This window comes from Polymorphospora sp. NPDC051019, from assembly GCF_040683055.1.
GTDB classification, from domain to species: Bacteria; Actinomycetota; Actinomycetes; order Mycobacteriales; family Micromonosporaceae; genus Polymorphospora; species Polymorphospora lycopeni.
The window spans coordinates 1-57,671 of sequence record NZ_JBFBCH010000008.1 but is presented as its reverse complement, the minus strand read 5'-3'; the positions used below and the strand labels follow the sequence as shown (position 1 = coordinate 57,671).

Here is a 57,671-nt window from a genome sequence, read left to right as displayed (position 1 = left end):
TTCGTGCACGTCGACCGTCTGGTGCGGGGCGCGGTCGAGCTGGGAGTACTGCTTGGCCGCCGAGACCAGCGTCGAGATCCGGGTCACGGCGTCCTCGATCTCGCCCATCAGCAGTTCGGTCTCGATGGTGTACGTCAGCCAGCGGACGGCGGCCTCGAGGTTGTCGGCGCCGACGGCGTCGGTGATCTGGTCGAGCCAGGGGGTGTCGACCCCGCCGGCGACGAGGGTGGGTGCGAGGTCCCAGCCGCCGGTGATGTCGTGGTCGTCGAGCCAGTCCGACAGTTCGTCCTCGGCGTCGCTGATCGCCAGCGGCGTGCGGGCCGGGACGTCGGCGGCCCGTTTGACCGCCTCGTCCTGCAACTCGACGAGCCGGTGCAGTTGCCGCCCGTCGAGCCGGCCGTCGGCGATCATGGCGAGTTTCTGCCGCATGCCGGCGACCCGGCCACGCAGCACCGACGTGGCGCGTACGGCCGCGGCGGCCGGGTTGTTCAGCTCGTGGGTCAGGCCGGCCGACAGCTGGCCGAGGGCGAGCAGGCGTTCCCGCTCCCCGACCGTGTTCTGGGCCGCCCGCATCCCGTAGAACAGGCCCTCCAGCAGGTGCATCGCCATCGGGAACCACTCGCGCATGACCTCGGCGAACGTCTGCGCCGGCAGCACGAAGAACTCGGCGTCGGTCAGCGCGGTCAGCGAGTTGCGGTACGTCTGCGGCACCCGGTCGCCGAGGTACGCCTGGGTGGCGCCGCCGTACACGCCGCGCTGGTCGGTGCGGGTCACCTCGACGTCGTCGCCACGGACCCGGCCGCTCAGCGCGATCGTGCCGCTCAGCAGCACGTAGAAGCAGGTGGCGTCGTCGCCCTCGGCCCAGACGGTGGCGCCGGCCGGGTGCGACTCGACCCGGCCCTGCCCGCTCAGGAAACTCAACTGCTCGTCGTCGAGGCGCTCGAACAGGAACAGCGTCCGCAGCTCTTCGACGCGCAGCGTCGGCAGGTCCGCCCCGCCCGGCACCGGCGCGGTCACTGGGCGGCCAGGTAGCGGTGGACCAGGGACACGGCCATCGCGCCCTCGCCGACGGCCGACGCGACCCGTTTGACCGACTCGGCGCGTACGTCGCCGGCGGCGAACACGCCGGGCACACTCGCCTCCAGGTGGTAGGGGTCGCGGGGCAGCGCCCAGCCCGGTGGCCGCCCGCCGCCGGCCATCAGGTCCGGGCCGGTCAGCACGAAACCGCGCGGGTCGCGCCGCACGGCGCCGTCGAGCCATTCGGTGCGCGGCTCGGCGCCGATGAAGATGAACAGCCACGACGTGTCGACCGTGCGGGTCCGCCCGTCGCGGGTGTCGCGCAGTTCGAGCCGTTCGAGATGGTCGTCGCCGGAGCCGCCGACGACCTCGGTGAACGGGTGCACCTCGATGTTGTCGATCCCCTGGATCTGCTCGATCAGGTACTGCGACATCGACCGCCGCAGGTCGCCGCCACGGATCAGCATGTGCACCCGGCCGGCGTACCGGGAGAAGTGGACCGCGGCCTGCCCGGCGGAGTTGGCACCGCCGACGACGTAGACGTCGGCGCCGGCGCAGCTCGGCGCCTCGGTGGTCGCCGAACCGTAGAAGACGCCCTGGCCGGTGAGTTCGCCGAGGCCGGGTGCCGCCAGCCGGCGGTAGGCGACGCCGGTGGCGAGCACGACGGTGTGCGCGGCGATCGAGGTGCCGTCGGCGAACCGCAGCACCTTCGCCGAACCGGCCGCCTCCAGCCCGACGACGTCGCGGGCGCTGAGCAGCTCGGTGCCGAACTTCAGCGCCTGCCGGCGGGCCCGCTCGGTGAGCTGGGAACCGGACACCCCGTCGGGAAAGCCCAGGTAGTTCTCGATCCGGCTGCTCTGGCCGGCCTGGCCACCGGTGGCCCGCCGCTCGACCAGCATGGTGCGCAGCCCCTCGGACGCGCCGTAGACGGCGGCGCCGAGCCCGGCCGGTCCGCCGCCGACCACGACGAGGTCGTAGAAGTCGGCGGCCGGGGTGGTGCTCAGGCCGATCTGCGCGGCCAGGTCAGCCTCGGACGGCATCACCAGCGACTTGCCGTCCGGTGTCACCACCAGCGGTACGTCGCTCGCGGTCACCCCGGCGGCGGTCAGCAGCTGGCCGCCCTCGGGCTCGTCGGCGAGCAGCCACCTGAACGGCACGAGGTTGCGGGCCAGGAAGTCGCGTACGGCGAACGACGGCGCCGACCAGCGGTGCCCGACGACCCGCATCTCCGTGATCGCCGGATCGGGTGTCGCCTGCCAGGCGTCGAGCAGGGTGTCGAGCACCGGGTAGAGCTTCTCCTCCGGCGGGTGCCAGGGTTTGAGCAGGTAGTGGTCGAGGTCGACGACGTTGATCGCGTCGATGGCGGCGTTGGTGTCGGCGTACGCGGTCAGCAGCACCCGGCGGGCGCGGGGGAAGAGGTCCATCGCGGCCTCGAGGAACTCGATACCGTTCATCGCCGGCATCCGGTAGTCGGCGAGCAGGACCGCGACCTGCTCGCCGCGCAACCTGATCTCACGCAGCGCGTCGAGGGCCTCGGCACCGGAAGCGGCCCGCACGACGCGGTAGCGGTCGCCGTACCGCCGCCGCACGTCGCGGGCCACCGCCCGGGACACGGCCGGGTCGTCGTCGACGGTGAGGATCGCCGGGTTCGCCATGCGGTAATCAAAGCACCTTCCCGGTTACCGGCAGGCTACGGACCACGGCGGGCATCAGGGCGCCCGGCGCGGGTAGTCGCAGCCCGTGGCGCCAGACGCGTGGCACGACGTACGCCGCACCGCCCGCCGGACCCTGACGGTGCTCGGCCTGGTGCTGGCCGGCGCGCTCGGGCTGCTGCTGATCTACGCGACCCGCCGGATCCTGGTCTGGATCCTGGTCGCGGTCTTCTTCGCGGTGGCGCTGAACCCGGCGGTCGACTGGCTGCAGAAGCGCGTGCCCCGCTGCCGGCGCTGGCTGGCCACGCTGGTGGTGTTCCTGGCCGTGTTCGCCCTGCTGGGCGGCCTCGGTGCGCTGTTCGTGGTGCCGCTGGCGCAGCAGGGCGCGCGGATCGTCGACGAGCTGCCCCGGTTCGTGGAGCAGGTGCAGTCCGGTGACGGGCCGGTCGGCCGGCTCGCCGAGCGCTACCACATCGTCGAGCAGGTACGCGCCAACGTCGAGCCGCTGCGCGGCCACGTCACGGAACTCGGCGGCCCGACGGTGGCGATCGCCCGGGGCGCCGCGATCACGGTCGCCGCGATCGTGACGATCTTCGTGTTGTCGTACCTGATGGTCCTGCAGGCCCCGAAGGTGACCGGCGGCCTGCTCGGGCTGCTGCCCGAGCGCCGGGCGCGCCGGGCCCGCCGGCTCGGGCACGAGTGCGCCCGTACGATCACCGGCTACCTCACCGGCAACCTGCTGATCAGTGTGATCGCGGGTACGGCGACGTTCATCGTGCTGACCGTCCTCGGCGTCCCGTTCGCGCCGCTGATCGCCCTGTTCGTCGGCATCACCGACCTGATCCCGCTGGTCGGCGCCACGATCGGGGCGGTGGTGGCGGTGCTGGCCGGGTTCACCCAGTCGGTGACCGTGGGCATCGTCCTGATCGTCTTCTTCGTCGTCTACCAGCAGGTGGAGAACCACCTGCTCCAGCCGGTGATCTTCGCCCGTACGGTGAAGCTGAACCCGCTGACGGTGCTGATCTCGATCCTGGTCGGGGTGGAGCTGGCCGGGATCGCCGGGGCGCTGCTCGCCATCCCGGTCGCCGCCATGATCCAGATCATCGTCCGGGACCTCTGGGCGGTGCACCGCGCCCGCCGGATCGCGGCCGCCGGCGACGCCGGACCGGCGCCGGACGGCTGACCGCACGGCGCATCCGGGCGTTCGGCATGCGGGGTACGGCGGGAGCCGGCAGGCTCGCAGGGGTGGACACCGCGCTCGAACTCGCCGGCCCGCTGACCCACGACGAGCTGCGCCGGCTCGACGCCTACTGGCGGGCCGCCAACTACCTGACGGTCGGGCAGATCTACCTGCTGGACAACCCACTGCTGCGCGAGCCGCTACGCCCCGAGCACGTCAAACCCCGGCTGCTCGGCCACTGGGGCACCAGCCCGGGGCTGAACCTGATCTACGTACACCTGAACCGGGCGATCGTCGCCCGCGACCTGAACATGATCTACGTGGCCGGGCCCGGGCACGGTGGCCCGGCGGTCGTCGCCAACACCTGGCTGGAGGGCACCTACAGCGAGCTGTACCCGTCGGTCGGCCGCGACGAGGACGGCATGCGGCGGCTCTTCCGGCAGTTCTCGTTCCCCGGCGGCATCCCCAGCCACGTCGCGTCGGAGGTGCCCGGCTCGATCCACGAGGGCGGCGAGCTGGGCTACTCGCTGTCGCACGCGTACGGGGCGGTGATGGACGACCCGGACCTGGTGGTGGCGTGCGTGATCGGCGACGGTGAGGCGGAGACCGGTCCGCTGGCCGGTAGCTGGCTGTCGAACATGTTCGTCGACCCGGCCCGCGACGGGGCGGTGCTGCCGATCCTGCACCTCAACGGCTTCAAGATCGCCAACCCGGCGGTGCTGGACCGCATCCCGACCGACGACCTGCTGTCGATGATGCGCGGGTACGGCTACCAGCCGTACCTCGTCGAGGGCGACGACCCGGCCCGGGTGCACCAGGAGCTCGCCGGCACCCTCGACGTCGCCCTGGACGCGATCGCCGCCATCCAGGCCCGCGCCCGCGGCACAGCCGCCAACCAGGCCCGCGCCCGCGGCACAGCCGCCAACCAGGCCCGCGCCCGCGGCCACGCCGGGGCCGAACCCTCCCCCGACGGCCACCCCGGGCACCGGCCCCGCTGGCCGATGATCATTCTCCGTACGCCGAAGGGCTGGTCCGGACCACGGGAGGCCGACGGGCACCGCGTCGAGGGCACCTTCCACGCCCACCAGGTGCCGCTCGCGGTGTCCCGGGGCAACCCCGAACACCTGGCCCGGCTGGAGCAGTGGCTGCGCTCGTACCGGCCGGAGGAACTCTTCGACGCCACCGGTGCCCCGGCCCGCGACCTGGACCGGCTCGTACCGGCCGGGGACCGGCGGATGAGCGCCAACCCGGTCACCAACGGCGGCCTGCTCTTGCGCGACCTGGCCCTGCCCGACTTCCGCGCGTACGCCGTCACCGTCGACCGGCCCGGCGGCCCCGACGCCTCGGCGACCGGGGTGCTCGGCAACTGGCTGCGCGACGTGATCGCCGCCAACCCGGACCGGTTCCGTCTCTTCGGCCCCGACGAGGTCGAGTCCAACAAGCTCGACGCCGCGTTCGAGGTCACCGACCGGGCGTTCGTCGGCCGGATCACCCCCGACGACCAGGATCTCGCCCCCGGCGGGCGGGTGCTGGAGGTGCTGTCGGAGCACCTGTGCCAGGGCTGGCTGGAGGGCTACCTGCTGACCGGCCGGCACGGCGTCTTCACCAGCTACGAGGCGTTCATCCACATCGTCGACTCCATGGTCAACCAGCACCTCAAGTGGTTGAAGGTGACCCGGAACATCCCGTGGCGGCGGCCGATCGCCTCGCTCAACTACCTGCTGTCCAGCCACGTGTGGCGGCAGGACCACAACGGCTTCTCCCACCAGGACCCCGGCTTCATCGACCACGTCGTCAACAAGAAGGCCGAGGTGGTCCGGGTCTACCTGCCGCCGGACGCCAACACCCTGCTGTCCACTATGGATCACTGCTTGCGCAGCCGGCACTATGTCAACGTCGTCGTCGCCGGCAAGCAGTCCGGGCCGAGCTGGCTCGGCATCACCGACGCCATCCTGCACTGCCAACGCGGCCTCGGCGTCTGGGACTGGGCCGGCACCCGCACCGGCGAGGAACCCGACGTCGTCCTCGCCTGCGCCGGCGACGTACCGACCCTGGAGACCCTGGCCGCCGCCGCCCTGCTCCGCGAACACCTGCCGGACCTGCGGGTACGCGTCGTCAACGTCGTCGACCTGATGCGCCTGCAGCCCGACACCGAACACCCGCACGGCCTGCCCGACGCCCAGTTCGACGCCATCTTCACCCGCGACCGGCCGGTCATCTTCGCCTACCACGGCTATCCGTGGCTGATCCACCGGCTGACGTACCGGCGTACCAACCACGCCAACCTGCACGTGCGCGGCTACAAGGAGGAGGGCACCACGACCACCCCGTTCGACATGGTCATGCTCAACGACCTGGACCGCTTCCACCTGGTCACCGACGTCATCGACCGGGTGCCGGGGCTGGGCGGGCGGGCCGCGTCGGTACGGCAGAGGATGGTCGACGCCCGCGTCGCGTGCCGCGCCCACACCCGCGAGTACGGCGAGGACCACCCCCGCATCACCGGCTGGCGCTGGCCCGCCCCCGCCTGATCCGCTGATCCGCCTGGTCGCCCGATCCGCCTGATCCGCGTGATCAGGGAATAAGTCGCGCGTGTCGTCGGCGGGTCGGACTCTCCACTCCCTGATCACGCGGATCATGGCCGGGTCGGCGCGCCGGGTCGGCGCGCCGGGATTCCGCGGAACGGGCCGCCGGGGCCGGCGGGGCGGTGGCTGTTAGCGTGCCGGTCATGCATCGCAGCCGCCTGTACGGCGTGTTCGTCGACTCACCCCGTGCCGAGGCCGACGCCACCGTCTCCTTCTGGAGCGCCGCCCTGGGCGTGACACCCGAGCGGCCGGCCGACGACGAATACACCGTGCTGCCCGGCGCCGCCGGCCACGAGCTGGCGTTCGAGGTGCAGGCCGTCGACGACGCCCCGCGCTACCACCTCGACATCGAGACCGACGACGTGGCCGCCGAGGTGGCCCGGCTGACCGCGCTCGGCGCCAAAGAGGAGGCGCGGCACGACGGCTGGACCATCCTGCGCGCGCCCGGCGGCCACCTGCTGTGCGTCGTACCCGTGCAGAGCGACCGGCCGTTCTTCTACCGCCACGCCCGCACCTTCGACTCCTGAGCACGTACCACCGGCTCGAAGATCCGCGTGATCAGGGAGTGGAGACCACGACCCGCCGGCGACCCGCGCGACTCAATCCCTGATCACGCGGATCGGTGCGGGGCGGGGAGGCCGATCGGGTTCATCGCCGGCAGGTGGGTGCGGGCCGCCATGGCGATCGGGTGGAGCAGGGAGGCCAGCCGCTCGGTCGCCGTACCGCCCAGGCCACGCCACGGCGCGACGGCCAACTCGTCGGTGCGGCGTTCGATGTCGTCGCGGGCGGTCCGCGCGGCCGTGGTCGGCCTGCCGTCGACCTCCAGCCAGCCACGCTCCACCAGCCGGGTGGCGGCCGCGTCCCACTCCTCGTCCGACCAGCCCCGGTTGGGTTGCAGGACCTCCCGGTCGCTGTCCAGGGCAGACCGCCACACCAGCGCCTCGACCCCGTCGAGACCGGCGTTGACCAGCGTCGCCACGTGCCCGTCACCGCGGTGCTCGCGCAGCACGGTCGCCGCCTGCCACAACACCCCGACCGGGTCGGCCGGCCACGGCAGGTCGGCGTGCGCGGCGGCCAGCGCCCGCCCGGCGAGATCGGCCTGACCGGCCGCCGACCGCAGCAGTTCCGCCGCCTCGGCCACGTCGGCCGCGGGCACCGACCCGAGTACGTCGTCGAGCGCGGCCCGGGCACCGTCGAGCCGGGCGGCCAGGGTGTCGGCCGGGGTGGCCCGAGTCCACACGTCGGGCAGTGCCCGCCGCACCATCGCCGGGTGGAAGCCGAAGAACGTGGCGTGGACCGGGCCGGGGCCGACCGGCCCGAACGCCGCGGCCCGGCCGGCGAAGTAGCCGCGCCAGTAGCCGCGCAGCCCGACCGCCTCGTAGCGGGCCCGGGCCTGCGGCGCGAAGTAGGTGACCGCGTGTACCGGTTCGAAGAGGGTCCACATCCGTCGCGCCCGGTCCATGCCGTCTCCCGCCTCCGGTCCGATGATCATCCGACTGTCGCACACGACCACGTCGGCCCAGTAAACCCGACGGCGGGAACACGGCCCGTGCCGTGTTCCCGCCGTCCCCCCGTTTCGGGACAAGAGGTGCCGGTCCGCACGGTTGGGGGGCAATCCGCGCGGACCGGCACCGGCCTAATTGGTTTCGACAACTCCGGAGCAGGCGAACCGCAGGGAGATGTCGATCTCGGCGTCGTAGCTGTTGGAATCGAGCAGCCCGGTCAGGACGATCTCGCCGGCCGGCAACTTGTCGGCCGTACCCTCCTGGAGGGTGGCGCTGCCCGCGAACGAGTCGCCGGGCTCCAGTTCGACGAAGCCCTCCGGCTGGCTCATCTTGGCGTACCCCGCCGACATCGTGTTCAGGTACCGGCCCTTGTGCCGCAGCAGGCTCAGCGTGATCGACGAGGTGTCCTCGGTGTCCACCGTGTAGCCGTCGCCGGACTTGACCAGCGAGACCTGGCCCTGACCGCCGACCTTGGCGTCGGTGTCGAAGTAGACGCTGACGATCAGGTCGCCGGTCGACTTCGAGCGGTAGCAGCGCGTCGTGGCGACCCAGCCCGGCGTCGTACCGGGCAGCTCCCCGCCTTCCAGCTTGATCTCGCCGCGCGGGACGGTCGAGACCGTCGCCGTACACGCCGAACCACCCTCGAGGCCGGCGAACACCAGCGTGTCGCCGCGCTGGAGCAGGTCGCCGGCGACGCCGCCGAAGCCGGCGATCAGTGCCAGTTCCTCGTCGCTGAGCTTGCCGTACGTCAGCCGGTCGACCAGCCGCCACTGGCCGGCGGCCAGCATCTTCGACAGGTCCTGGCAGGGGCGGGCGCTGGCCAGCGTCACCTGGGTCTCGGTCTGCGTCACCGGTACGACGTCGGCGGAGACGTACAGCCCGGCGAACGTGGTCAGTCCTCCGCCGGCCGACGAGGCGCCGGTGTCACCACGGTTGCCCATCCTGGGCCCTTCGTCGTCGCCGGTGCAGGCGACCAGTCCGGCCATCGCCAGCAGGCCGGCGGCGAGCAGCAGCGCCCGGTGGGGCTTAGAGGCCGTCATAGGAGTACTTCACCTTCGGGCAACGCGGGTCCTCTTGCACCCGCACGATGGGCCAGGAGAGGTCGCTGAACGGGAAGCTGCTGCCGCCGAGCAGGATCTCGACGTCGCCGACCGGCCGGCCGACCCGGTAGTCGGCCAGCACCTCGAACCGCGTGTTGAGGAACGGATAGAAGCGCAGTACGCCGTCGAGGAACTGGGCGCCGCCCTCGCCCTTCATGATGAAGAACGGGTTCGGGCCCTCCCGGTCGTTGGTCATGACGCTGATCTCGTTGTCCTGGCCGGCGAAGCCCTTCGGTACGTTGACCCCGGTGACCGCACCGGCGGCCTGGAGCATGCCGCTGCTCTCCGCACCGGCGTACCCGGCCGTGCCCTTGAACGGACCGGCCACCCCGGTGCAACTGACCAGGTCGACGTGGACGTCCATCAGCTTCGCCAGGAGAAGGTTCACCTCGTTGCTGCCCTGGGCCAGGATGATGTCCGCGCCGTGGTACTTGACCTCGATGGTGATGGTCTGCGCCGGCAGTCCCGCCTTGACCAGGACCTCCTTGAGCAGGTCGAAGGTCTTGCCGATACCGAAGCCGACGGCGTTGGACAGGAAGCCGTAGGCGTCGCCCAGCTCGAACGGGAAGCTCTCCTTGTCCAGCTTCGCGATGAACAGGGCCTTGCCCTTCAACTCCTCACCCTCGCCCGCCGGGTCCTCGACCGGTGGCTTGACTTCCAGGGTCGCCTTGCCGTCGTCACCGGTCTTCGACCCACGGGTGAACTTGGCGCTGTCCGCCGAAATCGCCTTCAGCAGTTGGGCGCCACCCTTCTGGTACCCGCCGATCAGTGGCTGCTCGCTGTCCCATTTGACGGTCATGCCCTTCATCGGGCCGGGCTTGGGGACGTCGACCCCGGCCAGTGCGTAGCACTCCAACTTGTCCAGGGCGATCCCCGCGTCGAAGAGCGCCGTCGCGGTGAGCGTGACATGTTCGTCCCGGGTGCCCGCCCGGTGCTTGAAGTGCGTGCTGCTCTTGTCGGCGGTGAGGTCGAGGCGGGCGCCGAGCATCAGGAGGATCGCGCTCGCCGCCGCGCCGGCCTTGCCCCACGCCTCGTTCGCCTTGTCGAAGGCCTCCTTGCCGCCTTCGGTGAGGAACTCCTTGGACAGCCGGTCCTTCAGTTCACCCTTGAGGAAGTCTGCGTGGGCCTTGCCGGCCGCGTCGCCGGGACTGGCGAAGATGGCGGCGAACTCGCCGCACGGCCCGGCCGGGTCGGCGTGGGCGACCCCGCCGCCGAGCAACCGGTCGACCAGTCCGGGGCGGCCCAGTGCCTGCGGCTTGGCGCCCGGCTTCACCTCGCCGAACCGGCTGGTGGCGTGCCCCAGCAGCAGCGTGGTCTGCAACGGGTCGAGGAACACCGACGCCGGGTCGGCACCGGGAAAGAAGACCTGCTGACGGTGGGCGGCGAGGGCGCGTACGCCGGCCGCCGCGGTGACGAAGACCGGGTTGTCGCCCGGCTCCTTGGCCCAGTTGCCGATCGCGGCGGTGAGCTGGGCGAACGTGGGGTCCTTCTCGGTCAGCCCGACCGAGGTGAGCAGGGTCGCGAACTCCTCGACGGAGTAGCGGTCACCGGCCCGGGTCGCCCTGGCCAGAAGCGGGACGAGCTCCGCGTAGACCGGCGCGTCGACCATCGCCAGCTGGTCGGGCACCGCCACGACCGGCCCCTTCGCGGACACGATCGCGTGCCCGGAGCGGCGCAGCAGTTCGGCGGTCGCCGCGGCCGACCGGTCGGCGTCGTCGGAGAGGATGTCGGCGACGAGTTGCTCGGCCGCCTGTGCCGGGTCGTCGGGCAGCCCCTTGGCCACCGCCTCGACGGCGGCGCTGTCGACGCTGCCGGCCTTGCCCGGCTCGTCGTCGTCGCCGGGCGTGCATCCGGTGGCGACGAGCGCGGCGCAGATGAGCGCCGCCGTCGATCGTCGCCATCGGGCTCGGGTGGTTCTGCGTCGTACGCCGCCACCTCGTGCACCGCAGGAGGTGCGTGTCATCGGTACTTCCCTTCGCAGCCGGGGCCTGCCCCGTGATGGCACGCGTCGGTGCCGCCCATGAAGCAGTGAAGCCGCCGGCTGTCCCGGGCAACCAGGGACCGTTGTCCCACCGCTTCGGGATCTTCACGGGCGCTGAGTCCTGCCCACGCCGGCGTCGGCCCGGTCGATCGGTCCGGAAGCGCGACAGCCACCGAGCGCGGTGCTCGGTGGCTGTCGGAGCCGGTCGGGGCGGGCTCAGCCCTCGACGACGGTGATCACCAGCGGTCCACCCGGTGGTTGCTCGGTCTGGCCCGGGTAGCCCACCCGGGTCCGGTTCCCGGCCGCGTCGGTCAGGGTGAAGCCGACCGTGTACTGACCGGGTGCGAGAGATCCCGGGTACGCGGTGAGCCCGATCAGGCCGTCCGCCGGTTCCTGGACACCGCGCGAGGAGCCTCCCCGCGACGCGCCGGCAGCGTTGTAGATCGTCATGCTCATCCCGGTCACCGGGGCGGGTGAGGTGGTGTCGACCGCCACCGTGAGCGGGATTCCCGCGCCGGCCTGCAACTCGACCTGGGTCCAGTCCGTCTTGGACAGTGATGCCGACAGCACGGCCGGCGGGACCGGGTCGGCCACCCGGGTGATCGCGAGGCCCAGGTCGGCGTTGCCGTACGCGGTGCCGTAGAACGCTTCGTTGCCGGCGGCGTCCTTCAGCACGATGCCCGTGATCACGCACTCACTCGCGTGGGTACCCATCTCGATCGGCACCACGGCGGTGCCGTCCGCGCGGATGGTCGGCGTCGTGCTCGCCGCGCACCAGCTCACCTCGACGTGGACCGACGCCAGCCCGCCGACCCCGCCGGACGGGGTGAACACGAGTTCGGCGGTCTTGGGCGTACGCCAGTTGTCGACGACCTCGGGCGTCACCGTGAAGCCGGTCGCGGAGATCACGTCGTTGCGGCTCACCCGGACGGTCGGGGCGGACACCCCGGTGAGGACGTTGGTGTGCCCGGCGTTGTCGGTCAGCACGACCTTGAGCACCGACCAGGCACCGGCCGGGCTGCCGGCCGGGATCACCGCCGTCACGGTGCACCACGCGAAGGTGGGGTCGGGGACGTCGTTGCCCTCGCCGCACTGGGGCGCCCAGCCGCCGAGGTGCTCAACGGCGAAGGGCGCGACGACGCGCTGCCCCTGCGGTCCGGCGAACACCACGCGTCCCTTCCAGAAGCCGCTGCCCTCGTCGCTGACCAGGGTGCGGTATCGCAGCGTCACCCCGTTGCCGTCGTCGTAGACGGCGGTCGGCTGGCCGGGTGCCAACGTGAGCCAGGTGACGTAGGGTGCCGTCCCGTCCACGAGCTGGGTCACGCTGAACTGGGCGGCCGGGTGGGCGAGCGCGGCCTGGCCGAGCGTGCGGCTGTTGCCCCGGTCGTCCTCGATCGTCACCTTCGTGACCCGCCAGACGGCCGCCGTCGCCGCGCCGTACTGGGGCACCTGGAAGGTGTATTCGTAGTCGGAACTGCGCACGTCGCCGGCATGCGACCACACCTGTGCGGGAGTGGAACCGAGGGCGTAGCTGACCGTCCGGGCCGAGCCGACCGGCGTCGAGTCCACGAACTGCCGGAACTGGACGGTGCCGCGAACCGTGGTGGCGGCACTGTCCTGATTGGCCACGGTCCAGGTGAGCTGGATCTGGGCCCAGCCCTCGCTGGCGTCGACGTCGGCGGCGCTCCAGGCGAGGTTCGGGACGGACAGTGCGGGTGTGCGTGGGGCGGCCTCGGCGGGTGTGCCGATCAGCAGGGCCGCGAGCAGGGTCGTCACCACCGCTGCGGGCAGTATGCGGATACGCGACAGGATCAAGTGCTCTTCCTCCTGTTGGGACGGTCGCCTCCCGCGACCGGGCGCAGAGCATAACGTCACCCTCCGACAACCCGCTGTCGATTTCCGCCGGCCCGCGGCCCGGTCGCGGTGGCGGTCACCGCAGGTCGCGGAAGAAGTCGCGGATGTCGGCGGTGAGCAGTGGCGGCTCCTCCAGCGCGGCGACGTGGCCGCCCCGGTCGACGTCGGTCCAGCGGGTGATGGTGTGTGCCGCCTCGGCGTAGCGGCGGATGCCGACGTCGTGCGCGAAGACGATGGCCCCGGTCGGTACGCCGGAGTTCGCCGCCTGGGCGCCCCAGCCGTGCTCCTGGGCGTATCCGACGTACGCCGCCGAACCGGCCGTACCGGTCAGCCAGTAGATCATGACGTTGGTGAGCAGCGGGTTCCGGTCGATCACCTTGTCCGGCTCGACCGGACGGGGGTGGGTCCACTCCCGGAACTTGTCCATGATCCAGGCGAGTTGGCCGACCGGGGAGTCGGTGAGGCCGTACGCCAGGGTCTGCGGGCGGGTGCCCTGGACCGCGATGTAGCCGAACTCCTCCCGCATGAAGGCCTCGATGCGGCTGATCCGGTCGCGTTCGACGTCGGTGAGGCCGGCGAGTTCGTCGTCGGGCAGCGGCAGCTCGGGGATGTCTCCGGGACCGCCGTTGACGTGCACGCCGGCGACAAGGTCGGGTGCCACCCGGCCGAGTTCGGGGCTGACCGCGGCCCCGATGTCGCCGCCCTGCGCGCCGTACCGGTCGTAGCCGAGGCGGCGCAGTTCGGCCCAGGCGCGGGCGATCCGGGCGGTGTCCCAGCCCCCGTCGGCGGTCGGGCCGGAGAAGCCGAAGCCGGGCAGCGACGGGATGACGAGGTGGAAGGCGTCGGCCGGGTCGCCGCCGTGCGCGCGGGGGTCGGTCAACGGGCCGATGATGTCGAGGAATTCGACGACCGAGCCGGGCCAGCCGTGGGTGAGCACGAGCGGGAAGGTGTCCGGTTCGACTACCGCGGCCACGACGGGGCGGAGTCGACGCGTACCGTCGAACCGCACCGCCTGGTGCACACCGGTCGACGCTGGTATCTGGTCGCCTGGGACGTCGACCGGGCGGACTGGCGGACGTACCGGATGGACCGGATGGTGCGGCGGGCCCCGACCGGGCCGCGCTTCCGGCCGCGCGAGGCGCCCGATGTCGACCTGGCCGACTACCTGTCGCGGGGAGTGACGACCGGCGCCTACCGCTATCGGGCCCGGATCACGCTGCACGTGCCGGCGGCGACGGCGGCCGAACTGGTCCCGCCGACGATCGGCGTCATCGAGGCTGTCGACGACGGGAACTGCCTGCTGCACACGGGTCGAACTCGCTCGACGAACTCGCCGTCCACGTCGGGCTGTTCGACCTGCCGTGCACGGTGCACGAGCCGGCCGAACTCGTCGCCGTGATCCGCCGGCTCACCGCGCGGCTGACCGCCGCGATCGACAGCCGGTGACCGTCGGTGGGTCCTGGCATCCTTGGGCGCATGTGCAGAAGCATCCGGGTCCTCCACAACTTCGAGCCGCCGGCGACCGAGGACGAGATCCACGCCGCCGCACTCCAGTACGTCCGCAAGATCAGCGGTGCGACGAACCCGTCGGCGGCCAACGCCGAGGCGTTCGACGCCGCGGTGGAGGCGGTCGCCGCCGCCACCCGTACCCTGCTGGAAAGCCTGGTGACCAAGGCGCCGGCCCGGGACCGCGAGGTCGAGGCGGCCAAGGCCAGGGCCCGCGCCGCCGAGCGGTACGGCAGCGCGGGCTGAACCCGTCGGGCCGGCGGGCCGGGGTCAGTCCCGGTCGGCGGCCAGCGCGGTCGGCGGCGCCGCCGCCAGCCGGTGGGCGGGCAGCACGCTGGCGAGCAGCGCCAGCAGGTAGCAGGTGGCGACCAGCGGCAGCACCGTCGACCAGGGGATCACCAGATCGACCGGCGACCCGAGCAGTTCGGTGTAGCCGTTGCGGAGCCCGACGAGCGCGGCGAACGCGACCAGTCCGCCGAGTACCGCGCCGATGGTGACGGTCAGCGTGGTCTCCACCGCGACGGTCCGGGCGACCTGGCCGGGGGTCGCCCCGGTCAGCCGCAGCACGGCGAAGTCGCGCCGTCGGGCGGTGGTCGCCATCAGCAGCGTGTTGGCGATGGCGATGCCGGTGTAACCGACCGACAGGGCGAGCAGCACCAGCAGGAAGATCCGGACGAGCCGGTCCTCCTCGGCGTCGGCGCGGTGGGCGTACTCGGCCGGGGTCGCCGCGAGTCCGCCCAGGCCCTCGACGCCGGCCCGGTCGGGGGTGATGCCGGCGGCGTACAGGACCGGGGTCAGCGCGGACGGGTCGTGCGTCCGGGCGGTGTCCCGGTTGATCAGGACCGGGGCGGGCAGGGCGTGGTCGCCGGCGAGGGCGACCACCCGCAGGGTGGCGGTCTCACCGTCGGCGAGGACGACCCGGGCGGTGCCGCCCAACTGCCAGCCGTGCCGGTGCGCGGTACCCACGGTGGTGACCAGCGCGTCCGGGGCGGACAGGTCGTCGAGCGAACCGGACGAGACGGACACCGAGGCGGCGGCGAGCGCGGCGGGTTCGACACCGGACGCCTCGACGGGCCATGTCTCGCCGGCCGGCCCGGTCACGAAGATCCGGGTCGGCAGCTCGGCGGCGGAGGTGCCGCCGCCGGCCGCGACGGCCGCCGCGACGGCGTCGGAGAGTCCGGGTACGCCGTCCGGGGAGACCACCACGTCGGCGGGCACCCGTTCGGCCCGCTGGGTGCCGAACGCGTGCGACTGGATCTCGAACAGGCCGGTGATGAGCACCGCGAACCCGACGGTGACCAGCACCGGTGCGGCGGTGGAGGCGACCCGGCGGACGGCGACGAGCGCCCCCTCCCGGACCAGTTCGCCGGTGGCACCGCGCGCCGGCCGGGTGACCAGCCGCACCACCGGCGGGATGATCACCGGGGCGAGCAGGAAGAGGCCGACGATCAGCGACATCGCCGCGTAGATCATGAGGTTGACCAGCATCTCGGGGTCGAGCGCGGGGGCGGCGGCGATGACGGCGAGGCCGCCGGCGGTGCCGAGCACTCCGAAGATCCACCGGGCCGGGGTCATCGGCCGCCGGTCGACGGCCGCTTCCCGCAGCGCCTCCAGCGGACGCACCCGGCCGGCGCGGCGGGACGCCGACCAGACGCCGAGCAGGGCGACGGTCAGCCCTACGGCGACCGCGCCGAGCAGCACCAGCGGGTCGGGCAGCACCGTGAAGCCGGCCGGCTGGAGGCCGGCCTCGACCATCAGGTCGCCGAGGATCGGCCCGAAGACCGCGCCGAGCACCGCGCCGCCGCCGGCGGCGAGAAGGCCGACGACGACCGCCTCGCCGTAGATGATCCCGCGGACCTGGCCCGGGGTGGCGCCGACCGCCCGTAGCAGGCCGAGTTCGCGGCGGCGCTGGGCGATGCCGAACGCGAACGTCGACGCCACCACGAAGATCGTGACGAAGCCGGCGAGGCTCGCCATCGCGATCAGCAACTGCGCGCCGATCCACCGGGTCCGGCCCTCGAACTCCGGTTCCAGGGCGGTCCGGCCGGCACCGGCGTACACGTCGGCCCGGTCACCGACGACGTCGCGGGCGGCGGCGGCGACCGCATCCGGGTCGGCGCCGGGCGAAAGGCGCAGGCCGATGACGGTCACCCCGCCGGCCAGCCGGTCGGCGGTCGGGTCGGCGACGTGGAAGCCGGGCCCGTCGACGGTGCCGGTGACGGTCAGCGGCAGCGGGCCGGCACCGGTCAGCAGCGTCACCCGCTCCCCCGGCGCGTGACCGAGGTCGCGGTCGAGGGCCACCTCGCCGTCGGCGGCCGGCGCCCGGCCGGCGACGATCGGGTACGGCGCCAGCGCGGCGGTGGACCAGGCGTGCCCGTTGTGCTGCCCCTCGCTCGGCGCGCCGACCGGCCGGCCGTCCCGCACGAGCTGGGCGTAGAACGACAGGTCGGGTACGGCGGACTCGACCCCCGGCAGCGCCGCCAGGCGCCCGGCGAGCGGGCCGGCGTCGGCCCGGCTCCACGGCAGGAACTCGGGGAACGCCTCCGGGTCGGCGCCGGCCGGGGCGGCCCGCACCAGCACCTGCGCGCCGGCGTACCGGTCCGGCACCTTCGGCTGCGCCGCGACCAGGACCAGCAGGGTGCTGACGAGTACGGCGACGCCGAGCCCGAGGGCGACGAACGAGCCGAGGAAGGTGGCCCACCGGGCCCGTACGGTGGCCAGGGCGAACGTCACGCGCCGGCCTCCAGGTGCGCCATCCGGGCGGCGATCGCCTCCGGGCCGAGCCGGGAGCCCGTCGCCGGACCGCCGGCACCCGGGCCGGGCCGCGCCCCGGTCAGAACGGGTGCCGGTGCGGTCATCTCGTCGACGAGACGGCCGTCGGCGAGGAAGAGCACCCGGTCGGCGTACGCGGCCGCGACCGGATCGTGGGTCACCATGATCACGGTCTGGCCGTGCCGGTCGACGATCCCGCGCAGCAGGGCCAGTACATCCCGCGACGCTCTCGTGTCGAGCGCCCCGGTCGGCTCGTCGGCGAACAGGACCGCCGGCCGGGTCACCAGCGCGCGGGCGATCGCCACCCGCTGCTGCTGCCCGCCGGACAGTTCGCCGGGGCGGTGTCCGGCCCGGTCGGCGAGACCGACCTCGTCCAGGGCGCGCACCAGGTCGGCGCGGGCCGGGCGGCGGCCGGCCAGCTTCAATGGCAGGCCGACGTTCTGTTCCGCCGTCAGCGCGGCGACCAGGTTGAACGACTGGAAGACGAAGCCGATCCGCTGCCGGCGCAACACGGTCAGCGCCCGTTCGCCCAGCGGGCCGAGGTCGGTACCGGCGATGGTCACCGTGCCGCCGGTGGGCCGGTCGAGGCCGGCCGCGCAGTGCAGCAGCGTCGACTTGCCGGAGCCGGACGGCCCCATGACGGCGGTGAACGTGCCGGCGGGGAAGTCGACGGTGACGCCGTCGAGGGCGGTCACCGCCTGCGGGCCGGTGCCGTAGACCCGGCGCAGGTCCGCCAGCCGTACGGCGTCGGCGGTCGTTTCGTGGAGGATCGTGGTCACCGGCCCAGCCAACCGTCAGGTGCGGCCGGGCACATTGGCGCAGGGACGAGGATCGAAGGTATAGCCAGCTCTACCGTCACCGGGTCGGGCCACCGGTAGCGTCTGCGGTGTGGTCGCCCGGACCGCCCTGGAGGCGCTTACCCTGCCGCCGCTGCGCCTGTTGCGCTCGCCGTGGCCGTGGCGGTCGCTGGCATACCTGGGTTCGGGGGTGCTCCTCGGCCTGGCCAGCGTCCTGGCGCTGGTCACCCTCGGCACGCTCGGGGTGGTGCTGCTGATCGGCGTGGTCGGCCTGCTGGCGCTGCCCGGCATGGTCTGGGTCGGGATCGTGGTGGCCCGGTTCGAGCGGCGCCGGCTGCGGCTGGTCGACACCGAGCCGGCGTACGACCCGCACCGCCGGCCGGCCCGGCCCGGCTGGCGGGCCTGGCTGTCGACCCGGACGCGGGAGGCGGCGACCTGGCGCGAGTTCGGCTACCTGCTGGTGTCGGCGCTGGCGCTGTGGTGGATCGACCTGCTGCTGGTGGCCGCGGTGCTGTACGTGCCGCTGATGTTCATGAGCGCGCCGTTCGTCGACTCCGACCTGCCGATCTACCTGACCGTGCCGTCGCTGCTGGGCGGGATCGGCATCCTGCCGCTGGCCACCTATCCGATCATGGCGTGGGCCGGCACCCGGGCCGCGATCGCCCGGGCGGTGCTGTCGCCCCGGGACACCGAACTGACCGCGCGGCTGGTCGAGGTGTCCCGGTCGCGGGCCCGGCTGGTCGACGCGTTCGAGGTGGAACGGCGGCGGATCGAGCGCGACCTGCACGACGGCGCGCAGCAGCGGCTGGTCGCGTTGAGCATGACGCTCGGCCTGGCCCGGCTCGACCTGCCGGCGGACTCGCCGGCCGGGCAGCAGGTGGCCCGGGCGCACGAGCAGGCGAAGGAGGCGCTGGCCGAGCTGCGGGAGCTGATCCGGGGCGTACACCCGCAGGTGTTGAGCGACCGCGGCCTGCCGGCGGCGGTCGAGGACGTCGCCGGGCGGTCGCCGCTGCCGGTCGACGTCGACCTGCCGCTGCCCGGCCGGCTGCCGGCCGCGGCGGAGCAGGTGGCGTACTTCGTGGTCACCGAGGCGCTGGCGAACGTCGCCAAGCACAGCGGTGCCAGCCGGGCCCGGGTCGGCGGCGGCGTCACCGGGGTCACCGGCGACTGGCTCATCGTCGAGGTACGCGACGACGGCGTCGGCGGCGCCGACCCGGCCGCCGGCAGCGGGCTGACCGGGCTCGCCGACCGGGTCGCGGCCGTCGACGGGCGGCTGCTGCTGTCGAGCCCGGCCGGCGGGCCGACCGTGGTCCGGGCGGAGATCCCGTGCGGGTAGCGCTCGCCGAGGACTCGGTCCTGCTGCGGGAGGGGCTGGCCGGGCTGCTCCAGCGGTTCGGGCACACCGTCGTCGCCTCGGTCGGCGACGCGACCGCGCTGGTCGAGGCGGTCCGGGTGCACGGGCCGGACGTGGTGGTCACCGACGTACGGATGCCGCCCGGCTTCACCGACGAGGGATTGCGGGCCGCCGTCGCGCTGCGCGCCGCCCGGCCGTCGCTGGCCGTGCTGGTGCTCAGCCAGTACGTCGAGCAGACGTACGCGGCGGAACTACTCGACTCCGGCCGGGGCGCCGGGGTCGGCTACCTGCTCAAGGACCGCATCGGTGAGGTCGAGGAGTTCGTCGACGCGCTGGCCCGGGTCGCCGCCGGCGGCACGGTCGTCGACCCGGAGGTGGTCCGCCAACTGCTGCGCCGCCGCCGGGATCCGTTGTCCCGGCTGACGCCGCGCGAGCGGGAGGTGCTGGGATTGATGGCCGAGGGCCGGTCGAACGCGGCCATCGCCCGCACCCTGGTGGTGTCGGAGGCGGCGGTGGCCAAGCACATCGGCTCGGTGCTGGCCAAGCTCGACCTGCCGCCGGACGAGGACGCCCACCGCAGGGTCCTCGCCGTCCTCGCGTACCTGCGCGGCTGACCCTGCCTGCCCTGCCCCCCGCAATCTTGCAGTTATCTCCCCTTTTGTCGCTTCTGCCCGGCGACAAGTGCAAGATCGCGGGACCTACTTCTTCTTGGCCATCGCCGGGGTACGGGCGCCGATGAACTGCATGATCGCGTTGTTCACCTCGTCGGCGTGCGTCCACGGGATCGCGTGCGGGGCGCCCGGCAGCGTCACCAGTTCGCTGTCCGGCAGCATGGCGTTCAGCCGGGGCGCGGTCACCGGGTACGGCAGCACCCGGTCGGCGTCCCCGTGGATGATCAGCGTCGGTACGTCGATGCGCGCCACGTCGGCCCGGAAGTCGGTCAGCCAACTGCTGACGCACTCGTAGGTGCCGATGGGCGACGCGCTGACCGCGGTGTTCCAGTTCGCCCGGTACGCCTCCTCGCTGACCTGCTTGCCCCTGGTCTGGTCGTAGTTGAAGAAGTCGTTGAGGAAGCTGGTCTGGTAGGCGTAGCGGTCCGCGACGATCGCCTGCTGGAACCCGTCGAACACGGCCTTGTCGACCCCCTCCGGGTTGTCGGCGGTCTTGAGCAGGTACGGCGGGATCGTGCTGACCAGCACCGCCCGGCTGATCCGGTCGGAGCCGTACGTCCCGAGGTAGCGGGTCACCTCGCCGGTTCCCATCGAGTGGCCGATCAGCACCACGTCGCGCAGGTCCAACTCGTTGACGAGCATGTTCAGGTCCGAGGCGAACGTGTCGTAGTCGTAGCCCTCGGTCGGCCGGGCCGACTGGCCGAAGCCGCGCCGGTCGTAGGCGATGGTCCGGTAGCCGGCCATCAGCAGGGCCGGCACCTGCTTCTCCCAGGCCGCGCTGCTCAACGGGAAGCCGTGGATGAGCACGACGGGCTGGCCGGAGCCGTGATCCTCGTAGTAGAGGTCGATCGGCGCGGAGTTCTCGGTACCGACGGTCACGTAGGGCATGGCTGCTCCTCCTCCTGGGCGTACGCGCGGTGATCCCTGGCAGGCGCGTACAGGGGGATCCCGGCACGCGCGTGCGCGGCGGTATTCCCCACCGCCCGCGCGGTATTCGCGCGGGCCGGCCCGCGCTCAGAAGACGTCGGCCGCCGCGATCTCGGCCGCGCCCCGGGCCAGCAGGGTCCGGGCGCGGTCCAGCCCGTCGAGGGTGAGGCGCCGGATCGGGCCGGCGGCGCTGAGCGCGGCCGGGCAGCGCCCGTCGGCGGTCAGCACCGGCACCGCGACCGCCCGGATGCCCTCGTTGCGCTCCTGCTCGTTCAGCGCGTAGCCCTGTGCGCTGACCTGCCTCAACTCGGCCCGTAGCTCGTCGGAGGAGGTGATCGTGTGGGCGGTGTAGCGGGGCAGCCCGCTGTCGATCACCTGTTCCAGGAGCGCGTCCGGGCCGAACGCCAGCAGCACCTTGCCGGCCGCGCTGGCGTGCAGGCTGGTCAGCGCTGCCGGCAGGACGCCCAGCCGGACGGCGTCGTCGGCCGGTTCGCGGCGGTCGACGTAGAGCAGCGAGCGGCCGCTGACCACGCCGAGGTGGATCGTCTCGTTGCACTGCGCGACGAGCCGGTCCAGGACCGGCCCGGCGACGGTGACCAGGGAGTTCCGGCGCCGGGCGTGATCGCCGAGCGGGATCAGCCGGGGGCCGAGGGCGTAGTCGCGGTTGGGCAGGCGGCACACGTAGCCGCGCTCCTCCAGCAGGGCGAGCATCCGGTGTGCGGTCGGCTTGGTGACGCCGGTGGCCCGGGCGACCTCGCCGAGGCTGGCGCTGCCGCGTTCGTTCTCCAGGGCCTCCAGGATGGACAGGGCCTTGCCGAGGGAGGTTCCGGCCATGGCCATCGCCCTTTCCGATCTGTTCCGTACGGGTGTCGCCGACGCATGGTCGCACACCTACCGGGCCGGGTCGGTGGGTGTGGTGGCGGCCACCGGCCCGCCGTGGGCGCCGGGGCCGGCGGGCCCGCGCGGCGGCTTCGACCCGGCGGCGATCACGCCGCGTCGATGGTGACGGGTACGTGACACCGGGACACTGATCACCCTGCGTCAGAGTCTCGACACACAGGGATTCGTCACTATACTCGCATTCGTCAATCATTCACTTGATCAGATATTGACGGAAAATTATGCGCGCATGAGAGTCAGTGGGTCCGCGAACGGCGCCTCGCGCGCCATGCGGCACTTCCGTTTCCTCGCCGTCGGCAACGCCGTGTCCTCCTACGGCAGCTACCTCAACATGGTGGCACTCAACCTCTTCGCCTATCACCTGACCGGCAGCGCACTGCAGACCGGCCTGTTCATGGCGCTGCGGCTGGGCGCGAGCTTCCTCACCGGCCTGCTGGCCGGCAGCGCGGTGTCCAGGCTGGACCGCAAGCGGGTGATGGTCACCGCCGACTCCACCCAGGCGGTCGCCATGGTGGTGCTCGTGCTCGCCCCGGTGGCGACGCAGAGCACCCTGCTCTACGCCATCGCCACCATCACCGGCATCTGCGGCACGCTGTCCAGCGTCGCGCTGCGCAGCAGCATCCCCGAGATCGTCGGGGCCGACCGGCGGGTACGCGCCAACGCCCTCCTGGTCACCGGGCGGTCCCTGGCGATGGTGGCCGGGTTCGCGTCCGCCGGGCTGGTCATCGCCACCCTCGGCTACACCGCGGCGTTCATCATCAACGCGCTGACCTTCGCCTTCGCCGCACTCAACCTGGCCCGGCTGCCGATCAGCACCCGCAGGATCGCCGCCGCACCGGCTGCCGACGGCCCGGCCGGCGAAGCCGGCGCGAAACGGGAGAGCCTGCTCGGCGCGCAACTCACCGCGTTGCGCTTCCTCAAGGCCGCCCCGATCCTGCTCGCCATGATCGGCCTGCGGGCGATCGACGGATTCGGGTCCGCCTCGCACAACGTCGGCCTGCCGGTGCTCTCCAGCAGCATCGACCCGGGCAACCCGGCCGCGTTCATGTCGCAGTTCTGGACCGTCTGGGCGATCGGCAGCATCCTCGCCCAGCGCGCGGTGGCCTGGTGGTCGAAGCGGAGCGAACGCTCCATCAACGAACGGGCCTTCGCGATCGGCGCCATCGTGATGTCGCTGGCGTTCATCCTCGCGTTCACCACCCCGCCGCTGATCTTCGGCATCCTCGTCGCGCTGCTGGCCGGCGTCGCCGACGGGTTCACCGAGATCGCGTACACCTCGCGGCTGCAGACCGCGCCGGACGAGCAGCGCGGCTACGTCTTCGGCTTTTCGGCGATGGCGGAGAACTTCGGCTTCGGTGGCGGCATGGTGCTCTGCGCCGCGCTGATGGAGCGGATGAGCCCGCTCGCGGTCGTAGCGATCTTCCACGGGCTGGCCATCGTGCTCGCCCTGGCATTCCTCGCCGTTCTCGTCCTGCGCCGACGGGGACGCGGGACCGCCGGGCCGACCGACACCGGAGAGCCGGCCAGGACCGGTGACCCGGTTCCGGAACCGGCCGGCGGCGTACCCGAGGTCGTCAACCGCCCCACCGGCCCCACCACCGAACGCGGCGAGGCGGACATGGCCGAGCGGAGCGAGGGCGTCGGCAAGCTCAGTACCAGTCATGGGCCGGCCGAGCGGAGCGAGGCGGGCACATGACCGAGCGCAGCGAGGGCATCGGCAAGCTCAGTACCAGTCATGGGCCGGCCGAGCGGAGCGAGGCGGGCACATGACCGAGGGAATGGACCGGCGGATCGCGGTCATCGGGATGGCGTTCCGGCTGCCCGGTGCCGACAACCCGCAGACCTACTGGCGCAACATCCGCGACGGGGTATGCAGCGTACGCCGCTTCGGCGACCGGGAGCTGGCCGCGGCCGGCGTACCCGCCGACCTGCGCGGCGCACCCGACTTCGTCGGGGTCAGCGGCGTGCTCGACGACATCGAGGGGTTCGACGCCGAGTTCTTCGGCATCAGCGCCCACGAGGCCCGGGTCACCGACCCGCAGCACCGGATCTTCCTGGAGACCTGCTACCACGCGCTGGAACACGGCGGCTACGCCGCCACCGCGCCCGGGACCCGGGTCGGGGTGTTCGCCGGGGTCGGCTTCCACCTCTACCCGCTCAACACCTACCTGTTGAGCAACCTCGCCCATCCCGACCGGGCCGACGACTGGCTGTCGGGGATGCAGGTGGCGGTCGGCAACCACGCCGACTTCCTCGCCACCCGGGCCTCCTACCGGCTCGGGCTGACCGGGCCGTCGATGGGGGTGCAGAGCGGCTGCTCGACCTCACTGGTCGCGGTCCACCTGGCCAGCCAGGCCCTGCTCGCCGGCGACGCCGACCTCGCGGTGGCCGGCGCGGCCGCGGTGCACGTGCCGGTGGCGCTCGGCTACCGCTACGTCAAGGGCTCGATCCTGTCCCGCAGCGGCCGCTGCCGGGCCTTCGACGCCGAGGCGGACGGCACCGTCGGCGGAAACGGGGTCGCCGCCGTACTGCTGAAGCGGTTGGACCGGGCGGTCGCCGACGGCGACACGATCCACGCGGTGCTGCTCGGGTGCGGGATCAACAACGACGGCGCCGCCAAGCACAGCTACACCGCGCCGAGCGCGGCCGGGCAGCGCGGCGCGCTGCTGCGCGCGTACGAGGTCGCCGGGGTCTCGCCGGACGGGATCGGCTACCTGGAGACGCACGGCACCGGCACCTTCAAGGGCGATCCGATCGAGTTCGACGGCATGACCTCGGCGTTCCGCGAGCACACCGACCGGGTCGGCTACTGCGCGATCGGCTCGGTGAAGCCCAACATCGGGCACCTCGACGCCTGCGCCGGCATGGCCGGCCTGATCAAGACGATCCTGGTGCTGCGGCACGGCGAGATCCCGCCGATGGCCGGCTACCAGCGCCCCAACCCGGCCCTGGACCTCGACACGAGCCCGTTCTACGTGCCGACCGCGCCGCGCCCGTGGCCGGCCGGTGACGGGCCGCGCCGGGCGGCGGTGACCGCACTCGGTGTCGGCGGCACCAACGTCCACCTGATCCTGGAGGAGGCGCCGGCGCGGCGCGTACCGGCCGGCGGCGCACAGATCCCCGGCCTGCTGCCGCTGTCCGCCCGGCACCCGGACGCGCTGGCCGGCCTCGCCACGGCGCTGCGCGACCACCTGCGCGGCGACCCGGACGTCGAGGTCGCCGACCTGCTCACCACCACGGCGCTCGGGCGCCCGCACCTGCGGCACCGCCTGGTCGCCTTCGGCGCCACCCCATCGGCTCTGGCCGACGCCCTCGACGCGTATCTCGACCGGCCGGACCGGTCCGACCTCCGGTTCGTCACCGGCGAGCCGGCCCAGGACGCGCCGGTCTTCCTCTATTCGGGGCAGGGCACCCCGGCACCGGGGATGGCCCGGGTCCTGTACGACCGTTTCCCGGCCTTCCGCGCCGTACTCGACGAGTGCGACCGGCTGCACACCGAGGCCGGCGGCCGGTCGCTGCTGGCCGCGCTCACCGGTGAGTCCACATCGGACGCGGTCTGGGACACCGAGTTCGCCCAGCCGGCGCTGTTCGCCTACCAGGCGGCGCTGACCGGGCTGTGGGCCGCGCTCGGGATCGCCCCGGGCCTGGTCGCCGGGCACAGCGTCGGCGAGTACGCGGCCCTGCACGCGGCCGGCGCGCTGTCGCTGGCCGACGGTATCCGGCTGACCCGGCTGCGCGGCGAACTGATGCACCGGGCGACCGCTCCCGGCGGAATGCTCGCGGTGCTCGCCAACCCGGAGACCGTCGACCGGGTCCGCGCCGAATGCCGTGACCTCGACCTCGCCGCCGTCAACACGCCGACGAACCGGGTGCTCGCCGGGCCGGCCGCCGCCGTGGACCGGGCCGGCGCGCTGCTCGACGGGTGGGGTGTGCGTTGGCAGCGGCTGGCGGTCGACCGGGCCTTCCACTCCGCCCTGCTCGATCCGGTGCTGGCCGACCTGCGCCGGGCGCTCACCACGGTGCCGCTGCGCCCGCTACGGATTCCGCTGGTCAACGGCCTGGACGGCACGGTGCTGCCGGCCGGACACGTGGTCGACGTCGCGCACCTGCTGCGGCACGCCCGCGAGCCGGTCCGCTTCGACCTGGTGCTGGAGACGGTCGGCCGGTCCGGGGACGCGCCGCTGGTCGAGGTCGGGCCGAACGCCGTACTGGCCGGGCTGGGCCGCGCGGTGCTGCCGGACCGCCCGGTGACCGCCACCCAGCGGCGGGGCGCCGAGATCGAATCGCTCGGCCGGGCGGTCGCCCGGCTGCACGCGACCGGCGCCGCCGTGAACTGGCCGGTGCTGCTCGCGGGCTGCGGCGGCGGGCGGGTGCCGCTGCCGGCCTACCCGTTCCAACACCGTCCACACTGGATCGGACCGGTCGCCGCCGGCCCGCCGCCGGCCGGGGCCGACGAACAGACGCTGCGGGCCGTCGCGGCCGTCGCGGAACAGGTACGCGGCCTGGCCGCCACGCAGGCCCGGCTGCTGGGCCAACTCGCCGAGGTCGTCGCGGCACGACCGGCCACCGAACCGGGGGCACCGGCCCCGGCGACCGACCGCCACAACGGCAGCAGTGTCTCTGGGGTGTGACCCCGGCCAACCGCAAGTCTCTGGAGGAACGATGCTGGGAAACGGGGCCACGAGCCGCACCGACCGGAGCCCGGGTGTCGAGGACGTCTCCGAACGGGTCCGCGAACTCACCGCACGGCACCTGGGCTGTGCCCTGGCCGACGTACGGGTGGACACGCCCTTCCTCGACCTGGGCGCCGACTCCCTGACGATGATCAACATGCTGCGCGAGCTGGAGGGCGAGTTCTCGGTACGGGTCGCGATGCGCGAACTCTTCGACGAGGGCGACACCCCGGCCCGGCTGTCCCGGCTGGTCGTGGCCCGGATCGGCGCCGGCCCGACGGGCGCCCCTCCCCCGGTCCCCGCCCCGGCCGCGTCCCCTGCCGCGCCCGTGACGCCGTCCCCGGTGAGCATGCCGGCGGTTCCGGTCCCGCCCGCCCCGGTGCCCGCCGCGCCGGCCGTGATCGCGGCGCCGGCGCTGCCCCCCATCGCACCCGCCCCGCCGGCCGTGATCGCGGCACCGGCCCCCGCCGCACCCGCCCCGCCGGCCACCGTCCCGGCGCCACGGCAACCCGCCGAGTCCGTCACCGGGCAGCTCCCGGCCGCCGGGAGCCCGGCCGCGCCGGCCGGCGGCGCCATCGCCGACCTCGCCGCCCAGCTCCAGGAGATGGTCCGGCAGTCGCAGCTCATCGAGGAACAGCTCGCCGTCCTGCGTTCCGCCACCGCACCGCCGGCCGCCCCCCAGCCACCGGCCGCCCCCCAGCCGCCGGCCGCCGCACCGGCGCCGGTCGCCGCCGAAGCCTCCGCCGCCGGAACCACCGAGGGCGCCCCGGCCGCCCCGGATACCCCGGCCGTGGACGCGCCGGTCGTACACGGGCCGAGGGTGACCGTCGCGCACGGCTCGGGGATGACGGCCGGGCAGCGCACCGACGCCCAGCGGGCACACGTCGACGAGCTGCGGCAGCGGCTCGTGGCGAAGACCCGGACCTCCCGGGAGATCACCCAGCGCTATCGCCGGCCGCTGGCCGACAGCCGGGCCGTGGTCGGATTCCGCAGCGGCACCAAGGAGATGTTGTATCCGATCGCCGGCCAGCGGGCCCGCGGCTCCTGGCTGGAGGACGTCGACGGCAACCGCTACGTCGACATCACGATGGGCTTCGGGGTGCTGCTCTTCGGCCACGAGCCGCAGTTCGTGACCGAGGCGGTACGCGAGCACCTGTCCCGGGGCGTCCAGCTCGGGCCGCGCAGCATCGACACCGGCGAGGCGGCGGTACTCCTCAGCGAGATGGTGGGGCTGCCCCGGGTCGCGTTCGCCAACTCCGGCACCGAAGCGAACTCGGCCGCGATCCGGCTGGCCCGGGCCGCCACCGGCCGCGACAAAATCGTGATGTTCCACGGGTCGTACCACGGCCACGCCGACAACGTGCTCGGCCGTTCCAACGGGACCGGCGCCGACCGGGTCACCGTCCCGGTGTCGACCGGCATCCCGGGCAGCGCCGTCAGCGACCTGGTGGTCCTCGACTACGGGGCGCCGGAGAGCCTGGCCGTCATCGAGTCGCTGGGTTCGGAACTGGCCGCCGTGATCGTCGAGCCGATCCAGAGCCGGCACCCGACGCTGCGACCCGTCGAGTTCCTGCACTCGCTGCGGGAGATCACCACCCGGCACGGCATCGTGCTGATGTTCGACGAGATGCTGACCGGCTTCCGGCCGCACCCCCGGGGGGCGCAGGGCCTCTTCGGCGTCACCCCCGACCTGGCGACGTACGGCAAGGCGCTCGGCGGCGGCTTCCCGATCGGCGCGATCGCGGGCCGCGAGGACATCATGGACGGCGTCGACGGCGGCTTCTGGCAGTACGGCGACGACAGCCGCCCGCCCCGCGAGACGACGTTCTTCGGCGGCACCTACATCCAACACCCGGTGTCGATGGTGGCCGCCCGGGCGGTGCTGACCCATCTCAAACAGCACAGCCCGCACCTCCAGGAGCGGCTGAACGCGCGCACCGACGAACTGGTCGGGTCGCTCAACCGGTTCTTCGAGGACGAGGAGTTCCCGGTCCGGCTGGGGCACTTCGGTTCGCAGTTCCGTTTCGAGCACCGCGCCGACATGGAACTGCTCTACCACCACCTGCTGCTCAAGGGCGTCTTCGTGTGGGAGTGGCGGAACTTCTTCCTCTCCACCGCGCACACCGACGCCGACGTGGAGCAGGTGGCCGACGCCGTACGCGACTCGCTGCGGGAGATGCGGTCCGCCGGCTACTTCCCGACCGGTGGCGGCGTACCGGTCCCGGCCGCCGCGCCCGTCCCGGCCCGGAGCGCCGCCGGGTCCGCCGTACCGGCCCGGGCCGACGCCGGGACCGCCGTACCGGCCCGGGCCGACGCCGGGACCGCCGTACCGGCCCGGGCCGACGCCGGGACCGCCGTGCCGGTGCGGGCCGACGCCCCCGCCCCGCCGGGGTCCCGCACCGCCGAGCCGGTCGTGACGGCCGCCCGCACCGAGCCGGTGCCGGCGGGTACGCGGACGGCACCGGACTTCAGCGTCTACTTCTTCGGCGACTATCCCGCCGACAGCGCGCCCGACGAGAAGTACCGCTCGATCATCGAGACCGCGCGGTTCGCCGACACCCACGGCTTCCACTCGCTGTGGATGCCGGAACGGCACTTCCACTCCTTCGGCGGCGTCTTCCCGAACCCGGTGGTGCTCGCCGCCGCGCTCGCCCGGGAGACGACCCGGATCCGGCTCAACGCGGGTTCGGTCGTACTCCCGCTGCACGACCCGGTCCGGGTCGCCGAGGAATGGTCCATGGTGGACAACCTGTCCGGCGGGCGGGTCGGGATCGGGTGCGCGTCCGGCTGGCACGCCAACGACTTCGTGCTGGCCCCGCAACACTTCGGCCGGCACCGCGAGGTCATGTACGAACATCTCGACCAGGTCCGCCGGCTGTGGCGCGGCGACCCGCTCACCCGGGTCTCGGGCAGCGGCGAGGAGGTGCCGGTACGCATCTTCCCGCGCCCGGTGCAGTCCGCGCCGCCGATGTTCACCGCCGTCGTCGGGCGCCCGGAGTCGTTCCAGCTCGCCGCCGAGCACGACCTCGGCGTCATCACGAACCTGATGAGCCAGTCGGTTGAGCAGCTGGCCGACAACATCGCGCTGTACCGGAAGGCGCGGGCCGCGCACGGGCTCGATCCGGGCCGGGTGGTGGTGCTGGCGCACACGTACGTCGGCACCGACGGCCGCCGGGCGCGGGCCGAGGCGTTCGAGCCGCTGCGGTCGTACATGCGCTCGTCGCTGTCGCTCTTCGGCCAGGTCACCAACAGCCTCGGCTTCCAGATCGACATGGACAACGTACGCGAGGACGACCTCGACTTCGTCTTCGAGCGGGCGTACGAGCGGTACTGCGAGTCCCGGGCCCTGATCGGCTCACCGGACGAGTGCGCGGCGGTGGTCGGGTCGCTGGCCGCCGCCGGCGTCGACGAGATCGCCGCCCTGGTCGACTTCGGGGTGCCCACCGAGCGGCTGGCCGACGGGCTGCCGCACCTCGACCTGCTGCGCCGGCGCTCGGCCGCCGAACCGGCCCAGCCCGCACCGGCGCCCGCCGCGCCGATCGAGGTCGCGCCGGCCCCGGCCCGGCCGGCCGCCGACGTCGACGGGCCGCCGCGCACCGCTCCGCTGTCGCCCGGACAGCGCCGGATCTGGTTCCTCGACCGGCTCTTCCCCGGCCGCAGCGCCTACAACGAGCCGGCCTTCATCCGGCTGGACGGCCCGCTCGACGTACCGGCGCTGCGGGCCGCGCTGGACCAGCTCGTCGAACGGCACCCCGCGATCCGTACGGTCTTCACCGAGGTCGACGGCGAGCCGGTGCAGCGGGTGCTGCCGCCGGCCGCGGCGGACTTCACGGTCGAGGACCACACCGGCGCCGACGAGGACGCGGTCTGCCGGGTCGCGGTGGAGCGGGAGAGCACGCACGTGTTCGACCTGACCACCGGCCCGCTGTTCCACGCCCGGCTGCTGAGGCTGGCCGACACCCGGCACGTGCTGGTGCTGTCGTTCCACCACATCGTGGTCGACGCGACGTCGGCGACCGTCGTCACCCGCGACCTGTCGGCGCTCTACCGGGCCCGGGTCGAGGGTGTGCCGGCGGCGCTGCCCGCACTGCCGCGCGGGTACGCCGACTTCGCCGTGGAGCAGGTCGCCGCGCTCGACGGCGACAAGGCCCGGGCGGACCTGGCCTACTGGCGGGACCGCCTCGGCGGGGAGCTGCCGGTGCTGGCCCTGCCGACCGACCGTCCCCGGCCGCCGGTGATGGGCACCCGGGGCCGGTCCGTCGTCCGGCTCGTCGAGCCGGCGGTCGCCGCCGCGCTGCGGACCCTGGCCAGCCGCGAACGGGCCACCCTGTTCATGGTGCTGACCAGCGCGTTCGCCGCGACCGTCGGCCGGTACGCCGGGCAGGAGGACGTCATCGTCGGCACCCCGGTGACCGACCGGCCGCCGGGCGCCGAGGAGGTCGTCGGCTTCTTCCTCAACACCCTGGCCCTGCGCCTCGACCTGACCGGCGACCCGGCGTTCACCGAGCTGCTGGCCCGGACCCGGGCGACTGCGCTGGCCGCCTACGACCACGCCGACGTGCCGTTCGAGAGCGTGGTCGGCGCGGTCGCCCCGGAGCGCGACACCAGCCGCAACCCGATCTTCCAGGTGATCGCCGAGTTCGAGAACGACGTCGCGTTCCGGCTCGACCTGCCGGGTGTCACCGCGACCACCCTCGACGTCGGCGCCGACCGGGCCGTCGTCGACCTGGTCCTCTACCTGACCAACCGGCGCGACGGGATCGGTGCCCGGCTGGAATACAACGTCGACCTGTTCGAGGCGTCGACCGCGCAGCGGCTGGCCGACACCTTCGTCGGCCTGCTGGCGGCGGTCGCCGCCGACCCCGGGGCGCCGCTGTCGCGGCTGGGCGGGCTCACCGCCGCCGACCGGGAGACGCTCGACCGGTGGGGCTCCGGCCCGGTCCGGCCGGTCCCCGACGAGTGCCTGCACACCGCCGTGGCCTGCCGGGCGGCGACGGCGCCGCAGAGCGTCGCGGTCTTCGGCGGCGGCACGGTGCTGACGTACGGGCAGCTCGACGCGCGGGCCGACGAGTTGGCCGGCCGGCTGCGGGCGGCCGGCACCGGACCCGGTGACGTCGTGGCGTTGTGGCTGCCCCGGTCGCCGGACCTGGTCGTGGCGATGCTCGCGGTGCTGCGGGCCGGTGCCGCCTACCTGCCGCTGGATCCCGGACTCGGCGCCCCCCGGGTAGGGTTCATGGTCGCCGACAGCCGAGCCCGGATCATGTTGTCCACATCGGACGCCGATGTGCCGCCGTTGCCGGACGGGGTGGCCGTGGTGCACCTCGACACGGTGTCCGGCACGCCGGCCGCCGGCATCACCGCGCCGGCCGGTGACCCGGACGCGGCGGCCTACGTGATCTACACCTCCGGTTCGACCGGCCGGCCGAAGGGGGTCGCGGTCAGCCACCGCGCCGTACTGAACCTGATCCGGTGGCACACCGACGCCACCGGCGTCACCCCCGCCGACCGGCACGCCGTCGTGTGTGGACAGAGCTTCGACGCCTCGGTGCTGGAGGTCTGGCCCGCGCTGCTCGCCGGCGCGAGCCTGGCGATCGCCGACGACCACGTACGCCTCGACCCGACGGCCCTGGCCCGCTGGTACCGCACCGCCGGGGTGACCCTGACGATCCTGCCCACCGCGCTCGCCGAAGCGGTCCTGGCGCTGCCGGCACCGCTCCAGCCGCCGCTGCGGCACCTGCTGATCGGCGGCGACCGGCTGCGGACCCGCCCCCACCCCGGCGTGTCGTACGAGGTCCGCAACGTCTACGGCCCGACGGAGGCCACCATTCTGGCGACCACCGCCGTCGTCGCCGACCCGACCGTCGACGACGGCCCGGTCAGCATCGGCCGGCCGGTCGACAACGTACGCCTGCACGTGCTGGACGCCGCCGGACGGGCGGTGCCGGTCGGTGCCCGCGGCGAGCTGTACATCGGCGGGCCGGGCCTGGCGCTGGGCTACCTGCACCGGCCGGAACTGACCGCGGAACGGTTCGTCACCGGCGTCCCGGCCGCGCCCGGCGAGCGGCTCTACCGCACCGGTGACCTGGTCCGCTGGAACCCGGCCGGGGAGCTGGAGTTCCTGGGCCGGATCGACGACCAGGTGAAGGTCCGCGGCTACCGGGTGGAGCCGGCCGAGGTGACCGCCGTGCTGCTCGGGCTGGACGGGGTCATCGACGGCGTGGTGACCGCGCCGCGCGACCGGTCCGGCGACGCCTACCTCGCCGCGTACGTCGTACCGGCCGGCGGCGCCGCCCCGGACGGGCTCGCCGGACGGCTGGCCGACGCCCTGGCGCGGGAACTGCCGGACCACATGGTGCCCCGGGCCTGGGCGTTCCTGCCGGCGCTGCCGGTGAACAGCAACGGCAAGGTCGACCGGGCCGCGCTGCCCGCCCCCGAGTTCCAGGCCGGCCCGTCCAACCCGGGACCGGCCCCCGCCACCGTGCGGTCACCCGCCCCGGCCGGTGCGGTGCCGCCGGTGGTCGCCGCGCCACCGGTGACGGCCGTGCCGGCGGAGCCGGACCGGCCCGCCGACGACCTGGAGCAGACGATACGGGCGCTGTGGTGCGCCGCACTGGACCGGGCGCCGGACCAGACCCCGGCCGACGCGTCGTTCTTCGCCCTCGGCGGCCACTCGATCACCGCGATGCGGCTGCTCGGCCGGCTGCGGGAGACGACCGGCGTGGAGTACCCGGTGCTGCGGTTCTTCCGGGCGCCGACGATCCGGGCGATGGCCGAGCACCTGCGTGAGCAGCGGCCCGCCGCCCCCGCCCGGGTCAGGGGCACGCTGTGAACCTCGACGAACTGCTGGCGTACGTCGCCGGCCACGACGTGCGGCTGACGACCGACGACGGGCAGCTCCACTTCGACGCCCCCGCCGACGCGGTCACGCCCGAACTGGTCGCGGCGCTGCGGACGTACCGCTCCGAGCTGCTGGACCGTCTCGGTGCCGGGCCGGCGCCGGAGCGGGTCGAGGTCGCCCGGGGTCCGCTCTGCTACCAGCAGGACCGGATGCTGTCGGTCATCAACGCGAACCCGCCGACCGCCACCTGGAACGTCAGCATGCGGCTGGTCCTCACCGGCACACTCGACGAGGCCGCGCTGCGGACCGCGCTGGACGCCGTGGTGGCCCGGCACGAGGCGCTGCGGTCCCGGTTCGTCGTCGACGGCGACGGGCCGGTGCAGATCGTGTACGCCCACCAGCCGGTGACGCTGCCCGTCGTCGACGTCACCGGCCTGCCGGATCCGGACCGGCTGGAGCGGGCCGAGAACGTCAGCCGGGCCGTCGCCCAGACCGCGTTCGACCTCGTCCACGAGCTTCCGCTGCGCCTGCAACTGGTCCGGGTCGACGCGCACACCTGGTGGTTGATGATCGTCGTGCACCACGTCGCCTGCGACGGCTGGGCCGTGTCGGTGATGTTGCACGACATGGCGGCCGGCTACCGCCGGGCGCTGGCCGGCGAGGCCCCCGACCGCACCCCGCCGGCCGTCCAGTCGATCGACTTCGCCCACTGGGAGCAGCGGGTGTACGACGCCGGGACCCGGCGCCGGCGGGCGGACTACTGGTCGACGGAACTGACCCTCGAAGGATTCGCCCTCGACCTGCCGTACGACCGGCCGGAGCCGGCGGTGCCGACCGGGCGGGGCGGGGCCCACCACTTCCTCGTGCCGCCCGACGTGGAGCGCGACGTCAGGGCGTTCTCCGTGGAGCGGAACACGACGCTGTTCCCGACGCTGGCCGCGGCGATGGGGGTGCTGCTCGCCCGGCTGACCGGTCGGGGCGACGTCACCATCTCCCTGCCGTACGCCAACCGGGACCGGGGCGAGTTCGCCGAGACGGTCGGGATGGTGGCCTGCCCGTTGTTCATACGGGTCCGCGCCGACACCGCCGCCACCTTCGCCGACCTGGTCGACCAGGTCGGGATGGGACTGTTCGCCGGAGCAGACAACATGCTGCCGGTCGGGTGGATCTACGACCGGCTGATCGAGGATGCGGGTGGCGGGTCGCCGCCGCTGGCGGCGGTGAGCTTCGCGTACCAGAGCACCCTGAACCTGGAGCTGGACATGCCGGGGCTGACGGCCGAGGTGGAGGACCTGCCGACCGGCGCCGCCCGCAAAGCGCTGCTCTGCGGGCTGATCCCCCGGTCGTACGGGCTGGAGGGCTACCTGGAGTACGCACTCGACCGGCTCGACCCGGCGACGGCGGAGTCCTGGATGGACGGTTACCTGGAGGTGCTGGCGACGGCCTGCCGGCAGCCGCACCGGCCGCTGTCCGAGCTGACCGGGCTGCCGGCCCCCGTACCGGCAGCCGTCTGACGGTCAGGTCGCGTAGACCTCGAACTCGCCGATCTGGCCGGCCGGCCAGCCGGTGTTGGCGGTGATCGACAGCCGGACGTGGCGGGTGGTGCTCGTCGGGAACTGGATGGTCACCGTGTTGCCGGTGGCCGGGTCGAAGACCCGCCCGGCCGGCCCGGCGAGCGTGGTGAAGGTGGTGCCGTTGGCGCTGCCCTGCACCGACAGCGTCTGGGTACGTGCCTGCCAGGCCGCCGCCGGCGGCAGCTTCAGCACCACCCGGCCGACGGCGACGGCGGCGCCGAGGTCCACCTGGATCCACTGCGGGAAGGTGTTGTTGGCGCTCTCCCAGTAGCTGGCCGGGTTGCCGTCGACGGCGTTGCCGGGCAGCAGGTTCTGGGTGTGGCCGCTGGCCGAGGTCGGCCGGCCGGCGGCCAGGTTGGTGACGGGTTGCCCGGCCGTCCCGTAGACCTGGAGCCGGGAGAGCTGGGCCGCCGGCCAGCCGGTGTTGCCGGTGACGGTGACCCGTACGTGACGGGCGGCCGTCGCCGGGACGTTGATCGTCACCTGGTTTCCGGTGGCCGGGTCGAAGACCCGCCCGGCCGGCCCGGCGAGCGTCGAGAACGCGGTCCCGTCGGTGCCGCCCTGCACCGACAGGATCTGGGTGCGGGTCCCCCAGCCGGCGGGCAGGGCCAGCACGACCCGCTCGACGGTCCGGGCCGCGCCCAGGTCGACCTGGATCCACTGCGGCAGCGCCCCGGCGCTCTCCCAGTAGGTGGCGGCACTGGTGTCGACGGCGTTCGCGGCGACGTACGGGCCGTTCTGGCTGCTCGCCGAGGTGGGCCGGCCGGCGGCGAGGTCACCGGTCGGGTCGGGGCCGCCGAGCGTCGGCGGGGTCGGGCGCACCGGGGTCAGCGGGAGCTGCCCCTTGAGCATCCGGCCGCCGTCGGCGGTGATCCGCAGGTAGTAGTCGGACGAGCAGGCCACCCCGTCCTCGTCGAGGGCCCGGATGCCGGTGCCGGCCGGCACCCAGGCGGCCGTCTCGGCGGTCTTGGCGATCTGGTTGCCCTCGTTGTACTCGTCGAACATCGACACGTACAGCCCCTGGGCGCCGAGCCGGATGAGGTTGTAGAGGTGCCGCCAGTAGAAGTCGCCGTGCGCCCGGTGGCCGGCGGACAGGTCGCCCGGCATGACGCAGGGCTGGTAGTCGACGCCGCGGGCGTTGCAGTCGGCCTGGTCGGGGACGTTGACGTTGGTGTGGAACCAGTCGAGGCCGTCGAGGGTGCCGGTGCGGCCGACCATCCACGGCGAGATCATGTCGAAGGCGCGGTAGACCTCGGTGAAACCGGGCCGCGAGTCGTTGACGCCGGTACGCCAGTAGGTCGGCACGCCGCCGATGACGTAGCAGCCCTGGGCCTTGAACCAGTTGACCACCTCGAGGCAGGGCGCCGGGGCGAACGGGCGGCCGGGGTCGTTGAAGCCGAAGCCCCAGATGCAGACGACGGGCTTGCCGTTCTGCCGGGCGTACGCCGGGGACGCGGTGTACGCCGACATCTTGGTGGTCCAGTCCGTCTTCAGCTCCGACTGCATGTTCGTCCAGCTCGTGACGTCGTACATGATGTAGAACTTGCGGCCGAAGCGCTCGGCCGCGTCGCGGACCTTGAGCGCCATGGCGTCGCGGGTCGGGCCCTCGTCGCCGAACGGGTTGAACCGCTGGAGCGCGGCGGTGTCGCAGCCGTAATCGCGCATCCAGCGGAAGTGCGTGTCGACGGTCTGCTGGTCGTACGACGAGAAGAGGGTCGCCGGCTGGCCGTTGCCGAGATTGGGGTAGGCGGTCGGGTAGCCGCGGCTGTATTCGCGCATGTCGGGCCAGGAGACGATCGTGGTGTTGGCCGGTGAGGGCGGCTGGAATCGGTCGCGGCTCCAGTGCCACCAGCCGCCGATCGGCGCGCCGTCGCCGGGGCAGGAGAACCAGCCCTGGTAGCCGACGGAGATCTTGCCGACGACGTCGCCGACCGGGCTGGCCGCGTGGGCCGGGGAGGCCGCGGCGAGCAGGTCGGAGGTGGACACGGCGGCGAGGGCCGATCCGGCGACCACCGACGACACGAAACTGCGACGGGTGACAGGCATGGTTGCTCCACTTCCTGCGAGCAGGTGCATCGATGCCCGGCATACTGCCAGCTTTGTTCACAGCATCGCAATAGTTGAATCAGTCGATGGAAATTTCCGACTGCCACCCCGCAAGATGCCGACGCCGCGCCCCACCTTCCCGCGATCTTGCAGTTGTCTCCCGCTTTTACACACCTTTGGGCGAATCCTTGTGCAAGATCGCGGGGCCGGCCGGGCGGTGGCGCCGCCCCGGCCGGCCCCGCGACTCGGGCTAGCCGCGGGCCAGGTATTCGCGCAGGTGGCGGGCTGTCAGCGAGGCGCCGTGCGCGACCAGGTCGGCCGGGGTGCCGGTGAAGACCACCTGCCCACCATCGTGACCGGCGCCCGGACCGAGATCGATCAGCCAGTCGGCGTGCGCCATCACCGCCTGGTGGTGCTCGATGACGATGACCGTGTTGCCGGCGTCGACCAGCCGGTCCAGCAGGGCCAGCAACTGGTCGACGTCCGCCAGGTGCAGGCCGGTCGTCGGCTCGTCGAGGACGTACGTCGCCGCCTTCTCGGCCATGTGGATCGCCAGCTTCAGCCGCTGCCGCTCGCCGCCGGACAGCGTCGTCAGCGGCTGGCCGAGGCCGAGATAGCCCAGGCCGACGTCACCGAGCCGGTCGAGGATGACCCGGGCCGCACCCGACGGGAAGAAGTCCCGGGCCTGCGCGACCGACATCGCCAGCACCTCGCTGATGTCCTTGCCCCGCAGCTTGTGGGTCAGCACCTCGGCGGTGAACCGCCGGCCCTCGCACGTCTCGCAGACGGTCGCCACCCCGGCCATCATCGCCAGGTCGGTGTAGACCAGCCCGATCCCCTTGCAGTTCTGGCAGGCACCCTCGGAGTTGGCGCTGAACAGGGCGGCCTTCACCCCGTTGGCCTTCGCGAACGCCGTACGGATCGGGTCGAGCAGGCCGGTGTAGGTGGCCGGGTTGCTGCGCCGGGAGCCACGGATGGCCGTCTGGTCGACCACCACCACACCGTCGCGGCGGGTCAGCGAACCGTGGATCAGCGAACTCTTGCCGGAGCCCGCCACCCCGGTCACGACGGTGAGCACACCGAGCGGGATGTCGACGTGCACGTCCTTGAGGTTGTGTAGCCGGGCACCGGTGATCGACACCTGCCCGGTCGGCTTCCGTACGGTGTCGCGCAGCGTCACCCGGTGGTCGAGGTGCCGGCCGGTCAGCGTGCCGGAGGCGCGCAGGCCGGCGACGTCGCCGGTGTAGCAGACCTGCCCCCCGGCGGAGCCGGCGCCCGGCCCGAGGTCGACGACGTGGTCGGCGATCTGGATCACCTCGGGCTTGTGCTCCACGACGAGCACCGTGTTGCCCTTGTCGCGCAGCCGCAGCAGCAGGTCGTTCATCCGGGCGATGTCGTGCGGGTGCAGCCCGACGGTCGGCTCGTCGAAGACGTACGTGACGTCGGTGAGGCTGGAGCCCAGATGACGGACCATCTTGACCCGCTGCGACTCGCCACCGGACAGGGTGCCGGACTCGCGGTCGAGGCTGAGGTAGCCCAGCCCGATCTCGACCAGCGAGTCCAGCGTCTCGGTCAGCCCGGCCAGCAGCGGCGCCACCGACGGGTCGGAGATCTTGCGGACGAACTCGGCCAGGTCGCTGATCTGCATCGCGGCGCATTCGGCGATGTTCCGTCCGGCGATCCGGCAGCCGAGCACCGCCGGGTTGAGGCGGGTGCCGCCGCAGTCCGGGCAGGAGGTATAGACCACGGCCCGGTCGACGAACGCCCGGATGTGCGCCTGCATCGACTCCCGGTCCTTGGCCAGGATCGTGCGCCGGACCTTGACCAGCAGGCCCTCGTACGTGGTGTTGAGGCCGTTGATCTTGACCTTGGTCGACGGCTTGTTGAGGAAGTCGTCCCACTGCTGCGGGGTGTAGTCCTTCAGCTTCACCGCCGGGTCGACGAACCCGGAATGGGCGATGCTCTGCCAGTACCAGCCGCCGACGTTGAACCCGGGCACCGTGATCGCCCCCTCGTCGAGCGAGAGTTCCCGGTCGACCAGCTCGTCGACGTCGACGTCGGTGACCCGGCCGAGCCCCTCACAACGCGGGCACATGCCGTCGGGGGCGTTGAAGCTGAAGGCGGTCGCCGGACCGACGTACGGCTCGCCGAGCCGGCTGAAGACGATCCGCAACATCGTGTACGCGTCGGTGGCGGTGCCGACCGTCGACCGCGAGTTGGCGCCCATCCGCTCCTGGTCGACGACGATCGCCGCGCTCAGGTTGCGCAGCGCGTCGACGTCCGGCCGGCTGGGGCTGCCCATGAACGACTGGAGGAAGGCCGTGTAGGTTTCGTTGATCAGGCGCTGCGACTCCGCGGCGATGGTGCCGAAGACCAGCGACGACTTGCCCGACCCGGAGACGCCGGTGAAGACGGTCAGCCGGCGTTTGGGGATGTCCAGGGAGATGTTGGTCAGATTGTTCTCGCGGGCACCACGCACCTCGATCACGTCGTGGCTGTCGGCGGGCAGGATGCGGTTCGGCATGGGATTTCCTTCCTGGAAGTTGGCACCCGATCTATCCAGGCGAGATAGCTTTATGTCATAAAGAAATAATCGGCAGGCAACCATACACCCCCCGGGAGCAACGCGTGGTGGTATTCGTCGGACAGGGCGACGCACGGCGGTCCATGACCCTGTTGTGGCGCGCCGACCGCACCGAACCCGCCCCCGCCCGCCCCGGCCGGCGGCCGGGCCTGACGATCGACGAGATCGTCGACGCCGCCATCGCACTGGCCGACGCCCGGGGAATGGCGGCCCTGTCGATGAACGCGGTCGGGGAACGGCTCGGCCGCACCGGAATGGCCCTCTACACGTACGTCCCCGGCAAGGCCGAACTCGTCGACCTGATGTACGACCGGGTGCTCGCCGAGGTACCGACCGACCCGCCCGGCGGCGACGACTGGCGGGCCACCCTGACCACCTGGTCGGAAAGCCTCTGGGAGTTCTACCTACGCCACCCGTGGATGCTCCAGATCTCGCACGCCCGGGCGGTGCTCGGACCGAACGAGTACACGATGCTGGAGACGGTCGTCCGCATCCTGTCCGGCAGCGGCCTGCCGGCCCCCGTCCTCATGCGCGTCGTCAACTCCCTGCTGCACTTCGTCCGCGGCGTGGCCCGGACGATCGCCGAGACCCGACAGGCTCCCGGCGTCACCGGCGTCTCCGACGACCAGTGGTGGTACGCCCGCTCGGCCCTGCTCGACGAGGTCACCCCCGACTTCGCCGAGCGGTTCCCGACCATCAGCCGGCTCGCCGAGGAGCGGGCCTTCGAGATGGCCGACGAATCCGTGCCCTACCTGGAGCAGGAAGCCCGCGAGACGTTCCACATCGGACTTTCCGTCTTCCTCGACGGCATCGAAACGCGGGTCAGGCGGCCGCCGGCGGGTCCGGGTCCGGCCGGGCCGCCAACGGGCCGCTGAACACCACCAACTGGTCGATGCGGCCGTCGCGTACGTGCACCATGTCGACGCCGTCGAGCACCACCGCGCCGCTGGCGTCCCGGTATGCCCAGGCATACCTGGCCCACTCCCCCGGCGCGTCGACCGCGCTGGTCCGCACCATGCGCCCGGGCCCCCGCCCGTGGCCACGCAGATACGTCACGAAGTTCTCCAACGCCATAAACCCCTGGGTACGCCCCAACGGCCCCCAGAACGTGACGTCGCGAGTGAACGCCTCGGCCAGCAACTCGGCCATCCGGTCGCCGGACGGGGTGTTGAAGGCCGCGAGAAAGGTGTCCACCAGCCGTTGCGCCGGATCATCATGCATCCACTGGTCATACCACCGAACCGTCGGCGGCGCCCGCGCCGGGGTGCCGGCCGCGCGGCGGGCCAGGGTGCTGGCCGCGCCCGCGCCAGGGTGTCAGCCACGCCCCGCGCCGGGGTGCCGGGCGCACGGCGGGCCAACGGGCCAACGGGGATGCTCGCCGGATGCCGCGTGTCGCTCAGGTCCCCAGGGAACTCGCCTTCCTGCCCTTCCGCGCAAGCCGGGCGATCGCCAGCGGCCTGCTCACCAAACGGATGCTACGCGGGCGGTCCTGGCACCGGCTGCTGCCAGACGTCTACGTCCACGCCGACGGCTACCAACCCGACGACCACCGGATGTGGTGCGACGCGGTCGCGTTGATCCTGCCACCGGGCGCGGCCATCGGCGGGCGCAGCGCCGCCTACCTGTGGGGCGTGCCGCTCCTTGATCGGCGAAGTCCGGTTTCGGTCGTGCTGCCGGGCACCTACCGGCCTCGTCGGCGGGAACGCGTCGTGGTCAGCTACTACCGCCTGCCCGCTGGCGACATCACGGGATTCGCGAACCTGCCGGTCACCACGCCGGCCCGCACGGCGTTCGATCTCGGCCGCCTGCTGCCCCGCGTCGAGGCGGTCGTAGCTGTCGACGCGCTGCTCGCCCGGCGGGTCGTCCGGGTCGACACCCTCGCCGACTATCTCGCCGCCCACCCGCCCTGCCCCGGAATCAGGCAACTCCGGCAGGTGCTCGCCCTCGCCGAGCCGCTCAGCGGGTCACCGATGGAGACCAGACTCCGACTCGTCCTGGTCGACGGGGGCTGCCGCCGCCCGTCGCCCAGCACGAGGTCCACGACCACCGGGGCCGGTTCGTCGGACGCGTCGACCTGGCCTATCCACGGTGGCGGATCGCCATCGAGTACGAGGGCGACCACCACCGGGAACGCACCCAGTTCCGCCGCGACGTCGCCCGGCTCAACGACCTGCGCGCCTGCGGCTGGCTCGTGCTGCGATTCACCGCCGACGACGTGCTCCGGCACCCGGAACGGATCATCGCCCTGGTACACCAGGCCGTCGCCGAGCGCGGGCGCCCCACCCGAAGCGGCGGGCAGCCATGTTGATCTGGGCAACAGAGACCTTATCCAGCCCCCGTAAGGTCTCTGCCGCCCAGATCGACAACGGGCCGCCCCACGGCGCGAGCGCACGGGCGGCCGCCGGGCCGCCCACACGCGGTGGGCGCACGAGCGGCCACCCACACGCGGTGGGCGCACGAGCGGCCACCCACACGCGGCGCCAGCACGAGCGGCCACCGACACGCGGCCGCCAGCACGAGTGGCCGTCAGCACGAGCAGCGCCATGTGTGGTTCGCCCAGTCGTCACCTGGCGTTGAGCCGACGCTACCGCTCACGTCGTCCACCGCCCGGATGCTGTCCGGCGACCGGCCCCGTGGCCCGCCAATCGTGCGGGATCGGGACAACCCCGACGCGACACCAGCCGGAGGGCGGCGCCCATGCCCCTGTTGAGCCTGATCGTCCCGGTGTACCGGGTCGAGGACTACCTCGCGCAGTGCCTGGACTCGATCTTCAACCAGTCGTTCGCCGAGCGGTCGCCGGACGAACTGGAGGTGATCGCGGTCGACGACGCCTCCGACGACGGCTCCGCGAAGATCCTCGCCTGGTACGCCGAACGCCACGGCAACCTGAAGGTCGTCACCCTGGAGCGCAACGGCGGGCTCGGCGCCGCCCGCAACACCGGCATCGACCACGCCACCGGTCGCTACGTGTGGTGTGTCGACAGCGACGACTGGCTGCCCGACGGCACCCTCGACGCGGTCGCCGAGCGGATCACCGCCACCGACCCGGATCTGCTCGTCACCGGCTACGCCCGGATCTACCCCGACCGGCCGGCCGAACACCATCCGGTCACCGACGCCGGCACCGACCTGCCCGAGACGTTCACCTTCGCGCAGCGCCCGAAGCTGCTCGACATCCTGTGGATCGCCTGCAACAAGGTGATCCGCCGGGACTTCCTGACCCGGTACGGCCTGCGTTTCGGCCCCGGCTGGTACGAGGACGTCGCGTTCGTGCTGCCGGTGATGCTCGCCGCGGAACGGATCAGCGTGCTCGACCGGTACTGCTACGCGTACCGGCAGCGGCCCGCCGGCGCGATCACGTTCACGGTCAGCGAGCGGCACTTCGAGGTCTTCGACCAGTGGACGCGGGTCTTCGACTTCCTCGACACCGACCCCGGCCGATACGGTGCACTGCGTCCGCTACTCTTCCAGCGGATGATCTGGCACTGCTTCCAGGTGCTCGGCCACGAGAGCCGGGTGCCCCGGTCGATGCGCCGGGCCTACTTCGCGCGCCTGACCGAGCAGTACGCACGCCACCTGCCGACCGGCGGCGCTCCGATACCGCCCGGCAACGACGGCGTCAAGCAGCGGATGGCGGCGGCGGGTGCCTATCGTCTGTTCGAGTTGTCGATGACCGCATGGCAGTTGCGGAACCGGATGTCCGGGCAGACCGGTCAGCCGGGCACCCGCCGGCCGGCGGTGGCTACGGGAGGAACAGGCTGACATGTCGCGGGAAGACGCCCGGTCCGGTCCGGATCACCAATCCCCGGGCGCCGGCCCGTCCGGCTGGCGGCTGCTCGGCGCGCCGCCGCCCGAGCGCGAGGAGCGGATCAGCCGTACGGTCGGGTTGCGGGTCCTGCGGCTGCCCGGCTCGCGCCGGGTGCTGATCGTCGCCGGTTCCGTCGACCGGCTGCGGGAACTGGCCGCCGACCCGTTCGCGGTCACCCCGTTCCGGGTCGTGACCGTCGTGGTGGCCTGGTGGCGCCGGCCCCGGCAGGGCTGGTCCGGGGCGATCGGCCCGCTGCCCCGGGTGCTCAGCCACCAGGTGTCCTTCCCCCGCCTGCGGCGCGGCTCCGCGACGGTCACCGTACGGCTGGCCCAGGCGCTGCCGCTGCGCGAGATCCTGCGGGCGGTGCTGCCGGCCGTCGGGTCGGCCAGCCCGCTGCCGGCACCGGTCAGCGCCGACCTGACCAGCCACGGCCGGCCACCGGCCTACCTGCCGGCGACGGGGGCGGTCGCCCTGCGGGAGCTGCCGCTCAGCAGCGACATCCGGGCCCATGACGTGGTGCTCGAACACGGCGGTCCGGCACCCCGCGACGGCTACGGCGACGACGGTCCGCCGTACGGGATCGGTTTCCGGACCGGCCCGCACGGCCTGACCGCCCCGGCGGCGGTGCTGATCGACGCACGCCGGATCAACCCGCGCGGCCGGCGGGCCGACGCCAACCGGCCGGACGCCCCCCGGGTACGCCTCGACTTCGGCCCGGCCGGGCGCGGCCTCGGTGGCCGGCTGAACGGCACCGGGCCGGACGCGACGACGTTGGCGACCCTGCGCCAGGTCGGTGTGGTGGAGTGCCCGCAGGTGCCGGCGACCGCTCCGGTGGAGACGGCGGCGCTGCTGGTCCAGCTCGCCGCGACGGGCGCCGTGCTGCACGCGCCGAAGCTGCCCGCCCCGGTCGCCGACCTGATCGTGCCGGAGTTGCGGGACATCATCACCGGCCCGGCACCCGCCGGCGACGAGCTGGCGATGGAGGCCCGCAGCGTACGTCAGCGCCGGGCCGCGCTGCGCGGGCACGCCACCGACTTCGCGCTGCCCCGGATCGCCGCCGGCCGGTTCCCCGAACTCGGCCGCCCGCCGACGGTGAGCGCGCTCCTGGCCACCCGGCGGCCGGAGATGCTGGCCGGGGCGCTCGACGCGATCATCGGCCAGACCTACCCGGAGCTGGAGATCGTCCTCTGCCTGCACGGGATCGAGTTGCCGGCGGAGATCCGGGCCCGGCTCGCCGGCTGCGGCCGGCCGGTCGAGGTTCTGGAGGTGCCGGACACGATCAGCTTCGGCGAGGCACTCGGTGCCGCGACCCGGCGGGCGAACGGCACGCTGGTCACCAAGTTCGACGACGACGACAGCTACGGCACCGAGCACGTCTGGGACCTGGTCCTGGCCCGGCAGTACTCGGGGGCGACGCTGGTCGGCAAGGGCAGCGAGTTCGTTCACCTGGAGACGCTGGGCATCACCGTACGGCGGCCGTCGGGTGTGTCGGAGGCCGACGGCGAACTCGTCGCCGGTGGCACGATGCTGCTCGCCAGGGGTGACCTGGAGGCGGTCGGCGGCTGGCGTCCGGTGCCCCGCTCGGTCGACTTCGGGCTGCTGGAGCGGCTGCGGCAGGCCGGTGCGGTGATCTTCCGGACGCATCCGCTGGGCTACGTCTACCACCGCCGCGACAGCGGGCACACCTGGGATCCGGGCCAGAACTACTTCCTCGAGGCGGCCCACACCCGGTGGACCGGCATCCCCGAGGACGCGTTCGCCAACCCGCCCCAGCCCGCCGGCGAGCCGCTCGCGCTGCACTGACCCGCATCGGGTGGTCGCCACCCGGCGACCACCCGTCCGTCCACTCTCGAATGGCCTCCGGCGGGTGCGCGGCCCGTTGCGCGGGTACGGTGGCGCCGCCGGGTACGGTGACGCTGCCCGGTACCGCCGCCGCCAGGAGGAGCGCATGACCGCCGTACCGTCCCTGACTCTGTCGGGTGTCGTGCTCGGATCGCCGGACCCGCAGGCGCTCGCCGCCTTCTACCAGCGGCTGCTCGGCTGGTCGGTGGAGCAGTTCGAACCGAACTGGGTCAAGCTGCGCTCCCCCGAGGGCGGGGCGGGACTGTCGTTCCAGACGGAGTCCGACTACCGGCGGCCGACCTGGCCGGCCGGCCCCGACGACCAGCAGATGATGATCCACCTCGACATCGCGGTCGACGACCTCGACGGGTCCGGCGCGCACGCGGTCGCCGCCGGGGCGACCCTCGCCGACTTCCAGCCGCAGGACGACGTACGGGTCTATCTCGACCCCGACGGTCATCCCTTCTGCCTGTTCCTGCGCGACTGACCGGCGCCGGAGCCGGGTCTCAGCGACGGGTGCGGCGGACCAGGTAGAGCAGCGCACCGGCGGCGACGACGGCGGCACCGGTCAGCACCGACGACAGCGGCAGTGCCACCGCCAGCACCAGGCAGCCGACCAGCCCGACGGCCGGCACCAGCCGGCGCCGGCCGAGCGTCCAGGCGGACGCGTTCGCGACGGCGTAGTAGAGCAGCACCCCGAACGAGGAGAACCCGATCGCGCCGCGCAGGTCGACGACGGCGACCAGGACGGCGACGACGAGTCCGACGGCGAGTTCGGCGTGGTGCGGCACCCCGTGGCGCGGGTGCACGGCGTCGAGGGCGGCGGGCAGGTGCCGGTCGCGGGCCATCGCGAACGCGGTCCGGGAGACGCCGAGCACCAGGGCCAGCAGGGCGCCTGCGGCGGCGAGCGCGGCACCGGCCCGGACGACCGGGGCCAGCCAGGATGCGCCCGCGACGGTCACCGCCTCGGCCAGCGGCGCGGCCGCCGCCGCGGTGCGCTCGGGTCCGAGTACGAGCAACAGGGTGACCGCGATCGCGGTGTAGACGACGAGGGTGACGCCGAGCGCGGTGCCGACGGCGCGGGGGATGGTGCGGGCCGGGTCGGTGACCTCCTCGCCGAGCGTGGCGATCCGGGCGTAGCCGGCGAACGCGAAGAACAGCAGTCCGGCGGCCTGGAGCACGCCGAGCGCCGGGAACGGTCCGGAGCCGAGGACCCCGCCGGCCGGCCCCGGCGTGCCGGCGGCTCCGACCAGGCCGGCGACCACGACCGCGACCAGCACGGCCAGCACGACGGCCACGATGATCCGGGTCGCGGTGACCGAACGTTGCACGCCGTGCCAGTTCAGGGCGGTGACGGCCAGTACGGCGAGGACGGCGGCCGGCCGTTCGAACCCGGGTACGGCGTAGGCGGCGAAGGTGAGCGCCATGGCGGCGCAGGAGGCGGTCTTGCCGACGACGAAGGACCAGCCGGCCAGGTAGCCCCAGAACGGCCCGAGGCGCTCGCGGCCGTACACATAGGTGCCGCCGGACAGCGGGTAGCGGGCGGCGAGGCGGGCCGACGAGGCCGCGTTGCAGTAGGCGACCAGTGCGGCCAGGGCCAGCGCGACGAGCAGCCAGCCGCCGGCGGCGGCCGCGGCCGGCGCGAACGCGGCGAACACCCCGGCGCCGATCATCGCGCCGAGGCCGATCACGACGGCGTCGGGCAGGCTGAGTCGCCGGGCGAGCCGGTTGTCGGGCATGACGTCATTGCAGCACCGGCGGGTCAGGTCCGCGCGGGCGGGGCGGCCGAGGCGGATCGATCGGTCTGAGTACCCGGGCTGATCCGGTCCGGCGGGCGTTGATTAGGTTTGCCGGTATGGCTATTTCCAGGCGGGGCCGGATCGTCCTGCTCGTACACGCCGCCGTCGTGCTCGTGCTGGTGCTCGCGTTCGTGGTGCTCGACGCGAACAGCGGTCCGGACGCCAACATCGGTGCCGGGCTCGTCGGCCTGCCGCTGCTCGCCCTCGGGGTGCCCTGGTCGCTGTTCTACTTCGCCGACCCGTACGCCTTCGACGACGTGGCGGCGCCGCTGCGGCTGCTGGCGATCGCCGGCCCGGCGGTGCTCAACGTGGTCCTGCACGCGCTGGTCTGGTGGCTCGTCGGCCGGCGGCGGGCCTGACGCCGAACGGGGTGCGGCCGGCCGGTGGTCCGCCGGCCGGCCGCATCCGGTGATCAGGGCTTCGGTACGTTCAGGATCCGCTCCCGCACCGCCTCGGCGTTGCCGGAGATGTCGACCGAGAACCAGCGCACCGTGGTCTTCGCGCTGATGGTGATCTGCTCGGCGCCCTCCCGGTAGCCGGCGAAGCCGAGCTTCGCCGAGGAGGTGGTCGGCTCGGACCCGTCCAACGTGTAGTAGATGTTGGCCGGCTCGTCGACCTTGAAGGTGAAGGTCGTGGTGCCGGGACCCTTGCCCTTGACGAGCAGTTCCGACGTCGGCTTGCTCTGGTCGGCCGCGTACTGCTTGGCGACCTCGAGGATCGCGATCTGGCCGTTGGCGAACTCCATCGCCTCCTGGTGGCCTTCGGCGAAGTCCGGCTGGAAGCCGACCGGCTGCCACCGGTTGGTCGCCGGGTCCCAGACGTCGGCGCCGACCTCGAAGTTCCAGGCGATGATGTCGTGGTTGTACCAGTGCGCGTCGGCGCTGTTACCGGCCGCCGAGTAGAGCACGTCGGTGACCGGGCCGGTGCGTCCGGGCCAGATCGCCGTACCGCGCCACGCCTGGACCGCGCTGAGGATCTTCGTCGAGGCGTTCCAGAAGTAGTTCTCGGTGCCGTAGTCGGGGCGCGGCAGCACCTCGCGGCCGGCCGACTTGTAGGCGCCCGGCGCCCACATGAAGTAGCCGCCGTAGGAGTGGGTGTTCATGGAGAACTTGATGTTCGGGAACGTTTCGACCAGCCAGTCCTCGTTCTTCGCCTCCGGCTCGGACTGCTCCGACGGGCCGGCGTACGAGCCGGAGGTGCAGCTCGACGACGCGCCGGAGTAGCCGTCGAACAGCGAGCCGACGTCCTGGTTGCGGTTGAGGTCGACGCCCCACGCGTTGCGCTGGGCCGGGTCGGACCAGACGGCGTCGCAGTGGTTGGTCAGGTTCTTCCGCTGGCCGTTGAAGTCGTACATGCTGTAGTGCCCGCCGTCGGGGTTGATCACCGGTACGACGAAGATGTCCAGCCCGTTGACCAGGTTGCGGGTCTTGGTGTCCAGCTCGTAGTTGCGCACCAGCCGCTCGGCGGTCTCCAGGCAGGTGATCGGGGTGACCCACTCCCGGGCGTGCTGCTGGCAGAAGAGGTAGACGCCGGGCTTGGAGCCGTCGCGGGCCCGGCCGATCCGCAGCGCCTTGGTCTGGAACGGCTCGCGGGAGATGTGGGCCGGGGCGTTCAGGTTGTCGCTGAGCCGGCTGGTGCCGACCGGGCGCACCACGCCGGCGCCGGCGTTGCCCCGGTAGGTGGCGGCGGTCAGCAGCGCCGAGGAGGCCTGGTCGCCGTTGAGGGCGGCGACGACCTGGGCGGCGGTGCTGGTGACGGCGCCGGAGCCGTCGGTCGCCAGCGAAACCACCACGGTACGGCCGTTGACGAGGACGGTCAGCGGCTGGCCGGCGGCACCCGGGTCGATCATCGAGATCGTGGTGTCGTTGCCGCCCTCGTGCCCCCACGCCTTGGTGGTGACGTAGAAGGTGTTGTCGGTGGCGGAGCCGAACTGCGCCTGCGCCTTTCGGCGGTAGCCGTTGGTCAGGTACGGCAGGTCGATGATCTGCGTGATCTTGGGGAACTCCTCGGACAGCGACACGATCCGCTCGGTGATCTCGGTCGGGTCCATGTAGCGGTCGATGAAGTCGGTGAGGTAGTGCGGTCCCGGTGCCGGCCGCGGGTTGCCGAGCCACTTCGTCACCGGCGCCTTGGCGGTCCCGCCCCGGTTGCTGGTGAAGGTGACCCGGGCCGGTTGCGCGGTGTTCAGCGCGAGCGGTGCGGAGAACCGGTGGTACATGTACTGCCCGGCATCACTGAACCGGGTCATCGTCGCGGTGCCGCCGGAGGCGGGCGGGGTGTCCTTGCCGGTGTCCCAGCTCGCGGTCAGCACCGTCTGGGCGTCGGTCGCGCTCGACTTGACCTCGAACGACAGGAAGCGCTTGCCGTCGAGGCTGGTGAACCACTCGGCCCGCAGCACGGTCAGGGTGTCCGTCTCGGCCTCGGCGGCCTCGGCCGAGGCGATCGCCGCCGCCCGGTCGGCGACGTTCTCGGCGTGGTCGGTCTGGTCGGCGATGGCGTCGCGTACGTCGAAACCCATCTCCCGCAGCGCGGTGCTCTCCGGTGGGCTGAGCACGGCGTGCACCTCGATGCCGCCGGGCACCGGCTTGCTGTATTCGGTGAGGTCGACGCCGAGCGCGTTGAGCTGGTCGATCTGGGCCTGGTCGGTGGCGACGACCCGCATCAGGGCCACGCCGTTCTGCTCGAAGGTGGACTTGCGCTCGGGCTCGACCTGCCCGTCCGCGCCGGGCGGGGTGGCCAGGCTGGGCAGGGCGGCCATGCCCAGCAGGGCGGGGATCGTGAGCAGTGCCAGCAGGCGGCTCATCCGGGACCGTCTTGCGCGACTTCTCATGCGGGCTCCTCCGGTTAGAGGCGTGCGGCAGCCCCGCCCGGTGCCGAGGGAAGCGACTTTCCCCGGTGTGCTGCCGGCGCGGCCCCGCTCGAAGCGGGGCTGCGCCGAAGTTTCCGCCCGACTTCAGCCCTTGTCAATATCCATGATCATCACATTTCCGGCATGCCGGTTACCACGTCACCACTCCGGGTGGTTTTCTCGGCCGGCCGACCGACGAGTGCGGTCAGGGCGGTTTCGAGCATGTCGGGATCGGGCGCCGCGCCGGTCACCATCGCCTGGAGGATGACCCCGTCGAGCAGGGCACCGGCCGCCGCGGCCGGCCCGGCTCCGATCAGCGGCGTGAGCAGGGTACGGATCTCCCGCAGCCACAGCCCGGCCAGCTCGCGCAACTCCTCGTTGCGGACGGCGGCCAGGTAGAGCTCGTACTCCAGCAGCATCCGTTTCCGGTCCCCCACGGCCAGCCCGGTCATCCAGACCAGGGCACCGACCAGGTCCCGCCCGTCGCCGATCTTCCCGGCCAGGTCGCGTATCTCGCGGCGGACCCGCTCGGCGGCCTGCTCCAGCGCGGCGGCGACCAGGTCGGGCAGGGTCGGGAAGTAGTAGGTGGTGGAGCCCAGCGGTACGCCGGCCCGTTCGGCGATCGCGCGGTGGCTGGTCCGGGCGATACCGACCTCGATCACGAGTTCGAGGGCGGCGTCGAGGATGGCCTGCCGGCGACCCTGCGGGTCACGCGCGCGGCGACCAGAATTCATCGGCACCCCCTGCCCCGCTACTGTACGGTCGTACATGTACGACCGTACAGCAACACGCGCCGATCCGGCGCGGAGGATCAACATGCGCCGCCCCGGCGCGGAGGATCGGAGTCTCCAGGAATGCGCGACAGGCTGACGCCGGCCGCCGACACGAGCACGGACGCGGGCGCGGGTTGGCGGGAGTGGACCGGACTCTTCGTGCTCATGCTCCCGGTCCTGCTGATCTCGGTCGACATGACGGTCCTCGGCTTCGCCGTACCCAAGCTCAGCGCCGACCTCGACCCGTCCAGCACCCAACTGCTGTGGATCGTCGACATCTACTCGTTCATCCTCGCCGGCCTGCTGGTCACCATGGGCAACCTCGGCGACCGGATCGGCCGCCGCCGGCTGCTGATGATCGGCTCCGTCGGGTTCGGCGTGGCGTCGCTGGTCGCCGCGTACGCCCCCGACCCCGCCACCCTGATCGCCGCCCGCGCCCTGCTCGGCGTCGCCGGCGCCACCCTGATGCCGTCCACGCTCTCGCTGCTGCGCAACATGTTCACCGACGAGCGGCAGCGCCTGCTGGCCGTCGCCGCCTGGGGATCGGCGTTCAGCGCCGGATCCGCCCTCGGCCCGCTGATCGGCGGCTGGCTCCTCGAACACTTCTGGTGGGGCTCGGTCTTCCTGATCAACCTACCGGTGGTTGCCGTCGCCCTGCTCGCCCTCCCCCTGCTGGTGCCCGAGACCCGCGACCCGGCACCCGGCCGCTTCGACCTGCCCGGCGCCGCCCTGTCGCTGCTCACCATGCTGCCCACCGTCTACGGCATCAAGACCCTCGCCAAGCGGGAGTCACCGCTGGTCGCCGTCGCCACGATCGCCGTCGGCCTGGTGTTCGGCTACCTGTTCGTGCGCCGCCAGCGCGCCATCGCCGACCCGATGATCGACATCTCGCTCTTCCGCATCCGTCGCTTCAGCGCCGCCATCGCCACCAACCTGCTGGTGGTCTTCGCGCTGATCGCGGCGATGTTCTTCCTTCCGCAGTACCTCCAGTCGGTCGCCGGCATCTCGCCGCTGCGCGGCGGCCTGCTGCTGCTACCCGGTGCCCTGCTCTCCATCGTCGCCGGATTCACCGCCGCCGCCACCGCCCGCCGGGTCGGCATGCAGCGCCTGATCAGCGCCGGGATCACCATCTGCGCCCTCGGATTCGCCGTCATCCTGCTGCTGCCGTACTTCGACGGAGCCATGATCGTCACCGTCTCGTTCGCGATCACCAACGTCGGCGCCGGCCTGGTCATGACGCTCACCAACAGCATCGTGCTCTCCGCCGTGCCACCCGCCCGCGCCGGCGCCGCCGCCGCGGTCTCCGAGACCGGGTTCGAACTCGGCGGCGCCCTCGGCGTGGCCGTACTCGGCAGCGTCCTCGCCACCACCTACGCGGCGCGGCTGCCCGACGTACCCGGGGTCACCGGGACGGCGATGGACACCGCCCGGGAGACCATCGGCGGCGCCGTCGCGGTCGCCGCCGAGACCGGCGGTACGGCGGGTCAGGCCCTGCTCGACACCGCCCGGGACGCGTTCACGTTCGGGGTGCAGGTGACCAGTGCCGTCGGCGCGGTGCTGCTGGCGGCCACCGCGGTGCAGGCATGGTTCCTGCTGCGCCCCGCCGCCGTCCGGCCAGCCGCCCCGGCCGCCGACCGCAAGCCGGCCGCTGACCGCAAGCCGACCGCTGACCGCAAGCCGGCCGCGGACCGGAAGCCGGCCGGGTGACGGCTCAGGGCTGGAGACGGACGCTCAGGCCCTTGCCGCCGAACTCCTCGCACACGAACACCGGCTGGCCCGGCCGGCTCGCCCCGGCGTCGAACCGGTAGCCGATCTCGTCGAACTCCTCGATCCCGGCCGCCGCGTCGACCCGCCGGGTGACCAGCCACCGGGCGAACGCACCACGGGCGATCTTCGCGTGCACGGTCACGAACCTAGGCTCGCCCGACTTCGGGTCGACGGTCAGGAACTTCGGCGTGACCAGCCGGGCCGCGTCGACGTACGGCGTCACCGTCCGGCTGTATTCGACGGCGGCCAGGTTGACGATGAGCCCGGTCGCCGGGACGCAGCGCGCCACCGCGTCGCCCCAGAAGTCGTACAGGCTGCCGTACTTCGGCCCGGGCAGCTTGTAGCCCATCTCGAGCCGGTAGGGGCGGATCCCGTCGTACGGGCGCAGGATGCCGTAGAGCCCGGACAGGATCCGCAGCCGCTCGTCGGCGTACTCCCGGTCGGCGTCGGACAGGTCACCGATCCGCAGGCCGCTGTAGATGTCGCCGATGAAACTGTGCACCGCCGGCGACTGGTGGTCCGGCACCGCGTCCCATCCGGCGATGACCTCGTGCGTCTTCTCCGCCAGCGACTCCGACAGTTGCATCACCTCGGCGAGCCGTGCCGGGGGCAGGGTCTTCAGGTAGCCGGCCAACTCCTCGGCCCGGTCCACCAGTGCGGGCGTGCCCAGCGGTACGCCGTCGCGCGGTGCCGCCCGCATCGCCTTCGAACTGTGGATGAGAATCATCATCGCCGGACCACGAGCCTTCCGTCGCCTTTTGTCCGGCCCATGATGGCATCCCGCGGTCCCGGCCGGTGACGCGCCGGCCGGGACCGCCGTGGTGCCCTGGCGCGCGGCCGGCCGGCACCACTACGCCGGCCGGCCGCGGCTCACGTGCCGTTGCGCGGCCTCTTGGTCTCCCGGCCGCCGTCGTTGCTCAGCTTCCGCTTCGTGGCCCCGGTCGGGGTCACGATCTCGACCTCGGACTGATCCTCGGACTCGTCCTCGGACTCACTCTCGGACTCGGGCTCGATCTTGGCCTTCTTCGCCGAACGGCCGCCGTCATCGGCCGCCTTCCGCTTCGTGGGCCCGCCCGTCGCCTCCTTCCGGAGTTGCTTGACCTGCGCCATGGTCAACTCCCGCTCCGTCACCAGCGGTTCGCCGTCGTCGCCGGTGTCCGAATCGGAGTTGTACTCGTCGGTGACCGTGTTCCACTTCTGCGCCTGGCCCTTCGTGCGACCCCGGCCGGACAGCGCCATGATGTAGTTCGGGCAGGCGTACAACAGCGTCACGTAGGTGTTCGGAATCGCCCGCTCGATCCGGTCGGCCAGCTCCGTCACGTCCCGGTCGACGTACTCTTCGATGTCGATGTTGGCCGCCTCGCTCGGCCAGTACGGCCCGGGGCGCACCCCCCGCCCCTGGAACAGGTCGAGGTAACAGGCGACACACGGCCGCTTCACGCCCGCGATGTGCGTCGGGGTGACCCCCACCGCCCGGCTGATCCGGCGCTCGGCGTGCAGTCCGTCCTCGCCGTCCGCGCACACGACGACCGGCTCGGTGAGGGTCTCGCACACCAGGGGATAGTCCCCGTCCCACCGCGTCGACTCGTCGAGGATCCGTAGACGCAGCTTCGCCCGGTGCCGCTCCTCGCGCTCGCTGAACGTCAGCGCGGAATCGGCCGCCCGCTCGAACCGGTCCAGTTCGTCGAGGATCCGGGTGACGAACTGCGTACAGGTCTTGTACCGTCCGGCGATCCTGGCCAGTTCGGTGTTGCCCTTCCCGCTGTTGGCGGCGATGTAAAGCACTCCCTTGTGGACGGCGGCCTGCACCTCGACGGGGTTGAGGGCAAGATGGTTCAGGTACTTGAAGACCAGGGTCGAGATCCACCGCAGCGCCTGCCCCTCGCGGTCGGAGCCGTACGAGCGCGGCTCGACCACGTTGTCCGAGTCGGCGTAGAAGTCGGCCAGCTTTCCCTTCTTCAGCCCGAGTTCCGCACCGGCCTCGCCCTCGGTGGTCACCCGGTGAAGGGTCACCCCCATCTGCGGGATCGGCGCGTCCTTGGCCTCGTCCCAGGTCGCCTTGGCCCCCTGGAGATGCCACTGCCGACGGCGGAACTCGTCGTAGAGCTGCTCGATGAATCGGGCCCTGGCGCGGGCCGGTGAATCCGTCGTCTGGGCTGGCTGGGTCATGCCGATCTCTCCCCGGATCAGAGGTTCCGCGACACGGAGCCGCTCGCGTCGCCACAACCAATCACCCGAGGGCCCCGGACGGGGCAGATACGTTTGATTCCCGACTCAGCACATGCCCACCGGCCGCCGCCGGCACGCGTACGATCACGGTGACCGTCCGCAACCGCCGGGGCAGGTGCCTGATGACCGATTACCGACACGACCTGCTCTTCGGGACGTTCCTCACCCCGAACGCCCAGGACGCCGAACGGGTCGTCGAACTGGCCCGGCTCACCGAACAGGTCGGGCTCGACCTCGCCACCGTTCAGGACCACCCCTACCAGGCCAGGTTCCTCGACACCTGGACCCTGCTGTCGGTCATCGCCGCCCGCACCACCACGCTGCGGGTCTCCCCCAACGTCGCCAACCTGCCGCTGCGGCCGCCGGCCGTACTCGCCCGCAGCGTCGCCACCCTCGACATCCTCACCGGCGGCCGGGTCGAACTCGGGCTGGGCGCCGGTGGCTTCTGGGACGGCATCGCCGCCCTCGGCGGCCCGAAACTCGGCGGCGCCGAAGCGGTCACCGCCCTGGAGGAGGGCATCGCCGTCATCCGGGCCATGTGGGCGGCCGGCGGCCCGACCGTACGCCTCGACGGCACCCACCACCGGGTACGCGGCGCCCACCCCGGCCCGGCACCCGCCCACGACGTGGGTATCTGGCTCGGGGCGTACAAGCCACGCATGTTGCGCGTCACCGGACGGCTCGCCGACGGGTGGCTGCCGAGCAGCTCATACACCGGCCCCGAGACGCTGCCCGCGCTCAACCACGCCATCGACGAGGCGGCGCGGAACGCCGGCCGGAATCCCGCCGACGTACGCCGCCTCTACAACATCGCGGGCTCCTTCGACGGCACCGGCAACGGTTTCCTGCGCGGGCCGGCCGCCGTGTGGGCCGAGCAACTCGCCGAACTCACCCTCGACCAGGGCATGAGCGCCTACATCCTCGCCAGCGACGACCCGGACCAGATCCGCCGGTACGCGGCCGAGGTCGTACCCGCCGTACGCGAACTCGTCGCGGCCGGCCGGTCCGGCCCGGCTACCTGAGCGACCTACGGCGGTCGTTGATCTGAGCGTCAGCGACCTTTCCCGACGCCGGTAAGGTCCCTGCCGCTCAGATCAACGTGCCGTCGGCTCGCCGGAATGCGCGGGGACGGCCGGTGGTTGCACATGGCCGCGGCCGGTGAAGTGCCCGCCGGAGGGACGTGAAGACCCCCGGCGTAGGTGACACTCCCGGCACGTGAACCGGGTCGGCTGGAATGCCACCGCGACCCGATCCGTTACACCCTGTCCGCACCCGTGTACCAGCGCGGTGCGGATCCCCCGCGTGCGAGGCAGACGTGGGCGACGGCCGTCCCCCGGCCGTCACACATCCCCCTCGAACAAAGGACATCCCCCATGACGAAGTTTGCGACGTACACCCGAACCGCACTGCTGGCCACCGCCGGCCTGGCCCTCGCCGCCGGCCTGGCCGGCCCCGTCACCGGCGACCCGGCGACCACGCGGACCGCACCCTCGGTGGTGCAGTCCGCGCCGGCCTTCGTCGCGCCGGACACGGCGGACAAGCCGACCGTCGAGCAGCTGATGCCGCTGGGCGAGCCGACGAACCAGTCGAGCTTCACCCCGAGCGCGGAGCAGATGGACAACGCCCGCAAGATCATCGACGCGGGTAAGGACATGGACCTGCCGCCGCGGGCGTGGACGATCGCGATCGCGACCGCGTTGCAGGAGTCGAAGCTGGAGAACCTGGGCCACCTGGGCGAGCGGAACGACCACGACTCGCAGGGCCTGTTCCAGCAGCGACCGTCCAGTGGTTGGGGCACGGTGGCGCAGATCACCGACCCGGACTACTCGTCGAAGGCGTTCTACAAGGGCCTCACGCAGGTCGACGGCTGGGAGGACATGCCCCTGACCGTCGCCGCCCAGACCGTGCAGGTCTCGGCCTTCCCGAACCACTACGCGCAGTGGGAGAAGATGGCCGCCGACATCGTCACCGACGTCACCAAGTGACGCTTGCGCACACGTGGGCGCCGTCCATCCGGACGGCGCCCACGTTTGTGTCTCCGGCTCATTCGCCGAGCACCAGCATCACGTGCTCGTCCGCGCCGTGCCGCACCGATCCGGTACGGGTGAAGCCACATCGTTCCAGCAGCCGGATCGACCCGGTGTTCCCGATGTACGGATCGGCGTAGAGCGGGCGGTTCCGCTCCCGCGCGAGGAACAGGGTGAGGGCCCGCGTGCCTATGCCGCGTCCCCAGAACCGTCGGCCGAGCCAGTAGCCGATGAACCGCCGGTCCCCTTCCCACCAGGCGACGGCGTTGCCGGCCAACTCGCCGTCGACGGTCACCGCCTGAACGAACACGGTCGGATCCCCGAGCACCCGCGTGGCCCAGTGCGTCATGAACCGCTCCCGCCCGCGGGGCGGAAAGTTCGACCGACGGGTCGCCTCCGGATCGTGCTCCTGCTCGAAGAAGACCGGCAGATCGGCCTCCTCGACGTCTCTCAGCCGTATGTCACCCGGCGACACCTCGCTGCCCATGCGGTCGAGTCTCGCACCGGGGGCCGACAGTTCCGCACCGCGAATCCGGACACTCGGCGCTTTACCGTCCGGTGGTGACGTCTGTCGGGCGGCCGATCGGCGGAATGGCCGGCGGGCGCGGGTCGTTGTACATGACCGCGGCCGAGGTGGCACCGCTGCGGTGCCCCGCCCGATCGCGCCCCCGCCCGATCCGGAGATCCCCAGCCGGATGTCGCCGGGCCGGAATGGCCCGGGCCGGCGGTGCGTTACACCCGGTCCGGACGTGAGCAGCACCCCCCGCGCCACGTCCGTGAAGGTTTTGCCCCGCGTGAGAGGCATGCGTGAGGGCGGCAGTCCGAACACACCCCGTTCGGGTTGTCACCATCCCCCTCGAACAAAGGACACCCCCGATCATGACTGTCTTCGCCACGTACACCCGTAAGGCCCTGCTCGCCACCGCCGGTATCGCGATGGCCGCCGGTCTGGCCGGCCCGACCAGCACCGCCCTGGCCGCCGACCCCACCCCCACGCAGGCCGTCACGGTCGCGCAGGCCGTGGCAGAGCAGGCGGACAAGCCGACCACCGAACAGCTGATG

General features: G+C 72.7%; 42 protein-coding genes (1 of these 42 running past the window's edge). 22 read left to right on the top strand and 20 right to left on the bottom strand.

The annotated features are described in order from the left end of the window. Both AB0M79_RS16520 and AB0M79_RS16515 read right to left on the bottom strand, forming a co-directional pair. Positions 1–1,017, bottom strand: the 5' portion of a protein-coding gene (locus AB0M79_RS16520) for an ATP-binding protein (protein ID WP_364213750.1). 429 nt of this gene lie to the left of the window's left edge; only the first 1,017 of its 1,446 coding nucleotides appear in the window; it begins with the start codon at positions 1,015–1,017; its stop codon lies beyond the left edge, outside the window. Further along, positions 1,014–2,672 carry an FAD-dependent oxidoreductase gene (locus AB0M79_RS16515; protein WP_364213747.1) on the bottom strand — a complete coding sequence of 553 codons (1,659 nt, stop codon included), beginning with the start codon at positions 2,670–2,672 and terminating at the stop codon, positions 1,014–1,016. Before AB0M79_RS16515 ends, AB0M79_RS16520 begins: the two co-directional genes overlap by 4 nt. A gap of 85 nt (positions 2,673–2,757) precedes the next feature. On the opposite strand from AB0M79_RS16515, the gene AB0M79_RS16510 reads away from it, so the two are divergent. The 3 genes from AB0M79_RS16510 to AB0M79_RS16500 all read left to right on the top strand — a co-directional run bounded on the left by AB0M79_RS16510 (position 2,758) and on the right by AB0M79_RS16500 (position 6,961). Continuing rightward, positions 2,758–3,852, top strand: coding sequence for an AI-2E family transporter (locus tag AB0M79_RS16510; RefSeq protein ID WP_364213745.1), 1,095 nt, complete (start codon positions 2,758–2,760; stop codon positions 3,850–3,852). A 62-nt stretch (positions 3,853–3,914) separates the two neighbouring features. After that, positions 3,915–6,380, top strand: a complete 2,466-nt coding sequence (locus tag AB0M79_RS16505; RefSeq protein WP_364213742.1) for a phosphoketolase family protein — start codon at positions 3,915–3,917, stop codon at positions 6,378–6,380. A gap of 197 nt (positions 6,381–6,577) precedes the next feature. Continuing rightward, positions 6,578–6,961, top strand: coding sequence for a VOC family protein (locus tag AB0M79_RS16500; RefSeq protein WP_364213739.1), 384 nt, complete (start codon positions 6,578–6,580; stop codon positions 6,959–6,961). 83 nt (positions 6,962–7,044) lie between these two features. On the opposite strand, the gene AB0M79_RS16495 is transcribed toward AB0M79_RS16500, so the two are convergent. From AB0M79_RS16495 to AB0M79_RS16475, 5 genes are all read right to left on the bottom strand, one after another. After that, entirely contained in the window at positions 7,045–7,878 is an 834-nt protein-coding gene (locus AB0M79_RS16495) for a hypothetical protein (RefSeq protein ID WP_364214251.1), read from the bottom strand. Positions 7,879–8,070: 192 nt separating this feature from the next. Further along, the gene (locus tag AB0M79_RS16490; protein ID WP_364213736.1) at positions 8,071–8,979 is read right to left on the bottom strand and encodes a hypothetical protein; all 909 of its coding nucleotides are present in this window, start codon (positions 8,977–8,979) and stop codon (positions 8,071–8,073) included. Further along, positions 8,966–11,002: a hypothetical protein gene (locus AB0M79_RS16485; RefSeq protein ID WP_364213733.1), complete on the bottom strand. Its 2,037-nt coding sequence runs from the start codon at positions 11,000–11,002 to the stop codon at positions 8,966–8,968. Before AB0M79_RS16485 ends, AB0M79_RS16490 begins: the two co-directional genes overlap by 14 nt. A 234-nt stretch (positions 11,003–11,236) precedes the next feature. Then, positions 11,237–12,835 carry a hypothetical protein gene (locus AB0M79_RS16480; protein ID WP_364213730.1) on the bottom strand — a complete coding sequence of 533 codons (1,599 nt, stop codon included), beginning with the start codon at positions 12,833–12,835 and terminating at the stop codon, positions 11,237–11,239. A 115-nt stretch (positions 12,836–12,950) separates the two neighbouring features. After that, a complete protein-coding gene (locus tag AB0M79_RS16475; RefSeq protein ID WP_364213727.1) occupies positions 12,951–13,811 on the bottom strand; it encodes an alpha/beta hydrolase in 861 nt (286 codons plus the stop codon). On the opposite strand from AB0M79_RS16475, the gene AB0M79_RS16470 reads away from it, so the two are divergent. Further along, positions 13,800–14,273, top strand: a complete 474-nt coding sequence (locus AB0M79_RS16470; protein WP_364213724.1) for a WYL domain-containing protein — start codon at positions 13,800–13,802, stop codon at positions 14,271–14,273. The two genes, AB0M79_RS16475 and AB0M79_RS16470, sit on opposite strands and share 12 nt — an antisense overlap. A gap of 77 nt (positions 14,274–14,350) precedes the next feature. Continuing rightward, on the top strand, positions 14,351–14,626 hold the full coding sequence (locus AB0M79_RS16465; RefSeq protein WP_364213721.1) for a DUF2277 domain-containing protein: 276 nt from the start codon (positions 14,351–14,353) through the stop codon (positions 14,624–14,626). Positions 14,627–14,650: 24 nt separating this feature from the next. On the opposite strand, the gene AB0M79_RS16460 is transcribed toward AB0M79_RS16465, so the two are convergent. After that, a complete protein-coding gene (locus tag AB0M79_RS16460) occupies positions 14,651–17,113 on the bottom strand; it encodes an FtsX-like permease family protein (protein WP_364213718.1) in 2,463 nt (820 codons plus the stop codon). Continuing rightward, complete coding sequence (locus AB0M79_RS16455; RefSeq protein WP_364213715.1) at positions 17,110–17,931, bottom strand: ABC transporter ATP-binding protein; 822 nt, start codon at positions 17,929–17,931, stop codon at positions 17,110–17,112. The genes AB0M79_RS16460 and AB0M79_RS16455 overlap by 4 nt, the downstream gene beginning before the upstream one ends. A gap of 109 nt (positions 17,932–18,040) precedes the next feature. Between AB0M79_RS16455 and AB0M79_RS16450 the strand changes: the two genes are divergently transcribed. Both AB0M79_RS16450 and AB0M79_RS16445 read left to right on the top strand, forming a co-directional pair. Further along, positions 18,041–19,285 (top strand): sensor domain-containing protein, encoded by a 1,245-nt coding sequence (locus tag AB0M79_RS16450; protein ID WP_364213712.1) that lies wholly within the window; start codon positions 18,041–18,043, stop codon positions 19,283–19,285. Beyond that, positions 19,276–19,917 carry a response regulator transcription factor gene (locus tag AB0M79_RS16445; RefSeq protein WP_364213709.1) on the top strand — a complete coding sequence of 214 codons (642 nt, stop codon included), beginning with the start codon at positions 19,276–19,278 and terminating at the stop codon, positions 19,915–19,917. Before AB0M79_RS16450 ends, AB0M79_RS16445 begins: the two co-directional genes overlap by 10 nt. A gap of 84 nt (positions 19,918–20,001) precedes the next feature. Here the strand turns inward: AB0M79_RS16445 and AB0M79_RS16440 are convergent, their stop codons facing one another. Next, on the bottom strand, positions 20,002–20,862 hold the full coding sequence (locus tag AB0M79_RS16440) for an alpha/beta hydrolase (protein ID WP_364213706.1): 861 nt from the start codon (positions 20,860–20,862) through the stop codon (positions 20,002–20,004). A 126-nt stretch (positions 20,863–20,988) separates the two neighbouring features. Beyond that, positions 20,989–21,735, bottom strand: a complete 747-nt coding sequence (locus AB0M79_RS16435) for an IclR family transcriptional regulator (RefSeq protein ID WP_364213703.1) — start codon at positions 21,733–21,735, stop codon at positions 20,989–20,991. On the opposite strand from AB0M79_RS16435, the gene AB0M79_RS16430 reads away from it, so the two are divergent. The 5 genes from AB0M79_RS16430 (at position 21,734) to AB0M79_RS16410 (ending at position 34,826) form a co-directional block, all read left to right on the top strand. Further along, on the top strand, positions 21,734–21,907 hold the full coding sequence (locus AB0M79_RS16430; RefSeq protein ID WP_364213700.1) for a hypothetical protein: 174 nt from the start codon (positions 21,734–21,736) through the stop codon (positions 21,905–21,907). The genes AB0M79_RS16435 and AB0M79_RS16430 overlap by 2 nt on opposite strands. Before the next feature lie 123 nt (positions 21,908–22,030). Then, on the top strand, positions 22,031–23,497 hold the full coding sequence (locus AB0M79_RS16425) for an MFS transporter (RefSeq protein WP_364213697.1): 1,467 nt from the start codon (positions 22,031–22,033) through the stop codon (positions 23,495–23,497). A gap of 70 nt (positions 23,498–23,567) precedes the next feature. Further along, positions 23,568–26,432 carry a type I polyketide synthase gene (locus tag AB0M79_RS16420; RefSeq protein WP_364213694.1) on the top strand — a complete coding sequence of 955 codons (2,865 nt, stop codon included), beginning with the start codon at positions 23,568–23,570 and terminating at the stop codon, positions 26,430–26,432. Between the two features lie 31 nt (positions 26,433–26,463). Beyond that, complete coding sequence (locus AB0M79_RS16415; protein ID WP_364213691.1) at positions 26,464–33,303, top strand: MupA/Atu3671 family FMN-dependent luciferase-like monooxygenase; 6,840 nt, start codon at positions 26,464–26,466, stop codon at positions 33,301–33,303. Beyond that, positions 33,300–34,826, top strand: a complete 1,527-nt coding sequence (locus AB0M79_RS16410) for a condensation domain-containing protein (protein WP_364213688.1) — start codon at positions 33,300–33,302, stop codon at positions 34,824–34,826. The genes AB0M79_RS16415 and AB0M79_RS16410 overlap by 4 nt, the downstream gene beginning before the upstream one ends. Before the next feature lie 3 nt (positions 34,827–34,829). Here AB0M79_RS16410 and AB0M79_RS16405 read toward each other — a convergent pair whose 3' ends face one another. After that, positions 34,830–36,932 carry a discoidin domain-containing protein gene (locus tag AB0M79_RS16405; RefSeq protein WP_364213685.1) on the bottom strand — a complete coding sequence of 701 codons (2,103 nt, stop codon included), beginning with the start codon at positions 36,930–36,932 and terminating at the stop codon, positions 34,830–34,832. Positions 36,933–37,182: 250 nt separating this feature from the next. Beyond that, the gene (locus tag AB0M79_RS16400) at positions 37,183–39,456 is read right to left on the bottom strand and encodes an excinuclease ABC subunit UvrA (protein ID WP_364213682.1); all 2,274 of its coding nucleotides are present in this window, start codon (positions 39,454–39,456) and stop codon (positions 37,183–37,185) included. A 143-nt stretch (positions 39,457–39,599) separates the two neighbouring features. On the opposite strand from AB0M79_RS16400, the gene AB0M79_RS16395 reads away from it, so the two are divergent. Further along, positions 39,600–40,391: a TetR/AcrR family transcriptional regulator gene (locus tag AB0M79_RS16395; protein ID WP_364213679.1), complete on the top strand. Its 792-nt coding sequence runs from the start codon at positions 39,600–39,602 to the stop codon at positions 40,389–40,391. On the opposite strand, the gene AB0M79_RS16390 is transcribed toward AB0M79_RS16395, so the two are convergent. Then, a complete protein-coding gene (locus AB0M79_RS16390; protein WP_364213676.1) occupies positions 40,339–40,737 on the bottom strand; it encodes a nuclear transport factor 2 family protein in 399 nt (132 codons plus the stop codon). The genes AB0M79_RS16395 and AB0M79_RS16390 overlap by 53 nt on opposite strands. A gap of 529 nt (positions 40,738–41,266) precedes the next feature. Here AB0M79_RS16390 and AB0M79_RS16385 point away from each other — a divergent pair. The 4 genes from AB0M79_RS16385 (at position 41,267) to AB0M79_RS16370 (ending at position 45,653) form a co-directional block, all read left to right on the top strand. Next, entirely contained in the window at positions 41,267–41,824 is a 558-nt protein-coding gene (locus AB0M79_RS16385; protein ID WP_364214248.1) for a DUF559 domain-containing protein, read from the top strand. Positions 41,825–42,213: 389 nt separating this feature from the next. Further along, on the top strand, positions 42,214–43,278 hold the full coding sequence (locus AB0M79_RS16380) for a glycosyltransferase family 2 protein (protein WP_364213673.1): 1,065 nt from the start codon (positions 42,214–42,216) through the stop codon (positions 43,276–43,278). A 1-nt stretch (position 43,279) separates the two neighbouring features. Continuing rightward, positions 43,280–45,127: a glycosyltransferase gene (locus AB0M79_RS16375; RefSeq protein WP_364213670.1), complete on the top strand. Its 1,848-nt coding sequence runs from the start codon at positions 43,280–43,282 to the stop codon at positions 45,125–45,127. A gap of 145 nt (positions 45,128–45,272) precedes the next feature. Beyond that, complete coding sequence (locus AB0M79_RS16370) at positions 45,273–45,653, top strand: VOC family protein (RefSeq protein WP_364213667.1); 381 nt, start codon at positions 45,273–45,275, stop codon at positions 45,651–45,653. A gap of 19 nt (positions 45,654–45,672) precedes the next feature. Here the strand turns inward: AB0M79_RS16370 and AB0M79_RS16365 are convergent, their stop codons facing one another. Then, positions 45,673–46,905, bottom strand: a complete 1,233-nt coding sequence (locus AB0M79_RS16365) for an APC family permease (protein ID WP_364213664.1) — start codon at positions 46,903–46,905, stop codon at positions 45,673–45,675. A 116-nt stretch (positions 46,906–47,021) separates the two neighbouring features. Between AB0M79_RS16365 and AB0M79_RS16360 the strand changes: the two genes are divergently transcribed. Further along, entirely contained in the window at positions 47,022–47,324 is a 303-nt protein-coding gene (locus AB0M79_RS16360) for a hypothetical protein (RefSeq protein ID WP_364213661.1), read from the top strand. A gap of 53 nt (positions 47,325–47,377) precedes the next feature. Here AB0M79_RS16360 and AB0M79_RS16355 read toward each other — a convergent pair whose 3' ends face one another. Together AB0M79_RS16355 and AB0M79_RS16350 are read right to left on the bottom strand one after the other, a co-directional pair. Then, positions 47,378–49,795, bottom strand: a complete 2,418-nt coding sequence (locus AB0M79_RS16355; RefSeq protein WP_364213658.1) for a M14 family metallopeptidase — start codon at positions 49,793–49,795, stop codon at positions 47,378–47,380. Between the two features lie 149 nt (positions 49,796–49,944). Next, entirely contained in the window at positions 49,945–50,547 is a 603-nt protein-coding gene (locus AB0M79_RS16350; protein ID WP_364213655.1) for a TetR family transcriptional regulator, read from the bottom strand. Between the two features lie 120 nt (positions 50,548–50,667). Here AB0M79_RS16350 and AB0M79_RS16345 point away from each other — a divergent pair, with 120 nt between their 5' ends. Next, the gene (locus AB0M79_RS16345; RefSeq protein ID WP_364213652.1) at positions 50,668–52,293 is read left to right on the top strand and encodes an MFS transporter; all 1,626 of its coding nucleotides are present in this window, start codon (positions 50,668–50,670) and stop codon (positions 52,291–52,293) included. A gap of 4 nt (positions 52,294–52,297) precedes the next feature. Here the strand turns inward: AB0M79_RS16345 and AB0M79_RS16340 are convergent, their stop codons facing one another. Beyond that, positions 52,298–53,083, bottom strand: coding sequence for a YaaA family protein (locus AB0M79_RS16340; protein ID WP_364213649.1), 786 nt, complete (start codon positions 53,081–53,083; stop codon positions 52,298–52,300). Positions 53,084–53,223: 140 nt separating this feature from the next. Then, positions 53,224–54,522: a hypothetical protein gene (locus AB0M79_RS16335; RefSeq protein ID WP_364213646.1), complete on the bottom strand. Its 1,299-nt coding sequence runs from the start codon at positions 54,520–54,522 to the stop codon at positions 53,224–53,226. Positions 54,523–54,704: 182 nt separating this feature from the next. Here AB0M79_RS16335 and AB0M79_RS16330 point away from each other — a divergent pair, with 182 nt between their 5' ends. Continuing rightward, positions 54,705–55,604: an LLM class flavin-dependent oxidoreductase gene (locus tag AB0M79_RS16330; protein ID WP_364213643.1), complete on the top strand. Its 900-nt coding sequence runs from the start codon at positions 54,705–54,707 to the stop codon at positions 55,602–55,604. Between the two features lie 351 nt (positions 55,605–55,955). After that, positions 55,956–56,567, top strand: a complete 612-nt coding sequence (locus AB0M79_RS16325) for a hypothetical protein (RefSeq protein ID WP_364213640.1) — start codon at positions 55,956–55,958, stop codon at positions 56,565–56,567. Between the two features lie 58 nt (positions 56,568–56,625). On the opposite strand, the gene AB0M79_RS16320 is transcribed toward AB0M79_RS16325, so the two are convergent. Continuing rightward, entirely contained in the window at positions 56,626–57,096 is a 471-nt protein-coding gene (locus AB0M79_RS16320) for a GNAT family protein (RefSeq protein WP_364213637.1), read from the bottom strand. A gap of 392 nt (positions 57,097–57,488) precedes the next feature. On the opposite strand from AB0M79_RS16320, the gene AB0M79_RS16315 reads away from it, so the two are divergent. Continuing rightward, positions 57,489–57,671, top strand: a 183-nt coding sequence (locus tag AB0M79_RS16315; RefSeq protein WP_364213634.1) for a hypothetical protein, incomplete at its 3' end; no start/stop codon positions are given.

Excerpts from the sequence above, each read along its gene's own strand:
- AB0M79_RS16515 (WP_364213747.1), bottom strand. The coding sequence starts at position 2,672 with ATGGCGAACCCGGCGATCCTCACCGTCGACGACGACCCGGCCGTGTCC.
- AB0M79_RS16500 (WP_364213739.1), top strand. The coding sequence starts at position 6,578 with ATGCATCGCAGCCGCCTGTACGGCGTGTTCGTCGACTCACCCCGTGCC.
- AB0M79_RS16495 (WP_364214251.1), bottom strand. The coding sequence starts at position 7,878 with ATGTGGACCCTCTTCGAACCGGTACACGCGGTCACCTACTTCGCGCCG.
- AB0M79_RS16490 (WP_364213736.1), bottom strand. The coding sequence starts at position 8,979 with ATGACGGCCTCTAAGCCCCACCGGGCGCTGCTGCTCGCCGCCGGCCTG.
- AB0M79_RS16485 (WP_364213733.1), bottom strand. The coding sequence starts at position 11,002 with ATGACACGCACCTCCTGCGGTGCACGAGGTGGCGGCGTACGACGCAGA.
- AB0M79_RS16465 (WP_364213721.1), top strand. The coding sequence starts at position 14,351 with ATGTGCAGAAGCATCCGGGTCCTCCACAACTTCGAGCCGCCGGCGACC.
- AB0M79_RS16440 (WP_364213706.1), bottom strand. The coding sequence starts at position 20,862 with ATGCCCTACGTGACCGTCGGTACCGAGAACTCCGCGCCGATCGACCTC.
- AB0M79_RS16430 (WP_364213700.1), top strand. The coding sequence starts at position 21,734 with ATGGCCATCGCCCTTTCCGATCTGTTCCGTACGGGTGTCGCCGACGCA.
- AB0M79_RS16435 (WP_364213703.1), bottom strand. The coding sequence starts at position 21,735 with ATGGCCGGAACCTCCCTCGGCAAGGCCCTGTCCATCCTGGAGGCCCTG.
- AB0M79_RS16425 (WP_364213697.1), top strand. The coding sequence starts at position 22,031 with ATGAGAGTCAGTGGGTCCGCGAACGGCGCCTCGCGCGCCATGCGGCAC.
- AB0M79_RS16420 (WP_364213694.1), top strand. The coding sequence starts at position 23,568 with ATGACCGAGGGAATGGACCGGCGGATCGCGGTCATCGGGATGGCGTTC.
- AB0M79_RS16415 (WP_364213691.1), top strand. The coding sequence starts at position 26,464 with ATGCTGGGAAACGGGGCCACGAGCCGCACCGACCGGAGCCCGGGTGTC.
- AB0M79_RS16405 (WP_364213685.1), bottom strand. The coding sequence starts at position 36,932 with ATGCCTGTCACCCGTCGCAGTTTCGTGTCGTCGGTGGTCGCCGGATCG.
- AB0M79_RS16400 (WP_364213682.1), bottom strand. The coding sequence starts at position 39,456 with ATGCCGAACCGCATCCTGCCCGCCGACAGCCACGACGTGATCGAGGTG.
- AB0M79_RS16395 (WP_364213679.1), top strand. The coding sequence starts at position 39,600 with ATGACCCTGTTGTGGCGCGCCGACCGCACCGAACCCGCCCCCGCCCGC.
- AB0M79_RS16390 (WP_364213676.1), bottom strand. The coding sequence starts at position 40,737 with ATGCATGATGATCCGGCGCAACGGCTGGTGGACACCTTTCTCGCGGCC.
- AB0M79_RS16380 (WP_364213673.1), top strand. The coding sequence starts at position 42,214 with ATGCCCCTGTTGAGCCTGATCGTCCCGGTGTACCGGGTCGAGGACTAC.
- AB0M79_RS16375 (WP_364213670.1), top strand. The coding sequence starts at position 43,280 with ATGTCGCGGGAAGACGCCCGGTCCGGTCCGGATCACCAATCCCCGGGC.
- AB0M79_RS16370 (WP_364213667.1), top strand. The coding sequence starts at position 45,273 with ATGACCGCCGTACCGTCCCTGACTCTGTCGGGTGTCGTGCTCGGATCG.
- AB0M79_RS16365 (WP_364213664.1), bottom strand. The coding sequence starts at position 46,905 with ATGCCCGACAACCGGCTCGCCCGGCGACTCAGCCTGCCCGACGCCGTC.
- AB0M79_RS16360 (WP_364213661.1), top strand. The coding sequence starts at position 47,022 with ATGGCTATTTCCAGGCGGGGCCGGATCGTCCTGCTCGTACACGCCGCC.
- AB0M79_RS16355 (WP_364213658.1), bottom strand. The coding sequence starts at position 49,795 with ATGAGAAGTCGCGCAAGACGGTCCCGGATGAGCCGCCTGCTGGCACTG.
- AB0M79_RS16350 (WP_364213655.1), bottom strand. The coding sequence starts at position 50,547 with ATGAATTCTGGTCGCCGCGCGCGTGACCCGCAGGGTCGCCGGCAGGCC.
- AB0M79_RS16345 (WP_364213652.1), top strand. The coding sequence starts at position 50,668 with ATGCGCGACAGGCTGACGCCGGCCGCCGACACGAGCACGGACGCGGGC.
- AB0M79_RS16340 (WP_364213649.1), bottom strand. The coding sequence starts at position 53,083 with ATGATGATTCTCATCCACAGTTCGAAGGCGATGCGGGCGGCACCGCGC.
- AB0M79_RS16335 (WP_364213646.1), bottom strand. The coding sequence starts at position 54,522 with ATGACCCAGCCAGCCCAGACGACGGATTCACCGGCCCGCGCCAGGGCC.
- AB0M79_RS16330 (WP_364213643.1), top strand. The coding sequence starts at position 54,705 with ATGACCGATTACCGACACGACCTGCTCTTCGGGACGTTCCTCACCCCG.
- AB0M79_RS16325 (WP_364213640.1), top strand. The coding sequence starts at position 55,956 with ATGACGAAGTTTGCGACGTACACCCGAACCGCACTGCTGGCCACCGCC.
- AB0M79_RS16320 (WP_364213637.1), bottom strand. The coding sequence starts at position 57,096 with ATGGGCAGCGAGGTGTCGCCGGGTGACATACGGCTGAGAGACGTCGAG.